The organism is Pseudomonas sp. NPDC086278 (assembly GCF_050280905.1).
GTDB lineage: Bacteria > Pseudomonadota > Gammaproteobacteria > Pseudomonadales > Pseudomonadaceae > Aquipseudomonas.
In genome coordinates, this window is the sequence record NZ_JBNNWE010000043.1 from 1 (window position 1) to 48940 (window position 48940).

39 protein-coding genes and 1 pseudogene are annotated in these 48940 nt (G+C 60.9%); 8 read left to right on the plus strand and 32 right to left on the minus strand.

The window, feature by feature from the left end:
• Positions 1-295: 295 nt before the first annotated feature.
• From ACQKP4_RS15145 to ACQKP4_RS15230, 18 genes and pseudogenes are all read right to left on the minus strand, one after another.
• A pseudogene (locus ACQKP4_RS15145) lies at positions 296-589 on the minus strand (autotransporter outer membrane beta-barrel domain-containing protein); the annotation flags it as partial.
• Complete coding sequence (locus ACQKP4_RS15150; protein ID WP_427634351.1) at positions 555-863, minus strand: hypothetical protein; 309 nt, start codon at positions 861-863, stop codon at positions 555-557. The gene ACQKP4_RS15150 and the pseudogene ACQKP4_RS15145, both read right to left, overlap by 35 nt.
• A 40-nt stretch (positions 864-903) precedes the next feature.
• Positions 904-1704 (minus strand): endonuclease/exonuclease/phosphatase family protein, encoded by an 801-nt coding sequence (locus ACQKP4_RS15155; RefSeq protein ID WP_427634352.1) that lies wholly within the window; start codon positions 1702-1704, stop codon positions 904-906.
• Between the two features lie 199 nt (positions 1705-1903).
• Complete coding sequence (locus ACQKP4_RS15160) at positions 1904-2662, minus strand: PIG-L deacetylase family protein (RefSeq protein WP_427634354.1); 759 nt, start codon at positions 2660-2662, stop codon at positions 1904-1906.
• Positions 2663-2821: 159 nt separating this feature from the next.
• Complete coding sequence (locus tag ACQKP4_RS15165) at positions 2822-3421, minus strand: SAM-dependent methyltransferase (RefSeq protein WP_427634356.1); 600 nt, start codon at positions 3419-3421, stop codon at positions 2822-2824.
• Between the two features lie 10 nt (positions 3422-3431).
• Positions 3432-4190 (minus strand): PIG-L deacetylase family protein, encoded by a 759-nt coding sequence (locus ACQKP4_RS15170; RefSeq protein WP_427634419.1) that lies wholly within the window; start codon positions 4188-4190, stop codon positions 3432-3434.
• On the minus strand, positions 4187-5176 hold the full coding sequence (locus tag ACQKP4_RS15175) for an acyl-CoA dehydrogenase family protein (RefSeq protein ID WP_427634358.1): 990 nt from the start codon (positions 5174-5176) through the stop codon (positions 4187-4189). The genes ACQKP4_RS15170 and ACQKP4_RS15175 overlap by 4 nt, the downstream gene beginning before the upstream one ends.
• Before the next feature lies 1 nt (position 5177).
• Complete coding sequence (glgX, locus tag ACQKP4_RS15180) at positions 5178-7337, minus strand: glycogen debranching protein GlgX (RefSeq protein WP_427634360.1); 2160 nt, start codon at positions 7335-7337, stop codon at positions 5178-5180.
• 155 nt (positions 7338-7492) lie between these two features.
• The gene (locus tag ACQKP4_RS15185) at positions 7493-7825 is read right to left on the minus strand and encodes a DUF2934 domain-containing protein (protein ID WP_427634361.1); all 333 of its coding nucleotides are present in this window, start codon (positions 7823-7825) and stop codon (positions 7493-7495) included.
• Between the two features lie 21 nt (positions 7826-7846).
• Positions 7847-10624 carry a malto-oligosyltrehalose synthase gene (locus tag ACQKP4_RS15190; protein WP_427634363.1) on the minus strand — a complete coding sequence of 926 codons (2778 nt, stop codon included), beginning with the start codon at positions 10622-10624 and terminating at the stop codon, positions 7847-7849.
• The gene (gene malQ / locus ACQKP4_RS15195; protein ID WP_427634365.1) at positions 10621-12699 is read right to left on the minus strand and encodes a 4-alpha-glucanotransferase; all 2079 of its coding nucleotides are present in this window, start codon (positions 12697-12699) and stop codon (positions 10621-10623) included. The genes ACQKP4_RS15190 and malQ overlap by 4 nt, the downstream gene beginning before the upstream one ends.
• Entirely contained in the window at positions 12696-14492 is a 1797-nt protein-coding gene (gene treZ / locus ACQKP4_RS15200) for a malto-oligosyltrehalose trehalohydrolase (protein ID WP_427634366.1), read from the minus strand. The genes malQ and treZ overlap by 4 nt, the downstream gene beginning before the upstream one ends.
• A gap of 15 nt (positions 14493-14507) precedes the next feature.
• Complete coding sequence (gene glgA / locus ACQKP4_RS15205) at positions 14508-16094, minus strand: glycogen synthase GlgA (RefSeq protein WP_427634368.1); 1587 nt, start codon at positions 16092-16094, stop codon at positions 14508-14510.
• A gap of 553 nt (positions 16095-16647) precedes the next feature.
• Positions 16648-17601 carry a D-2-hydroxyacid dehydrogenase family protein gene (locus tag ACQKP4_RS15210; protein WP_427634370.1) on the minus strand — a complete coding sequence of 318 codons (954 nt, stop codon included), beginning with the start codon at positions 17599-17601 and terminating at the stop codon, positions 16648-16650.
• A 13-nt stretch (positions 17602-17614) separates the two neighbouring features.
• Positions 17615-18640, minus strand: a complete 1026-nt coding sequence (locus tag ACQKP4_RS15215; protein ID WP_427634372.1) for an alpha/beta fold hydrolase — start codon at positions 18638-18640, stop codon at positions 17615-17617.
• An 84-nt stretch (positions 18641-18724) separates the two neighbouring features.
• Positions 18725-19159: a YqaA family protein gene (locus ACQKP4_RS15220; RefSeq protein ID WP_427634374.1), complete on the minus strand. Its 435-nt coding sequence runs from the start codon at positions 19157-19159 to the stop codon at positions 18725-18727.
• Positions 19159-19605, minus strand: a complete 447-nt coding sequence (locus tag ACQKP4_RS15225) for a DUF411 domain-containing protein (RefSeq protein ID WP_427634376.1) — start codon at positions 19603-19605, stop codon at positions 19159-19161. The genes ACQKP4_RS15220 and ACQKP4_RS15225 overlap by 1 nt, the downstream gene beginning before the upstream one ends.
• A gap of 208 nt (positions 19606-19813) precedes the next feature.
• Entirely contained in the window at positions 19814-21805 is a 1992-nt protein-coding gene (locus ACQKP4_RS15230; RefSeq protein ID WP_427634377.1) for a methyl-accepting chemotaxis protein, read from the minus strand.
• Between the two features lie 379 nt (positions 21806-22184).
• On the opposite strand from ACQKP4_RS15230, the gene ACQKP4_RS15235 reads away from it, so the two are divergent.
• Positions 22185-22721 carry a hypothetical protein gene (locus ACQKP4_RS15235; RefSeq protein ID WP_427634379.1) on the plus strand — a complete coding sequence of 179 codons (537 nt, stop codon included), beginning with the start codon at positions 22185-22187 and terminating at the stop codon, positions 22719-22721.
• A gap of 75 nt (positions 22722-22796) precedes the next feature.
• On the opposite strand, the gene ACQKP4_RS15240 is transcribed toward ACQKP4_RS15235, so the two are convergent.
• The 6 genes from ACQKP4_RS15240 to ACQKP4_RS15265 all read right to left on the minus strand — a co-directional run bounded on the left by ACQKP4_RS15240 (position 22797) and on the right by ACQKP4_RS15265 (position 30306).
• On the minus strand, positions 22797-23732 hold the full coding sequence (locus tag ACQKP4_RS15240; RefSeq protein ID WP_427634381.1) for a GNAT family N-acetyltransferase: 936 nt from the start codon (positions 23730-23732) through the stop codon (positions 22797-22799).
• Positions 23732-25024, minus strand: coding sequence for an AMP-binding protein (locus tag ACQKP4_RS15245; RefSeq protein WP_427634383.1), 1293 nt, complete (start codon positions 25022-25024; stop codon positions 23732-23734). The genes ACQKP4_RS15240 and ACQKP4_RS15245 overlap by 1 nt, the downstream gene beginning before the upstream one ends.
• Before the next feature lie 54 nt (positions 25025-25078).
• Positions 25079-27481 (minus strand): acyl-CoA reductase, encoded by a 2403-nt coding sequence (locus ACQKP4_RS15250; RefSeq protein WP_427634385.1) that lies wholly within the window; start codon positions 27479-27481, stop codon positions 25079-25081.
• A 1-nt stretch (position 27482) separates the two neighbouring features.
• Positions 27483-28613, minus strand: a complete 1131-nt coding sequence (locus tag ACQKP4_RS15255; protein WP_427634387.1) for an acyl-protein synthase — start codon at positions 28611-28613, stop codon at positions 27483-27485.
• Between the two features lie 19 nt (positions 28614-28632).
• Positions 28633-29874 carry an MFS transporter gene (locus tag ACQKP4_RS15260; RefSeq protein WP_427634389.1) on the minus strand — a complete coding sequence of 414 codons (1242 nt, stop codon included), beginning with the start codon at positions 29872-29874 and terminating at the stop codon, positions 28633-28635.
• A gap of 297 nt (positions 29875-30171) precedes the next feature.
• Complete coding sequence (locus ACQKP4_RS15265) at positions 30172-30306, minus strand: hypothetical protein (RefSeq protein WP_427634391.1); 135 nt, start codon at positions 30304-30306, stop codon at positions 30172-30174.
• 157 nt (positions 30307-30463) lie between these two features.
• Here ACQKP4_RS15265 and ACQKP4_RS15270 point away from each other — a divergent pair, with 157 nt between their 5' ends.
• Positions 30464-30652 carry a hypothetical protein gene (locus tag ACQKP4_RS15270; protein WP_427634392.1) on the plus strand — a complete coding sequence of 63 codons (189 nt, stop codon included), beginning with the start codon at positions 30464-30466 and terminating at the stop codon, positions 30650-30652.
• A gap of 17 nt (positions 30653-30669) precedes the next feature.
• Here the strand turns inward: ACQKP4_RS15270 and ACQKP4_RS15275 are convergent, their stop codons facing one another.
• On the minus strand, positions 30670-31041 hold the full coding sequence (locus ACQKP4_RS15275) for a fe2+ zn2+ uptake regulation protein (protein WP_427634394.1): 372 nt from the start codon (positions 31039-31041) through the stop codon (positions 30670-30672).
• A 243-nt stretch (positions 31042-31284) separates the two neighbouring features.
• Here ACQKP4_RS15275 and ACQKP4_RS15280 point away from each other — a divergent pair, with 243 nt between their 5' ends.
• The gene (locus ACQKP4_RS15280; protein WP_427634396.1) at positions 31285-33630 is read left to right on the plus strand and encodes an acylase; all 2346 of its coding nucleotides are present in this window, start codon (positions 31285-31287) and stop codon (positions 33628-33630) included.
• A 53-nt stretch (positions 33631-33683) separates the two neighbouring features.
• On the opposite strand, the gene ACQKP4_RS15285 is transcribed toward ACQKP4_RS15280, so the two are convergent.
• Positions 33684-34685 (minus strand): FecR family protein, encoded by a 1002-nt coding sequence (locus ACQKP4_RS15285; RefSeq protein WP_427634398.1) that lies wholly within the window; start codon positions 34683-34685, stop codon positions 33684-33686.
• A 96-nt stretch (positions 34686-34781) separates the two neighbouring features.
• A complete protein-coding gene (locus ACQKP4_RS15290) occupies positions 34782-39596 on the minus strand; it encodes a dermonecrotic toxin domain-containing protein (RefSeq protein WP_427634399.1) in 4815 nt (1604 codons plus the stop codon).
• 228 nt (positions 39597-39824) lie between these two features.
• Between ACQKP4_RS15290 and ACQKP4_RS15295 the strand changes: the two genes are divergently transcribed.
• Positions 39825-40865, plus strand: a complete 1041-nt coding sequence (locus ACQKP4_RS15295; protein ID WP_427634401.1) for an Ldh family oxidoreductase — start codon at positions 39825-39827, stop codon at positions 40863-40865.
• A gap of 69 nt (positions 40866-40934) precedes the next feature.
• Here the strand turns inward: ACQKP4_RS15295 and ACQKP4_RS15300 are convergent, their stop codons facing one another.
• A complete protein-coding gene (locus ACQKP4_RS15300; protein WP_427634402.1) occupies positions 40935-41252 on the minus strand; it encodes a DUF883 family protein in 318 nt (105 codons plus the stop codon).
• A 165-nt stretch (positions 41253-41417) separates the two neighbouring features.
• On the opposite strand from ACQKP4_RS15300, the gene ACQKP4_RS15305 reads away from it, so the two are divergent.
• On the plus strand, positions 41418-41669 hold the full coding sequence (locus ACQKP4_RS15305) for a hypothetical protein (protein ID WP_427634404.1): 252 nt from the start codon (positions 41418-41420) through the stop codon (positions 41667-41669).
• Positions 41670-41677: 8 nt separating this feature from the next.
• Here the strand turns inward: ACQKP4_RS15305 and ACQKP4_RS15310 are convergent, their stop codons facing one another.
• Positions 41678-42586 carry a LysR substrate-binding domain-containing protein gene (locus tag ACQKP4_RS15310; protein ID WP_427634406.1) on the minus strand — a complete coding sequence of 303 codons (909 nt, stop codon included), beginning with the start codon at positions 42584-42586 and terminating at the stop codon, positions 41678-41680.
• An 84-nt stretch (positions 42587-42670) separates the two neighbouring features.
• Between ACQKP4_RS15310 and ACQKP4_RS15315 the strand changes: the two genes are divergently transcribed.
• The gene (locus tag ACQKP4_RS15315) at positions 42671-43594 is read left to right on the plus strand and encodes a carbon-nitrogen hydrolase family protein (RefSeq protein ID WP_427634408.1); all 924 of its coding nucleotides are present in this window, start codon (positions 42671-42673) and stop codon (positions 43592-43594) included.
• Between the two features lie 15 nt (positions 43595-43609).
• On the opposite strand, the gene ACQKP4_RS15320 is transcribed toward ACQKP4_RS15315, so the two are convergent.
• From ACQKP4_RS15320 to ACQKP4_RS15330, 3 genes are all read right to left on the minus strand, one after another.
• Positions 43610-44083 (minus strand): LEA type 2 family protein, encoded by a 474-nt coding sequence (locus ACQKP4_RS15320; protein WP_427634409.1) that lies wholly within the window; start codon positions 44081-44083, stop codon positions 43610-43612.
• A gap of 58 nt (positions 44084-44141) precedes the next feature.
• Complete coding sequence (locus ACQKP4_RS15325) at positions 44142-45614, minus strand: nucleobase:cation symporter-2 family protein (protein ID WP_427634411.1); 1473 nt, start codon at positions 45612-45614, stop codon at positions 44142-44144.
• A 105-nt stretch (positions 45615-45719) separates the two neighbouring features.
• A complete protein-coding gene (locus ACQKP4_RS15330) occupies positions 45720-46613 on the minus strand; it encodes a LysR family transcriptional regulator (protein ID WP_427634413.1) in 894 nt (297 codons plus the stop codon).
• A 101-nt stretch (positions 46614-46714) separates the two neighbouring features.
• Here ACQKP4_RS15330 and ACQKP4_RS15335 point away from each other — a divergent pair, with 101 nt between their 5' ends.
• Together ACQKP4_RS15335 and speB are read left to right on the plus strand one after the other, a co-directional pair.
• The gene (locus ACQKP4_RS15335) at positions 46715-47806 is read left to right on the plus strand and encodes a polyamine ABC transporter substrate-binding protein (RefSeq protein WP_427634415.1); all 1092 of its coding nucleotides are present in this window, start codon (positions 46715-46717) and stop codon (positions 47804-47806) included.
• A 20-nt stretch (positions 47807-47826) separates the two neighbouring features.
• A complete protein-coding gene (speB, locus tag ACQKP4_RS15340) occupies positions 47827-48786 on the plus strand; it encodes an agmatinase (RefSeq protein WP_427634417.1) in 960 nt (319 codons plus the stop codon).
• Positions 48787-48940: the final 154 nt, after the last annotated feature.

Genomic DNA, 48940 nt, shown 5'->3' on the forward strand with positions numbered 1-48940 from the left:
ATCTCGCTATGGCGTCTCTCCTACCCCGAATGAGGGGCGACCGAATGGGCTGGGGCAAGCTGTCGGGCGCCCGATTTCGCGGGTGTCTGAAGGGTTGCTCCGGGTGGTAATTCCGGGGGTAGTAACCAGTAGCTAAGAAGACCGACGGCACTGCGTCAAGAAAATGGCCGATAAGCGGTCGTTGAATTTTAGTGATCGCAAGTGACTGATTTTCGCTGCATCTATAAGTGTTTGTTTGTGCGAAAAATCATCAGTCAACCCGCATTCCGCAGCCTTTTCTTCGCTCGCTATCGGGTTACCAACTGACCCTGACGCCTACGTTTGCCGCCATCCCGCGCAGTTGATTGCTGTCGATATTGCTGGAGTAATCAACACCGCCATACACGCTCACTGTTTTTGCCAGGCTGAGGATCGCGCCGACACCCAGATCCGCCGAGGACGATTGCTGCTCGGTATCGATGCGGTCAGCACCGTCGAAAGTGACTGAGTCAGTGCCGGAAAACGTGTGCCACAGGTTGGCTCGCACGTACGGTTCCAGGGGGCGCCCGCTGACTTCATAACGGCCCTTGAGCCGAGCGCCGAGGCGGCCGCGCGAAAACTGTCCGCGCCCGCGCCTTGATCCAGCGCACCGGCCAGCGTGCCGGAATCCATGTAACGGCGTCGTTGTCCGCACCAAACGTCACGTTGCCGTTGATACGGCCGGTGCCGTTGGCGGGGAAGGTCAGGCTATTGTTGCCGGCCAGATCGGTCAGTGCGCCGGAGGTGCCGCCGTCACAGGTAAAAGAATCGTTGCCGGGGCCGGCGACCAAGGTGCAAGCGGCGGAAACAGGGACGCTGACGAATATCAGCGACAAAGTGGGCACAGCGAAAATCCGCGACAATCCGGAAAATTCCCGGCGCCATTCAGAGGTGCACTTCCACCGCCAGCGGCAGGTGATCCGAAAGGTGCGTCCACGGTTTATTGCCGAGGATTCTCGGGTCGTGGCTGCTGGCGTTGCGCAGGTAGATCCGGTCCAGGCGCAGTAACGGGAAACGCGCCGGGTAAGTCTTGGCCGGCCGGCCGTTGTGGCGCTCGAAGGCTTCATGCAAGTAGTCGCGTCGGGCGAGGGCGGCGTTGCCTTGCAACTGCCAGTCATTGAAGTCGCCGGCGATGATCACCGGGGCATCGTCGGGCAACGATTCGAGCAATTGGCACAGCAACTGAAGCTGCAACTGCCGGTGGCTTTCGAGCAGGCTCAAGTGCACGCAGATCGCGTGCACTTCTGCGTGCCCCGGTACATCCAGCACGCAGTGCAGCAAACCCCGACGTTCGGGGCCGGTGATGGAGACATCAAGGTTGCGGAATTCGCGAATCGGGTATTTCGACAACAGCGCGTTGCCATGGTGGCCGTCGGGGTACACGGCGTTGCGGCCGTAGGCGAAATCGCTCCACATGCTGTCGGCGAGAAATTCATATTGCGAGGTTTGCGGCCATTCGTTGTAGCGCGAAGAGTGCCGGTCGTGTTCACCGACAACTTCCTGCAAAAACACAAGGTCCGCCGAGGTGCTGCGCACCGCTTCGCGCAGCTCGGGGAGGATGAAACGCCGATTGAACGCGGTAAAACCTTTGTGCGTATTGACCGTCAGTACCCGCAGTTTATGAATCGCCGGCGGCGGGTTCAGGGGCACCGATTGAAGTTTTCGCGGTGTGGGATCGCTGCTCACGCTCATTCCTCTGAATCTTGGCTGCATAACCATGCGACTGATGCGCACGCAGGCAGTTCAGTTTGAGCGATGCACTTTCCACCGTGGGAGCGGGCTTGTTCGCGAAGGCCGTTTGCCAGTCGGCATCAAGGTCGATTCTGCCGCCGCCTTCGCGAGCAAGCTCGCTCCCACAGTGATCGGTGGCGTGCCGATGATCGGGTTAGACAAACACGATTTCGTAAGGCAGGCGCATCCGTTCCAGCAGTACCCGTGGCAGCAGCGGCGCGATGCCGAGGGCCGGTTCGCCGTCGAGTTGGCTTGCGTAGGCGTGGGTGGCGTGGCTCTTGCGCGCGACGGTCCAGGTGTCGAGCCGTACCTTGCGCGCCCGGTGCCAGGGAATCAGCCCCTGATCGCGGGTTGGCCAGTGCCAGGCCCAGACGGGGACTTCATGACACACCGCCCCGACCCTGCTCGCCGCCGCCGCGCTCGCACGCCCGACGGCGTCGTGATCGAGATTGCCGTCCTGGCGCCAGGTGCTGAACACCACGTCGCCGGGGCGCAGGTAACGGACGATGAACTGGGTCAGCGATTCTTCCCGCTCGGTCAGCGCGTTGTCGGTAAAGCCGCCGCGAATCCATTTCAGGCTGTGCATCGGCAAGCCGAGGCGGCGCAGGGCTTCGACGCTTTCCTGGCCGCGAAACACGCTCAGGCGTTTCTCGGACCACTGTTGCGAGCCCGGATGGCTGTTGCTGCCATCGGTGATCGAAATCAGTTGCAGGGGATGACCGAGGCTGGACAGCAACTGCAGCAGGCCGCCGCAGGTCACCACTTCGTCGCCGGGGTGCGGCGCGATGACCACGGCGCGTGCGCCAGCGGGAACGAGGGTCTGGGTGTTGATGACGGGGATGTTGTCCAGTTGCGGCGCGCTGTTCCAGATTTGTGCTGGCAGGCTGCTTTCGATGACGCAAAGAGGTTTCATCGGGGCTACGTCCTTGTTCTGTTTGATAGCAATATGCCGCGCTCCGTACCCTGGATTGCCGCCGGGAGAGTATTGCTCAACTCAGGCTATTCGTCGCCTTGCTCTTTCATCCGAGACGTTTTTTTTTAACCAGCGTGTTCCCGGTCACGCCGATACCGATCATCTCAAACCCTCCAGCGCTGCCACCGAGCGTGGCTCACGACTCCAGAGTTCCAACAGGAAATCCGCCTCCTGATGCAGCACCAGGCGCGGCAAGTGCAAATGTTCATGCAGCAAATCGTGAACCTGGCGCGCGTTCAGCGGGCAGCCGGCAATGGCCGGGCGCCAGTGGCATGCGAGCAACTGACCATCGGCGGTCAACGACTGTTCGGCCTTGACGATCAGGTGTTTGAGGTCGTCTGCGTCCAGGTAATAGGCCATTTCGCTGATGACGATCAGGTCGAATTGTTCTTCCGGCCAATCCGCCGGCAGGCGACTGTGGCGCACTTCGGCATGGTCGAACGGGCCGAGTCGGGTGCGGGCCAGGGCGACCGCCGCCAGCGCGGTGTCGCAACTGAGCAAGCGGTCGCAACGGCTGGCGAGTTCGAAGCTCAGTTCACCGTTGGCGCAACCGGGTTCGAAGATCGCACGGTAATGCGGGCGGGGCAGTGCGGCGAGGGTGATCGCGCGTTTGCGTTGCTCGTACCAGCGCTCGCGAAACGACCATGGGTCGTCGCTGCCGGCAAACAGCCCCTCAAAATAGCGATCCTCGACGCTCATGACGTTTCACTCATAAGAACACCACTTCGAACGGTTGCAGCAGGCGATCGAGCACAAACGGCGCCAGCACCGGCGGCAACCCGACCTGCGGATCGCCCTCCAGTTGGCTGGCAAAGGCATGGATGGCATGGCGTTTTCGTGCAATCAGGTGTGGCTCGAGGCGGATTTTTCGGGCGCGATGCCACGGCACGGCACGGTCTTCAGGCGTCGCCCAATGCCAGGTCCATACCGGCAACTCATGCAGCGCTGCGCCGACACGCTGCGCGGCGGCGGCACTGGCCCGGCCCACGGCTTCGTGGTCGCAATGACCGTCTTCGCGCCACGTGGTGAACACCACGTCGTCGGAACGCAAATGCCCGGCGATAAATTCGCTCAGTTCGGCTTCCCTGGCCGCGACCTGGCTGTCGCTGAAACCACCGCGCAGCCACTTCAGGCTGTGCAGTGGCAGGCCCAGGCGACGCAAGGCTTCAACCGATTCCTGAGGGCGCACGGCGCTCAGACGCTCCACCGGCCAGCGCTCGGAGCCGGGATGACTGGCGCTGCCGTCGGTGACCGAGATCAGTTGCAGCGGGCGGCCAGCGGCGGCGAGGATTTGCAGAAACCCGCCACAGCCCAGCACTTCGTCGTCCGGGTGTGGCGCGATGATCACCGCGCGAGAGCCTTCGGGCACCAGGCCGAGAATGTCGATTTCCTCCAATTGCGCCAGGTGACTGGAGGTTTGCCAGAGGTGCAAGGGCGTGCCCTGGCCGACGATGGGGTTGGTTTTCATAGCGTCCATGGGCCTTCGATGACCTGTTTGCCGAGTTCGGCCAGATCCCGTTCGGCGTGGCTTTGGCGCAGGAACACCGGCAAGTCGGCCATCAGCCGGGCGAATTGACGATCCTTGCAATAAGGGCCGGCGCCGAGGGCATGGCCGACGTGGAAGATGACTTGTTCAGCGGCGTGTTCGACCACCGCGCGAGCGCGTCGAGCGTGCAGTTCTGCGTGGTCCAGCGGTGCGGCGTCGATGCTCAAGGCGCTGCACCGCAACACCTCGGCCGCCGCATGCAGTGCGCAGTCGACGGCACCCAGGTGGGCGAGGGCGTGCGGTTCTGGCCGTTGCGCGCAATGGCGGCGCAGGCGCTCGGCAAGGCTTTGTGCGGCGCCATACCAGCACGCCGCAATGCCGATGCCACCCTGCCAGAAACCCGGCCGCTGCAAGTAATCGCCGGGCTGGCCGATGGCTTGGGCTTCGACACTGTCGAACAACACTTCGACGCTGCCGGTGGCGCCCATGCCGACCGCTTGCCAGCCGTCATCGGTGACGGTGACGCCGGGTTGATCCAGCGCCACCGCGACCAATTGCTGTTGGTCCTGATCGTCCCACGCCGTGAGCAAGGCATGGCTCAACACGGCGGCGCCGGAACACCAAGCCTTGCGCCCATTCAACACGACCAGTTGACCTTGCGGGCTGACCCGCACCTTTGCGCTGGGCGGTTCGGCGGCCCACATGCCCCATGTGCTGCCGGGCGTTGGCGAACCACCGAGTTGCTGGATGATTGCCAGCGCATCGGTATGGCCTTCGTACAGCTTGCACAACCCCAGGTCATGCCCGCCGACTTCGGCCAGACGCTGAAACCGCTCCAGTGTCTGGCCATCGCCCGGCAATGGCAGCTGATCGAGCTCAAGTTCCACCAGCGCCCGCAGGCACCGGCCTAACGCTTGGGTGTCGGCGTAGTCCGCTGGCTGGCGATTGAAAAAAGCCTGAAGGTCCATTTCACTCGTCTTCCTCATGCTGCAATTCAAACAACAGCAACGAACGGCCGGTGACCGAATATTCGTGACCGAATTCGAAACGCTCCTGACCGCGAATCGACGGCTGGTTGGTGTCGATCATGCAGGTCCAGTGTCCGCCGTCCGGCACTTCCGGCAGCGTGAAGTTGACGATGTCGTGGTGCGCGTTGACTACCAGCAACAAGGTGGCGTCGCCGCCCTTGCGGCGAATCCCGGTTTCCTGTGCTCGGCCATCGAGCAGCATGCCGAGGCAGCGACCGTGGGCGTCATGCCATTGCTCGACGGACATTTCGCTGCCGTCCGGCGCCAGCCAGGTCACGTCCTTGACGCCGATGTCTTCGTTGTAATTGCCGACTAGGAACCGGCCACGACGCAGGATCGGATAGGCCAGGCGCAGTTTGATCAGGCGTTTGACGAATTTGAGCAAGCCTTTGCCGTCTTCACTGAGGTCCCAATTGACCCAGCCGATTTCACTGTCCTGGCAGTAAGCGTTGTTGTTGCCGTTCTGAGTCCGTGCGAACTCATCGCCCGCCACCAGCATCGGCGTGCCCTGGGACAGCAGCAACGTGGCGAAGAAGTTGCGCATCTGCCGCAACCGCAGCTCGTTGATCTCGGGGTCGTCGGTCGGGCCTTCGACGCCGTGGTTCCACGACAGGTTGTTGTTGCTGCCGTCCTGATTGTTTTCGTCGTTGGCTTCGTTGTGCTTGTCGTTGTACGACACCAGGTCGTTGAGGGTGAAACCGTCATGGGCGGTGATGAAATTCAACGACGCGTACGGGCGGCGACCGCGCTGATTGAACATCTCGCCAGAGGCGGTCATGCGGCTGGCGAAGTCCGCCAGTTGCCCGTCGTCGCCTTTCCAGAAGGCGCGCACGGTGTCGCGGAACTTGTCGTTCCATTCGACCCAGCCCGGCGGAAAGCCACCGACCTGATAGCCACCGGGGCCACAGTCCCATGGTTCGGCGATCATTTTCACCTGGCGCAGCACCGGGTCCTGACGACAGGCCACGAGGAAGCTGTGGCGCTCGTCGAAACCGTCGTGGTAGCGGCCGAGAATGGTCGCCAGGTCGAAGCGGAAGCCGTCGACGTGCATTTCCGTGGCCCAGTAACGCAGGGAGTCGGTGACCATTTGCAGCACGCACGGGTGACTCAGGTCCAGCGTGTTGCCGGTGCCGGAATCGTTGATGTAGAAGCGCTTGTCGTCGGGCATCAAGCGGTAGTACGAGGCGTTGTCGATGCCGCGCATCGACAGGGTCGGGCCTTGCTCGTTGCCCTCGGCGGTGTGGTTGTAGACCACGTCGAGGATCACTTCCAAATTGGCTTCGTGCAGGTGCGCGACCATCTCCTTGAACTCGGCGATCTTGCCGCTGGCCAGGTAACGCGGGTCCGGGGCAAAGAACGCGAGGCTGTTATAGCCCCAGTAATTGGTCATGCCCTTGTGCAGCAGATGCTGGTCATTGACGAACGCGTGGATCGGCAGCAGTTCGACAGAGGAAACCCCGAGTTTGCGGATGTGTTCCAGGACGTCATCGACCATCAACCCGGCGAAGGTGCCGCGCACGTTCTCGGGGACGGACGGGTGACGCATGCTGATGCCGCGCACATGGGTTTCATAAATGATCGTCTTGTCCCACGGAATGCTCACGCGGTGGTCATGGCCCCAGGTGTGCGCCGGGTCGATGACTTTGCACTTGGGCACAAACGGCGCGCTGTCACGTTCGTCGAAACTCAGGTCGGCATCCGGGTGGCCGATGGTGTAGCCGAACAGGGCTTCGGACCATTTCAACTCGCCGACCAGTTGCTTGGCGTACGGGTCGATCAGCAATTTGTTGTGGTTGAAGCGGTGGCCGTTGGCCGGGTCGTAGGCGCCGTACACGCGGTAGCCGTAAATCAGCCCCGGATGCGCGTCGGGCAAGTAGCCGTGGTAGATCTCGTCGGTGTATTCCGGCAGTTCGATGCGCTCCAGTTCCACTTCGCCGGCATCATCGAAGATGCACAGTTCGACTTTGGTGGCATTGGCGGAAAACAAGGCGAAGTTGACCCCCAGACCATCCCAGGTCGCGCCCAGCGGGAAGGGCAGGCCTTCGCGAATTCGGGAGGCCTCGACATGAGGTTCTGGCGCGGCTTTTTTTGGACTGGACATAGATGCTCCTGCAAATAGGGGGAAACGAATGCGCTAAGGCGGTAAAACGCTGCGGGGCCGGGCTTGCTTCCACAGGGTGCAGTTTTTCAGGGCGAGCGCGCCCACGGCGGCGAGTGAACTCGCCACGGGTTCAATCAGGACAAATGCGTGAAGCGTCAGGCCGCTGGTGGTTTTTTCGCGGTGCCCGGTTTTTTCGCGGCAGCTTTTTCACCTGGAGGGGTTACTTTCGCCGCCGCCGCGGCGGGTTTGGCCTTGGCTTTCGGTTCACCCGCCTTGCCATTCGCCACTTTGCTTTCCTTGGCCGCGACAGGTTTGGCGGCAGGGGTCTTGCTGCCAGAAGCCTTCGGCGATTTTTTCGGTGCAAGGGCTTCGGCTTCCGCCAATTTGCGGGCCATCTCCCAATGGCGGGCTTCCTCGCCCTCGGGTTTTCCTTCCGATTCCCAGATCTGATAGGCAAATTCGCGAACGCGTTTATCGTCGGTACTCATCGCAATGCTCCTGCACTGAACTCAAGCTTGGGTAAAGGTTTGGATAAAGAGATTGACCGGGAAATCCCCCAGCGCGGCGCTGATGTTCAGCTCCCTGTTTTTTGTGACTGCGCCGCTGGAAAAAAGTCCCTTCAGATTTTCGTCGCAGGCCCCGAACGGTAATTTCACCCGGGTGTCGCCCCACTGCGGCGCGTCGATCTGTGGTTTGGCACTGTTTTCCAGCAAGCGCGCACAGCGTATCGGGACGATCACGATGGCGCGTTGGCCCGCATGTTCGCGAGCAAACGCCAACACTCGGTGAGCCTCGCTGCCGACCACCTCGAGGGGCTGATACGACCCTCGGCGAAACAGCTCGGCATGCTCGGCCCGCAGGTTCAACGTCTGCAGGATCAAGCGTTGCTTGAGGCGCCCGTCACGCCAGTTCGCCAACAGCTCGGGCACTGGCACGGTGGCCTGCGCCGACTGTTCTCGGCGGGCGTAATCCACCGGCCGGCGATTGTCCGGATCGACCAGCGAGAAGTCCCAATACTCGTTGCCCTGATACAGGTCCGGCACCCCGGGCACGGTCATTCGCAGCAAGGTTTGCGCCAAACTGTTGAGCGCGCCGGGTGCGGCCAGGGTCTGTACCGCTTTGCCGAGGGCGGCGCGCAACAGTTCACCCTCAGGGCTGAGCAGCAAACGCTCGATAAACACCTGCATCGCCTTTTCATAAGGCTCGTTGGCCGCGCTCCAGCTGCTTTGCAGCTTGGCTTCACGCAGGGCTTTCTGTTGCCACTGCCACAGGCGCTTGGCGTAGTCCGCGAGCGCGGGTTGATCGTCACTGCGCAAGTCCAGCGGCCAACTGCCGAGGATCGCTTGATAAAGAATCAAATCATCGCCGGCCGAGGGCATGTCGTCGTCATCGCGCAGGGGCCGGGCGAGGGTTCGCCACAGCGGCACCTGTTCGGCGTACCAGGCGCTGCGTTCGCTCAACACCGCGAGGCGCGCGCGGGTGTCTTCGCCGCGTTTGTGGTCGTGGGTCGCGGTGGCCAGCAAGTTGTCCGGAAACTGTTCCAGCCGGCGCAGGCAATCCTTATGGAAGTCGGCAAGCGCCGCACTGAACTGCTCGGTGCTGAAGCCGACGTCATTGCGCGACAGCAGCACCGCCGAGCGATAGAACGCGGTGTCTTCCACGGCTTTGGCGGCGGCCGGCGAGGTCAGTTGCTGGAACCGGACGCAGGCGTGCTTGAGGATTTTGCGCTGGCGACCCACGGGCCGTTTGCGCCACGGCTCGCCACCCAGCCAACCGGCCAGGCACTCGAGCACCGGCCAATCGGCCTCGCCAAGGGTTTGCCGCGCACCGTCCATGGCCTGTTGGAAAAATACGTCGTCTTGCGCCGAGCGACCGCGCGGGCTGATGTAGGTGCGGTACACCGGGAAATGCACGATCAATTCCTGCAACGCACGACGGATGGCGCCGAGGGTCAGGTCCCGTGTCATCACATCATCGCGCGCCACCTGGTGCAGCGCTTGCGCCACGCTTTCGAAATCCCCGGCCAGCGAGCCGTTGAGGATCTGCTGACGGGCCAGTTGCGCTTCCTCGCGAAAGTCGGCGGGGCGTTCGCTATAGCGAGTCCACAGCTGGCCCAAGGTCTCGGCGCCGTCCGGGTCATGCTGCAACAACGACAGCTGGTTCATGAATTCGTAACCGGTGGTGCCGTCCACCGACCAGTCGCGGTGCAGGGTTTCGCCTTCGCCGAGAATCTTCTCGACGAAGATCGGCAAGTGTCGCTCCGGGGACAGCGAATCCACACGACGCCTCAATTTGCGACAGTAGCCACGCGGGTCGGCAAGGCCGTCGATGTGGTCGATGCGCAGGCCGTCGACCAGCCCTTCGGCCACCAGCTCGAAGATTTTCGCGTGGGTCGCTTCGAACACCGCCGGACGCTCGACGCGTAGGCCGCCGAGTTCGTTGACATCGAAAAAGCGTCGCCAGTTGATGTCGTCCGCCGCCGTGCGCCAACTGGCCAGGCGATAACTCTGGTGCTCCAGCGACTGATGCAGACGCTGGAAACCCTCCGGCGTCAGCGAATCGTAGGCGCTGAGGTTGCGCTCGATGGCTTGCAGCATGGCCGGATCGCGCGCCAGTTCGCGCAGCTGCGCTTTCAACGGCAGCGCCAGGCTGTGCGCGTCAGTCTGATAGCTCAAGGCGCTGAAACGGTCAGCGAGCAATTTCAGTGGCTCGTCGTCGGTTCTGAGCAGGTCGCCGTAACTGCTCGGACAGATCGGAAAGTGATGGGCGTAATGCTCGACGTAAAACGCCCCCCGCTGCGCATCGAAACGCAAGGGCAGGGTGCCGTCCTGCAAGGCAACGCCGTAATCGCTGCCGAGAAACGGCAGCAGCAATTGGCCTTCCATCAACGGATCGGGCGAATGCCATTGGATGTCGAAAAACTCGCCGTACGGGCTCAAGCGGCCCCATTCCAGCAAGTCGAGCCACCACGGGTTGTCGCTACCGCCGACCGCCATGTGGTTCGACACGATGTCGAGAATCAGGCCCATCTGGTGCTCGCGCAGCGCTTTGACCAGTCGGCGCAACGCCGCTTCGCCGCCGAGTTCGGGGTTGACCGTGGTCGGGTCGACCACGTCGTAGCCGTGCATCGAACCCGCCCGCGCGGCCAGCAACGGCGAGGCATAGACGTGGCTGATGCCCAGGCGGGCGAAATACGGCACCAGCGGCACCGCTTGGTCCAGGGTGAAGCCTTTATGAAATTGCAGGCGCAGGGTCGCCCGTAGCGGTTGGATCAATGACAGGTTCATTGGTCACGCTCGCCGGCCTGAAGTCGCGCGCAGGCGAGCAGTTCCAGACGCCGCGCGGCGTCCGCGTCATCGAGCAAGGCTTCGCTGACACCGGGCAGGCGCCGCGACCAATTGGGGTGCGTGTCGATGGTGCCGGGCAGGTTGGCTTGTTGTTCAATGCCCAAGGCGTCTTCCAGCGGCAGCAACACCAGCGGCGCGCGGGTGTGGCCCAGAAAGCGGATGGCCGCGTCGAGGATCTGGTCGGTTTCGTGGGATTCTTCGCGGAAATTTTGCGGGTCTTCGCTAAACGCTCGGCGCAGGCCTTCGCGCTCGCGCTCCCGGTGCTGACGCCACTCGATTTCACCCGTGGCATCGACCAGCCCGAGGCGGGCATTCCAGTCGATGTCGCGGCCATGCCACCAGCCATTGAGCGTTGGCAGGTCATGGGTGCTGGTGGTCGCCAGTGCGTTGTCCGGCCAGTCGAGGATCGGCTTGAAGTGGCTGTTGTCCTGCTCGAACAACAACACGCGCATGCCAAGGATGGCGCGGGCGATGAGTTTTTCGCGCAAGCCATCGGGCACGGTGCCGAGGTCTTCGCCGAGCACGATGGCTTGATGTCGATGGGATTCCAGGGCCAGCAGCCGCAGCATGTCGTCGAGCGGGTAATACAGATAAGCGCCGTCGGCCGGTGGTGCGCCGTTGGGGATCACCCACAACCGTTGCAGGCCCATGACGTGATCGATGCGCAAGCCGCCGGCGTGGGCAAAATTGGCGCGGAGCATTTCGATAAAGGCGCGAAATCCATTGCGCACCAGCCCTTCGGGCGAAAACGCGGAAATGCCCCAGCCCTGGCCGCTGCGGTTAAGGATGTCTGGCGGGGCGCCGACGGTCAGCGAGGCGAGCAATTCGTCTTGCCGGCTCCAGGCCTGGCTGCCACCGCCATCGGCCCCGACCGCCAGGTCGGCAATCAGGCCAATGCTCATGCCGGCGCTGCGCGCAGCGATTTGCGCACGCTCCAGGCAGCGGGTGATCAGCCACTGGCAAAAGGCGAAGAAGCCGATGCGTCCGGCGTTCTCTTCGGCGAATTCGGCGAGGGCGGCGCTGCGCGGGTCGCGCCATTGTTCCGGCCACTCGCGCCAATCGAGGTTTTCACCCTTGGCCGCGCGGGCTTCTTGAATCGCTTCGAAGCGGCAATGGTTTTCCAGTGCTTCGCCGGCCGCGTGACGGAAGCTGCTGAAGTCGGCGTGCAGCGGGTGTTCGCCCTGCACGAAGCCTTCATACAAGGCTTGCAGCAGGCGATGCTTGGCTTCGGCGGCGACAGGCCAGTCAATCAGCGGCTGTTGTTCAAGCTGTTGCAATTGGGCGCCAAGCCCGGTGGATTCGATGGCGCTGCGCAGCGCGCGCTCACCGAGGATGGCGCCGGGCGCGGCATACAGGCTGTTGAGAAACAAGCGGCTGGACGGTGAATAGGGGCTGTAACGCTGGGTGTCACTGCTGAACATCGCGTGCAACGGGCTGATCGCCAGCGCTTCGGCGCCGCGTTCGCCAGCGACCCGCGCCAGTTCTTCCAGGGCCTGGGTGTCGCCAAAACCGCCATCGCCAGGGCGCCGCAGCGAATACAACTGCACGCTGAGCCCCCAGGTGCGCGGGATCGGGCTGTCGACGGCATCGCCGACGCTGTAGCAGCGCTCGGGCGCCACGGCCAGCGTGAACGATTGTCCATCGATAGTTGCGTGCTGATAACCGACCGGGATCAAACCCGGCAGCACCGCGTCCGCATCCAGTTTCAGGTTGATTCGCGAACCGTCTTCGAGGTGGATTTCACACGGCGTTTCGGGCTCGAAATAGCGCGCCAGATCGAGACCGCAACCGACGTCGACGGTCATCAGTGGCGGCAAGTGGTGCGTCTGTTGCACTTGCTGCAATTGCAGCAGGCTGGCGTCGATTTCCTGGGCGCTGCCGGCCGGGTGGCCAAGGCCGGTCAGGACCGCGCGGAGCACGGCAGGGGCGACTTTTTGCGGGCGACCATTGGCGTCGATCCAGTCGACAGCCAGGCCCGCTCGGCTGGCCAGTATTTCCAGTTGCGCATCACTCATGGGCGCTCTCCATCCGGGGGTAGCAAAGGGGCTGCGGCCGTGAGGCTGACTAGCGCGCAATACGGGGCGAGTTTGCCCTGATCCAACAGGCCGGCTGCCTGTGGCGGATGTTCGAACAACAACCTGGCGCCGGCCTGTGGGGAGTGGACCACGGACGTGTCGCCGAGGTTCAGGTCAATGCGCAGCTCGCTGCCATCGCCCAACCGCCAGCGCGCGGTCACGGCGCCTTCGCCCAGGACGTCGGCGCCCAGTGCCTGGGCTCCGGGGATGCGCGCGATGATGTGTTGGTGGCGCAGTTGCAGCAGGCGGCGATACAGGTCATGCATCGCCGACTGCTCGGGATTGATCAGCCGGGGGCGCGAAGACTCGAAGGTCTCGGGTGCATTCGGATCGGGAATCTGCTCACGTTTGTGCGGGTCGGCGAAGGCGCTTAATTCGGCAAACTCGTTGCGCCGGCCCTCGCGCACCAGCGCCGCCAATTCGCCGTGATGGTCGGTGAAAAACAGGAACGGCTCATCGGCGCCAAACTCGTCGCCCATGAACATCAATGGAATCATCGGCGACAACAGCAGGAGCGCGGTGGCCGCTTTCAAGGCGTCGGGGTGGGCCAACTGATGCAAGCGTTCGCCGAAGGCGCGGTTGCCGATCTGATCGTGATTCTGCAAAAACAGCACGAACGCGCTGGGCGGCAAGTGGCCGCTGGGCTCGCCCCGGGATTTGCCGTGGCGGTTGGTGTGGCCCTGAAACACGAAACCCTGGCTCAGGCAGCGGGCCAGCTGTTCGGTCGGTTGCTGGGCATAGTCGGCGTAGTACGCGTCGGTTTCACCGGTCAGCAACACGTGCAAGGCATTGTGGCCGTCGTCGTTCCACTGCGCGTCGTAACCTTCTTCCAGCAGGCTGGCCTGGTTGTGCTCGTTTTCGACCATCAGCCAGATGTGCCGGGCCGGGCCGGTCTGTTCCCGCACCCGTTGCGCCAGCTCCTGCAAAAAATCAGGGCTCTCAATCGCGTGCACCGCGTCCAGGCGCAACCCGTCGAAGCGGTATTCCAGCAGCCACATCAATGCGTTTTCGATGAAGAAGTCGCGCACCTCGCGCCGCCGGAAGTCGATGGCCGCGCCCCACGGCGTGTGTTTGTCTTCGCGGAAGAAGCTTTTGGCGTAGTGATGCAGGTAATTGCCGTCCGGGCCGAAGTGGTTGTAGACCACGTCGAGAATCACCGCCAGGCCATGGCCGTGGGCGCTGTCGATCAGGTGCTTGAGTTGTTCGGGAGTGCCGTAGGAGGCTTGCGGGGCGTAGGTCAGCACGCCGTCATAGCCCCAGTTGCGCTCGCCGGGAAATTGCGCGAGGGGCATCAGTTCGATGGCGGTCACACCCAGTTCGGCGAGGCGCGCCAGTTGCTGTTCGACGGCGCTGAAGCCGCCGAGCGCGCCGACGTGCAATTCGTAGATGACTGCCACGTCCCACGGCCGGCCGGTCCAGGTGCTGTTTTGCCATTGATAGGCGAGGGGATCGACCACCACGCTGTGGCCGGCGATGTCGCCGTCCTGGGCGCGGGACGCCGGGTCCGGCACGTCCAGCTCACCATCGATGTTGTAGCGGTAACGGGTTCCCGCGGGGCAGCGGGTCTTGATCACGAACCAGCCATCAGCCTGAGGCAGTAGCGGCAAGGATTGTCCATCTTCCAGTTCGACACTGACGTAAAACGCATCTGGCGCCCACAAGGCAAAACGCGTGTGCTCTGCGTCCAGCATGATTGCGCCGTGGGGCCAGGTCTCAAGGGTCCGTAACGGCATCGTTGAAAACCTCTATTACAGTTTGTTCGATTTACCCAGCGCCTTGGCCACCAGTTGTTCGTAGAGTTCGGCGTACGGTTCGACCGCCTTGCACCAGTTGAAGGGCGCGGCCATGGCGCGGCAACGCATGGCGTTGAGCAGATCCGGGTAGGCGAACACCTTGAACGCGCGGCTGAGCGCTTCTTCGTAGCTCTCCACGGTGGATTCATCGAAGAGGAACCCGGTCACGCCGTTCTCGATGGTGTCGGCCAAACCGCCGGTGTTGCGGGCCACCGGCAACGAACCGAAACGCTGGGCATACATCTGGCTCAAGCCGCAAGGCTCGTAACGCGACGGCATCAGCAGGAAATCGCTGCCGGCGAACATGCGCCGGGCGTCGGTTTCATTGAAGCCGATGCGCACGCCGATCTGGCCCGGGAAACGCAGCGCCAGTTCGCGCATGGCTTGTTCTTCTTCCGGCTCGCCGCGACCGATGATGGCGATCTGGCCGCCAGAGTTGACGATGAATTCGGCGACGGCTTCGGTGAGGTCGAGGCCTTTCTGGTAGACCAGTCGTGACACCACGGCGAACAGCGGGCCTGCGGAATCTTCGAGGCCGAACAGTTCGCGCACGTGGGCTGCATTGACCGCTTTGCCCTCCCAGTCGCCGATGGTGAACGGGCAGAACAAGTGCGGGTCGGTGGCGGCGTCCCAGCTTTCATCAATGCCGTTGGGAATCCCGCTGAGCAGGCCTTGCTGGGTCTTGGCGGCGAGGAACCCGTCGAGACCACAGCCGAAGGCTGGCGTGGTGATTTCCTGCGCATAGGTGGCGCTGACGGTGGTGATGTGGCTCGAATAGGCCATGCCGGCCTTGAGGAACGACATCTTGCCGTAGAACTCCATGCCTTCCTGTTGCAAGGCGTGGTGCGGAATACCGAGTTCCGGGCACGAACCGAGGCTGGTCACGCCTTGATAGGCCAGGTTATGGATGGTGAACAGCGTCGGCGTGCGCTGCCCACGCCAGTGCATGTAGGCCGGCGCCAGGCCAGCGGGCCAGTCATGGGCGTGCACCAGATCCGGGCACCAGTGAATTTGTGCGAGATTGGCGGCGATATCGGCGGCGGCCAGGCCCAGGCGGGCGAAACGAATGTGGTTGTCCGGCCAGTCGCGGCCGTTGTTGGCACCGTAAGGCGAACCTTCGCGCTCATACAGCTCCGGGCAGATCAACACGTAGATGACCAAACCGTCCGGCATGTCCATGCGCCCGATCTTGCACGGCGGCAGCGCGGCGTGGCCACCCAGTTCGCCAATAATGTGGATCGGGTTCTCGCTGTGCAGCACTTGCGGATAGCCCGGAATCAGCACCCGCACATCGTGCAAGTGCGCCATGGCGCGGGGCAACGCGGCAGAGACGTCGCCCAGACCGCCGGTTTTCACCAGGTCGGCAATCTCCGAAGTAACGAACAACACTTTCTTTCTGTTCGGATTCTGGCTGGCAACCGGTGTCAGCGCCCGTGGGCTGGGGACGTTGATCGATTGGGCGCTTGGCGCACCCACGGCGCTCGATTCGCCGACCTGCTGATGAGCACGCTCTCCCTGAATATCTAAAGCCGCACTAATCATATGAATCTCCCGTGTTGTTGATCTGATTCTCGGGCCTGGCACAAACGGTGCTCGCGGCCAAATCCTGTGGCCGGACGCAAACGCGCGTCGCATCGCTGAGCAGTACTGCCCAATGCGCTAAAGCAGGATGGGTGGAGGGGCCGTTGCAAGGAATGCACCAGTCGCGTTGACCCTACCTTTCACCTGACCTACGGTCAGGTCCAAAAGTTTCGAGTTTTTTACCGCCAGATGACCGACCGGTTTTACCTCGCGAAAATGAGTCTAGGCCAGATCCTAGAGCGGGGCGGGCCAAGTGGCTAAATTGTTCGACAATCGGTTGAAGAGGGTAAATCCACAGAACGCCGAACGGGGCAACGCACCGACGAAGTGCAGGTTTATTTTTTTAGGTGGGTCAAAACAGGACTGTGCAGTCACGCAAATGGGCGCGTCGGGGAGGGTATTTGCACCATTGCAGTGCGGATATTGACGCCTCAGCGCGGGCAAACTCGCTGCTCCAGGCACAGCTCAAAAACCTGTGGGAGCGGGCTTGCTCGCGAAGAACGATAACGCGGTTTTAGCTGAACAATCGAATCGGCGTACCCGCCGACCACGCCTGAATGTCCTCGATCATCTGCGAAAAGAACAGCTGGTAATTCTCGCGGCTGACATAACCAACGTGCGGCGTCGCCAGGACGTTTTCCAGGGTTCTGAACGGATGATGCTCAGGCAAGGGCTCGACCTCGAACACATCCAGTGCGGCACCGCCCAAGCGGTTTTTCTGCAACGCCTTGATCAGCGCCGCCTCGTCGACAATCGGCCCGCGCGCGGTATTGACCAGCAAAGCGGTGGGTTTCATCCAGTCCAGTGTCTGGGCATCGACCAGGCCGCGGCTGCGATCACTGAGCACCAGATGCACCGAGAGCACGTCCGCCTGCTCGAACAGTTGCTGCTTGCTGACGTAGGTCACGCCGGCCTCGGCTGCACGTTCGGCCGTAAGGTTTTCGCTCCAGGCGATGACCCGCATGCCGAACACCTGACCAAACTGGGCGACCTTCTTGCCGATACTGCCCAGCCCCAGAATCGCCAGGGTCTTGCCTTGCAGATCGCCGCCCAGGCCTTGCTGCCATTGGCCGGCGCGCAAGGCGTTGGCTTCGGCCAGCAGATTGCGGGTAGCGGCCATGATCAGCGCCCAGGTCAATTCCGGCGCGGCATGTTTGTAGCTGTCGGTGCCACACACCTGAATACCGAGAGCCGCCGCGGCTTTCAGGTCGAGGGCGGCGTTGCGCATGCCCCCGGTGACCAACAGTTTCAGTTTCGGCAGGCGCCGCAGCAGGTCCTCGTCGAACCGGGTGCGCTCGCGCATCACGCAAATCACTTCAAAACCGCCCAGGCGTTGCGCCAGCGTGGCGTTGTCGGCGGGGAAGTCATGCACAAAACTGACTTCGGCGACGCTGTCCAGCGCCGACCAGTCGACTACATCGCGTGCGACGTCCTGCCAATCATCGATCACCGCAATCTGCACAGCCATCAGCCTTACCTCATCAACGAACGGGGTTGGTTTTGTTCAGCCAGTCGAGCAATGCCTGGTGAAATTGCTCCGGTTCTTCCATCTGCGGCGCGTGCCCCATGCCGGGGAATTCGACCAGGGTCGACTGCGGAATCAGTTTTGCCACTTGCTTGCCGAGCACGTCGTAATGACCGAGCTTCGCCTTGACTTCAGGCGAGGCAATGTCGCTGCCGATGGCGGTGGTGTCGGAGGTGCCGATCAGCAATAGCGTGGGCATCTTCAAGTTCTTGAACTCGTAGTACACCGGCTGGGTGAAGATCATGTCGTAGATCAGCGCCGAGTTCCACGCGACTTGCGTATGCCCCGGGCCTTTGTTCAGGCCCGCGAGCATGTCGACCCAACGATCGAATTCCGGCTTCCAGCGGCCACCGTAATAGGTGTTGCGTTCGTAGGTGTGGATGGCGTCGGCGGTGAGCTTGAGTTCGCGCGCGTACCATTGGTCCACCGTGCGATATGGCACGCCGAGGGCTTTCCAGTCTTCAAGACCAATCGGATTGACCAGTGCCAGTTGCTCGACCTGTTCGGGGTATTGCAGCGCATAACGGGTGGCGAGCATGCCGCCGGTGGAGTGACCGAGAAGGGTGGCCTTCTGAATGCCCAGCGCCTTGAGCAATTGTTGGGTATTGGTGGCGAGTTGCTGGAAGGTGTACTGGTAATGGTCGGGTTTGCTGGACGTGCAGAAACCGATCTGGTCCGGTGCGATCACCCGGTAACCGGCCTCGCTCAGGGCTTTGATCGAACTGTCCCAGGTCGCGCCGCAGAAATTCTTGCCGTGCATCAACACGACGCTGCGCCCGTTGGCCTTGCCGTGGGCGGCGACGTCCATGTAACCCATTTGCAGGGATTTGCCCTGGGACTCGAAGGCGAAATGTTTGACCGTGTAGGGGTATTCGAAACCTTGCAATTCAGGCCCGTATTCCGGGCCTTCGGCTTGAGCAGCCAGTGGCAGCGCAGCGCTCAGTAACAGGCCGGGCAACCAGCGGGAAAAGGCGAGGGGCATGGGTCAGCTCCGTAGAAAACCGCCGATGCTGGATCGGCACGATTAGGGCGAGATTAAACACAGGCAATGGCGACTGACAATGGTTCAACCCATCCAGCCCAGCGTGACAAGAGCCAGCACGCCATAACGCGCGCCTTTGGCGACGGTGACGATCAGCAGAAATCGCCCGAGGGGTTCGCGCATCACCCCGGCCACCAGGGTCAGCGGGTCGCCAATGATCGGCACCCAACTCAGCAGCAACGACCAATGGCCGTAGCGCCGATAGTGTTTTCGCGCGATTGCCAGATGCCGCGGGCTGACCGGAAACCAGCGCCGGTCACGAAAACGCTCGATGCCCCGGCCGAGCCACCAGTTCACCAGCGAACCGAGGACATTACCCAGCGTTGCGACGGCCAGCAGCGACCACAGCCAATACCGGTCGCTGAGCAACAACCCCACCAGCACCGCTTCGGACTGCAACGGCAAAAGGGTCGCGGCGCCGAACGCGGCAACGAACAGCCCGATGTAAGCACCGAACATCAATGGGCGGGGTAGTCCGCCACCACCACGTCAGAACCGTCCTTTTTCAGGCCGATCACCTGATACGCATCGCTCATGCCGTCCATTTCCATGCCGGGCGAACCCATCGGCATGCCGGGTGCGGCGACGCCCAGCAGGTCATCGCGCTTGCTCAAGGCCAACACTTGCTCCGCCGGCACATGACCTTCGACGAATTTGCCGTTGATCAATGCGGTGTGGCACGAGGCCAGGCGCGGCGGTACGCCGTGTTGTTGCTTGAAATCACTCATGTTGGCTTCGACGTGGTCCTCGACCTTGAAGCCGTTGGCTTCGAGGTGGCTGATCCACTTTTTGCAACAGCCGCAATTGGCGTCGCGGTGCACTTCGATAGGGATCAGGTCGGCGGCCTGGGCCAGCGAAGAAATGAAGAGGGCGCTCAGGGCGGCCAGACGCAAGTGGGTTCGCATAGGGGATCTCGTCCTGGGATTGCGGCCAAAAAAGACGCATTTTGACCAGTTTAGCCAAGCACGAGGGACGAGATTGTTTCTAGTTACTACAACGACCAGCGGATCCCTGTGGGAGCGGGCTTGCTCGCGAAGGCTGACTGACATTCAACACTTATGCTGAGTGAAATACCGCCTTCGCGAGCAAGCCCGCTCCCACAAAGGGCAGTGATCAGCGGACCTTGAAACGCCCCATGATTGCGCTCACACGGCGGTTGGCTTCCAGCAACTGCTGCGTATTGAGTTCACTCGCCTGACCGCTTTTCACCAGCTCATCCACCATGTGGCGGATTTGCACCATGCTGCGGTTGATCTCTTCGGTTACTGCGCTTTGCTGTTCGGCGGCGGTGGCGATTTGCGTGCTCAGGCTGTTGATGTGGCTGACCGAGCCGGCCATTTCATCCAGCCCCGAGTTGACCCGAGCGGTCGCATCGGCGGCGGACTGGCAACTGGCCTGGGTATTTTGCATGGCGCTCACCGACGAACTCACGCCTTGAGTCAGGCGTGCGAGCATCTCGTTGATTTCCGACGTGCTGGCCTGAGTGCGAGCGGCGAGGGCGCGGACTTCATCGGCGACTACCGCAAACCCACGTCCTTGCTCCCCGGCCCGCGCCGCTTCAATGGCGGCGTTGAGCGCGAGCAAGTTGGTCTGGCCGGCGATGGCACCAATCACCCCGAGAATCTCAGTGATGCGTTGGGCGTCCTGCTGCATGCTTTCGACTTTATGGGTGGCAGTCGCCACTTCGTCGATCAGCGCAATCACGCTGCTGGACGCTTCGCCCACCACGACCCGCGAGCGGTCGGCATTTTCGTTGGCGCGCTTGGTGAAAGCGGCCGTCTCGGCGGCGTTTTGCGCGACGCTTTCGGCGGTCGAACTCATCTCGGTGATGGCGGTGACGGTCTGATCGGTTTCCGACGCATGTCGCACCAGAATCTGGCTGGTGTGGGCTGACGTGCGTTGCAGGTTGTCCAGGCTGGACGCCATGGCGCCCGTGGCTTGGGTGACTTCGCCAATCATGTTCTGCAAGTAGACGATGAAGGCGTTGACCGAATAGCCGATGGCGCCCAGCTCGTCTTCGGCGCGAATGGTGATGCGTTTGGTCAAGTCCGCGTCACCGGCAGACAGTGCGTCGATATTGGCCTTGAGGATTTTCAGGCGCTGGACCAGTTGGCGGATCGCGTAGATCTGCAACAGCGCCAGCAAAATCACCATCGGGATCTGCAACAGGCTCAAGGTGCTGAGCACGTCGTCACGCTGGGCGGTGATCAGCCGGGTTGGCAGCGCGGTGGCAAGGAACCACGGCGTGCCTTCGATCGGGCGCATGAAGAAGGTACTGGCTTCGCCGTTGTTATCGAATTCTGTGCGCTGCGACTGATCACGGTTTTGCAGGCCGGCCTTGACCTGAGCAGCGAACGGCGAGTTACCGGCCAGTTCGCTGGTGTTCTTCAACACAATCGGGCCGCTGATGCGCGAGCTGTTGCTGATGATCTTGCCGTCGGCCTCGACGATCAGCATTTCGGCGCCGAGGTCTTTTTCCTTGCGTGCCACCAGGTCGTTGAAAAAGCCTAGCGTCACGTCGATGGTCGAGACGCCGTACGCCGCGCCGTTTTTCTGAATCGCCATGGCGCAGTTGGTGCGCGGTTCGGCGCTGGCGTCATCTTTATAGGCAGCCGCCCACGCGCATTGGCCGCGCGGGGTTTGCATGCCGCCCTTGTACCAGGTCTGGTCGTAATAATTGGGGGCGGCGTCGCTGTTCCAGAAGGTGTTCACCACCAGTTTCCCCGTGGCATCGCGGTGCCAGAAGGTACTGAATTTGTTACGCCCGGCCTCACGCTGGCCCGGCAACGGCCAGATGCCGCCGCCGAAGACTTTCAACTCGCCGTACTGGTCGACCAGCCCGGGTAGCACGGTGTCGATGGCCGCGCTGTCGAGTAACGGGATGGTCTGGGTGATGCTGCGCTGCTGCGACTGCACTTTGTTCAATTCACCCTGGATTTGCTCGGCCACTTCGGCGATGCGGTTAAGGGCTACCTGTTCTTCGGTGTGGCGCAGCTTGGGCGCGACCAATTGGCTGATGCCGACCACTGTCAGTACCAACAGCAAGAGGATGAAGAGGACCAGAAACAGCGTGTAACGAGCCTGGATGGAACGAAATGCGGGCATGGGACGGTCCTTGTGCAACGTTCTTGTTGTCGGAGTTCGAGGTGAGCATCACTGCTTCGAGAGGCTATCGGCTCGCGTATCACCACCTTTAGGTACGCGCGTCCAAGAATGCTTCGTCGTGAAATCCGTCGCGTGTCGAGGCGGATACAAAGCAACGGTCCAAAGCGTAAAACGTGACTCAAGCGTGTTCGAACCCTCGATAAAAAAGTCGTCGCAATAGCTCTGTCACAAGGCTTTGGTAGTTTGTATCTGAAAGTGTACAAAAATTGTAAAAAGCAGAAATAGTAGTAGGTATGGCAAGAGGCCAGCCGGATACTTCCCCGCTCTTCCATCGCTTGAACAAGGAGTTTTTTATGCGCACGTCATCGGGAATTCAATCATGACTATCGGCTATAGCGGGGCCTGGACGGCCAAGTCCGGATTACTGGTTCGCGACACCGGCGGCGGTAAACCGGTCACGCAGAGCGCGCGGGTCAAGCAAATGCTGGCGCTGGTAGGCACCAATCCCAATGCGCTGAACATCGCGAAAATGGATGAGCAGAAGATCCACAAAAACGTCAAAGGCTTCGATCCGGAAAATGTCTCGTCCAAACAGCTGGGCAATCTCAGTGCGTTTCTCAGGGGCAGGGGGCTGATTTCCGATATCACGTCGATGACGTTGATGAATGCGGGTGACAAGTTCAACCGGTTCGGCGTACAGAACGATCCCGATGCGAAATTCAATGCGCTGGAATATTTTGCTACGCAACTGGACACCATCCAGAACAACAGCATCAAGGGCGACAAGTATGCAATTGGCCTGATCCCGGAATACAAGACGGCGATCTATGTGCTGCAGAACCTGCACACGTACGGCAAGGGCAACGGCAGAGCCGTGGCGGTGCCTACCGATAAAGGGGTCAGTGCCAAGGCGTGATGCGTTGTCGAGGGTGTTTGGCATTGGCGGGTCGAGCGTTGCGCGCAACCCGCCAATGATGTTTACCGACAAATTTCAAGCGGCTGAGCGAGCGCTGCCGCAGGTTTCGACGTCGCGCTGCAAGTCATCGTGCAATTGCTGCATATAAGGGCAATGCAGGCTGAGCGAACGAGGCTGGACGCCACGATGAAACAGCGCGAACCATCCATGACTGTGCTGGGTGGGGATCAACCCGGTAAAGGTGAAGCCCATTGCCGTCAGCTGGTGCAGGTCGTCGGCAAAGTGCCGGGACAGGTCAATGTGGAGCGTCACCAGCCAATGGGCAGGTAATTGACCTATCTGGTCGAGCAGCCGTTTGTTCAAGCGGTGAGCGACGATGGCGTAACGTTGGTGGTGTTGCCTGATCTGTAAGGGCATTGACGTCGGCGATGACCTGTCGCTGTAAGTGCCGAATACCGAACACAGGTGTTGCATGAACGGTCGGCAGCTTTCGGGCCACGCAATGTCGGGGAGCGGTCGGGTATGCCCTTGCACCACATAGCATCCGGTCACTATGGTTTCGGCGATGGGCTCGGCGAACGGCGACGGAACGTAGTCCGGGAGCACGCCCGTGCTGTGAAAACCGATGTTGGCGGCCATGCGCTGCGTATAAGGATGATGCGTGACCTGTTTGATCAGGACATTCGCCAGCCCCAGCGCTTGCGACAACAACAGCAACTCGCGCCCCAGGCGCGTCGCGATACTGCGCCCCTGCATGGCCGGGGTGACCACGCTCAGGGCCAGTTCCGCGCAATCCGAACGGGTGTCGTGGCATAACGCGGCGTGGCCCAGCACGCGTTCGCCGTCGACAGCGACCATCGATCTCCAGTGGCCGTCGGCGTTGTGCTGGCTGATCATCTCGGGCAGATAAACGTCCGGTTGAACGTAATGATCGCCATAGACCTGACGAAACAGTTGGCTCACCGCGTGCGCGTCGCAAGGGTGGTAGCGGCGGAACATCAGGGTCGACATCACGCAGCCTCCGACGACGGCGGGACAGCGTATTCACGCAGGTCGAGCACGCGCATTTGCTTACCGGATCGCGGGTGAAGCTTCAGCTCGGTAACCGCGCAAGACTGGACGCGCCATTCCAACTGCCTTTCGCGGGTCAGTTTTTCGATGTCGGGGATGTGGTCCACCAGCGCTTCATGCAGCGATTTACACACCGCGGCGCTCGCCAATGACTGCGCCCCCGGCACCCATTTCACGCTGACGATGTCCTTGTATCCGTCATGTTCAATCTGCAATTGCCATTGATCGCTGTGCGCCACGCGCGCAATGATCGGTGACATCTCGTCGATCATCAGCGACAACGTCCCCACTCGAACCCGCTGACTGTGAGCACTGCGTCCCTGAAGGGCGAATTTGCGCATTGGCGTGGCGCTCGGCTCTGTCCAGCAGGCGCGGTCGCCCACGGGATAACGCAGAAGGGGCATGAGCCGACGGGTCAGGCTTGTCACCACCAACAGCCCGGTGCGGTGGCATTCCTCGATGATGTCGCCGGTCAGTTCATCGACGATCTCTACCCGCGTTTGCGGGTCGAAAACCCGATGTTCGCCCAGGGCACAGTCGCGACCGGTAGCGCCAATCAGGCCGGCATCGACGCTGGCGTAGCCGATGGAGGCAATGCGTACATTGGGGAATGCGCTGTTCAACATGGCCAACTGCGGCCCAAACAGACTTTCGCCGCCGTACAGCAGGGTCTCGACCCCGGCCATTACCCGCTGATGCTGGTTCAGATACGCCGCCAGTTGCAGCAACTGCGCGGGCACGCCAACCAGCACGTTGATTCGGTGCTGATCAATGGCATCGGCCAGCACGTCCAGGCTGGTCTGGCCCGTAAACGGAAATTCGCAGATCGACCGATTGACGTGCGCCAGCGAGTCGTGGATGAACAGGAAACTGGCATAGAGATCACCGCAGAAGAACAGGTTGGCGACACGGTCGCCGTCCGCCAACTGGCTGGAAAGACTGGCGCCGAACGCGGCGACCATCGCTTGCCACTCGCGGGTGGTATACACCGACAGTTTGCCGTGGCTGGTCGAGCCGCCGGTCTTGAATACCAGGCCGCCAGTGATATCGCCGGTCAGAACTTGCCAGTTATCCAGCTCGTCGCTGTCAGCCCAATAGTTGGCCACGTTGGTCAATGGCAGTTCGCTTAATGTATGGGCGTCAGCCGGCAAGTGTTGCAGGTGTTTGGCGTAGAACGTCGAGTGTTGCCGTATATAAGGCACAAGTTGTTCAAGGGAGTAAGTTGACATCACAAGGCTCTCTTCTTATCAGGCATTCAAGGGTTAACAAGGCTACAAGTGATATTTTTATTTTCTGTTATCAATAATCAGCGGGATTTTGCCGCTGTGTTTGTTTCGGCTGAAACGGGCTTCGGCGCATTGTTGAACGTCGACGGTTATCAGCGCTGCGTTTACGGCAGTGGCCAGCGCATCATTGGTTAACAGGCTTTGATAAACCGCTGTCACGTCCGAGTTGGTCAGCACCTGAAGCCGTTCCCGGCCATCCGGCGTGTGCTCCAGAATGATTTGCATGGGCACGCCGACACTGTCTTGCAGCGCCGCCGGTGAAATGAACTCGGTGCCGATACGCACCAGTTTGCCGTGGCGTTGCAGCAATTCGAACCGTGGTGAGTCGAGCCCGCAAGGACAGGCGCCGGCCACCCACCGACCGGTATCGCCCACCTCATAACGGCGCACGGCCTGGCCCTGTCGCGCCCTTGAGGTGAATAGCAGGCGGCCGATTTCATCGCCATGAACCGGTACATCCTGTTCCAGATGCACGATCTCCAAGTGCTGGATATCACTCATCAAATGAAACACGCCGTCCGCCGTTGCGGTGCAGGCATGTCCGAGCGGGCCTGCATCGACCGAGCCGTAGATTGCCGAGCGAAGGGTGGCGACCCCGCAGCTTTGCATCAGGCTAATGCTGGCTTGTCCCGGGTGCTCGCCGCCAAGGAACACTTTGCCGATACCCGCGTAAGCGCGAAGTCGCTGTTGCTCGGTGAAAAACAGCCGATGCAAGGTGCTGGGCATCCCGATCAGCACGTTGACACGGTGGTCGATGATGAGCTGGGCGATTTCGCTGAAGTCATCTTCTTGCGGCGCACCCATCGGGAAGTGCGTCACGCCCATTTGCTCAAGTACCTTGCTGAAGCTGGAGAAGCCCCCGTACAGGCTGCCGCCGTAGAACAGGTTCATCACGCGATCCGTCGCAGGGTCAAGGCCGGCAGCGAACAAACCGTCAGCCGCTGCGCGCATTTGCCGGTCAAATTCTCGATAGCTGAATCCGGACAGCGACGCCACTCCGCTGCTTCCCCCCGAACGGAAATACAGTTGTGCCGCGGCGCCGATCGGTTGGGACATGAAGGCGTTTTTGTCCATGATCGGCTCATCGCCTGTGTGGGGCGCTGCGGGCAGCGCGTCCAGGGTCGGCCGGCCTCGCACCGCGTCTGGCAGCAGGTTCACCGACAGGCGACGGCTCAGACGCGACAGCGCGTAGACGCCGTCATGGGGTTCACCGGCGTAACCGTCATGCATCAGGCCGCTGGGCGCGATACGCGTAACGCCGGCGTTGACCAGGGTGCGCACCAGGGCCGGGGTTTCTTCAGGCGTGCAAATCAGGGCGCAGCTTTGCAGAACCGTGCGCCACGGTAACAACGTCTCGGCAATCGAATCCTGCGGCACCGGTTTGAGCAGCAGCGTACGAAACAGTGGCGATGGCGCAAGACGTTGGTGATGCTCCCAGATCACCCGCCACCCGGCTCCGACCCAGACCTCGCCGGTCTGGTTTGCAAAGCTGTGATCCAGCCGCGCCATGGCGGTGCGGGTGGTGATTTCTGACGCTTCCTGATCAGTCGGCACCAGCGCCGGCCACTGTGACGCGCGGCGTGAAAAGGCTTCGGCCAGGCGGTTACCCAAGTCCCGGAGGATGGCCGGGTCGTTGCTGTCGACCAGTAGCCATTGCGGGCTGGAGCACGCTTGTTGATCCAGGCTGCACACGTCATCCACCAGCGAATCCAGTGCCAACGGGGTGGCGGCGTCTGGCGACAGGTAGGCGAAACTGATTCGGTGGCCCCAATCGATCCACCGACAGCCGGCCGGAATCTGCTGACGAATCGCCGTGAGTGCTTTTTCACCGCCCCACGCGGCCACGCCATCGGCATGCGCACACAGTTGCGGTATCTGCGCAGTGCTGACGGGCAATACGGCGATGAAATCGGCCAGTTTGCCGTGGGCGTCACACTGCGCGAGCGCCGCCAGCAACCGGGCGGTTAACCCACCGTCGCTGGAGCTGGGGCGCAACCAGTTGATATTGCCGGCCAGCAGGCTTTCCAGAACCGCACAGAACGCGAGCATTGGCGCATTGCCCGGCGTCACATGCACCACCAGTCCCAAGGGGTGCCAGCTTTCGAAACGCGGTTGTTGGTAGTCGATGCGGCGTAACGAGCGCGGTCGAACGCCCAGCTCTCGCTCAAGCTTGGTAGCCAGTTGGTTGCGCTGACAGAAATCGACAAGCCCGTGGCGTTGTTCGTCGTCAAGGGCCAGGTCCAGCCCACCGTCCTGCAACTGCCGGGCGAATCGTTCGGCGGCGTCAATGACAGTGTCGCTGTCGATGGGCGCGTTCAGCAGTGCCGGGAGTTGTTGGTGCAGGTTTTCGAGTGTTTGCGCGAAGCTGACATCGTCACGCAGTTCGCCATTGAGCAGGTACATGTCACGCTCCTCCAATCAGTTCGGACGCGGCCATCGCGCAGCTTCGGCTGGCGCTGGTGCCGGCGCGGCCGTGCAATTCGAACCAGTCTGTCGCAAGGCCGCACCCGCAGCTCGCGCCGGGGTGCAGTGTCGCCAGGTCACTCATCACCACCGCCTGCGCGGGGCTTGAAGAAATGTAGGGCGATACGAACTCGAGCAAGCCGCGCCGACCGTAAGGCTGGATCGTGAAATCAGCGGGATTGCGCACGAAGACCTTCGAGTAAACCGGCACATGGAAATGCTGATGAGCACACTGGATGTACGGCACGGCATGTTCGACGGCGCCATACCCGTCGCGACAGCGGTCTGGTTCAACGCCCAACTGACGATTGATGCGTTCATATAACTGCGACAAAGGAATTTCCTGCGCGGCCTCGGTTTTCCAGCCACCACCGAGAAATACCAGCGAGCCGGCCGGTAACTTCAGGTCCGCGACGGCGGTGTCTTCCATGTGTTGCAGCGCGTGGGCAAGGAACGCCGGAAACCCGAGGATCCGCACCGGCAAGCCTTCTGCCGCGAATTCCTGCAAGGCGCGCACCACGCCGAACAGGTCAAACGTGTGACCTGTTGCCGTCAGTCGCAGGCCGTAGGCCACCCGGTTGATGGGCGCATAACTGCACAGAAACTGGTCGGTGTAGGCAGTCCCCAACGTGATCGCAGCCTTTGGCTCGTAGCTCAAAAGCAAGTAATTGCAGGGGATATCAGGTGTATCCCAGCCGTAGTGGCGAAAGATGTGACCGACCATGCCCTGTGCCGCTGCCATGCTGCGCGAGTCGTAGCGCATGCGGCTCTTCTGGCCGCTGGTGCCCGACGATGTCAGTTCCAGTGCGCCTTCGCCTGTCGGCCCATACACCAGGTGCCGTTTGAAATAGTTGGCGAAAATGGGCGGCAGCCTGGACCAATCGTCCATGGACTCCAACGCCATGGCATCGAGGCCGTTGGCGTGCAACCAGCGTTCATAGCCCGGTGTGTGCTGGCAATGAAACAGGCTGATTTCTGTCATCGCCTGATCGAACAAGCCGTCAGGTACTGAATCCAGGCAATAAGGTTTCGCCAATGCGCATAGCGCATCGGTGTGGGGTAAATGGATCATTCGAAGGCCTTTATCTAACTCAGACGGGAAGTGCGGCGTGAGAGCGGCGTAGAAACTGCTGCAGCGGCACCAGGCATGTCAGCCCGGCGATTCCCGCGAGGAGGGCGAAAGCTTCAAGACTGGCGCCGGCGCCTGCCATCGCCATCAGCGAACTTCCACCTCCCATCACGGCGATCGAGATCATCCCGATCATGGCCGAGACCAGGCCTTTGCTGTCGTGACTGGAAAACAGCGCCATTCGGTACAACACGGCATTGCTCATGCCCAGGCCGAGGGCGTAAAGCGCCAGGCAACTCACTATCAGCACCGTTGAAGGCATCATCAGGCTGAGCACAATCAATGCGCAGAGCCCACCGCATAATGGCCAGAGTGCGTATCGGATCAGTTGCGGCAGTTCCGTGGTAGCGATCAGTCGATTGAGTATCAGGTTGCCGAGAATGACGGCGGTGAACACCGGGATTTGCCACAAGCCGTATTGCAGCGATGAAAACCCCTCGTTGCGCATCAGCAACAGTGGCGCCAGGCCGATCCAGGCAATCAGCGGCAGGCTCATCAGGCCCAATGCCACGCTGGACGTCATGAACCGCCTGTTGCACAGCAAATTTGCGTAGCGGCGCAGTGTCCCGCGCCATTTGAAGGGGATCGTCTCCAGCCTTCCACCGTCGTGTCGCGCGGTGCCTACTGTTTCCGGCATGAACCCATAGAGCCCGACCCAGACCAATACGCTGCCCGCGCCCAGCAGCAGGAACAACTCGCGCCACGATAACCATTCCAGCAACAGGCTTCCGAGCAGCGGGCCCAGCAGTGGCGAGAGCAGTGCGACATTGCCCAGCAATGCCATGATTTTTACCGCGTCAGCTTCGCACACCACCTCTTGCAGCGCGGGGTAGCTGACCGCGATGACAAATCCCAGCCCGACGCCTTGAATCAGGCGCAGGCCGTTGAAGGCATGAATGCCTTGCACCTGGTATGCCGCAAAACAGGCGAGGGCAAACATCGCGCAGCCGACGAGCAGCGCCTTGCGCCGACCGAAGTGGTCAGACAAAGGCCCGATAAGCCATTGCAAAAGAATGCCGCCCGCCAGATACAGCGTGAAAGCGTAAGGCACATGTTCGGGACTGGCATTAAGTTGATGAGTGACGCTTAACATGGCTGGCATGATCATATCGCTGGCCATGTAAGTCAGCAGTTCAAAGAGTGTGATGGCGACTAAGAAACCGATTAATTTATGCGGGCTTATATTGATGAGTGGCGCTTGCATGATATCCCTTCGATGGCCCTGAGTTTGACCTCAGATAATTCAGGGAAGGGAGGGTAGTGACTCGGGCAGGGCACTTCAAACGTGCGATTAAGTCCCGACGTTTCAATCGTTTGCGTGATGTTTCCAGTGTCAAATCAAGGGATTTTTCGCACATTTCAGGATTAGTCCGATAGACAAAATGCGCAGTACAAAAAATGCCCGCACGAGGCGGGCATTTGTCGGTGTTTTTATCAGCCGGGTGGCGTTGCCTTACTCGCCAGGGAAAATTAACTGAGCCATTAAAGCGTTGGTTGGACGTCAACGATGCTCATAGTAACCGGGCCCATCACGGTAGTAATGGTGATCGTGCCAGCCGCCGTGGGGGAAAACGATGCAGCCGCTCAGCGTCAGTAGCGCCAGCAGGGGAATCAACAGTGTGATTCGACGGAACATTTCAAAATCCTCATGGTTATCGCCGCTATGAAGCCAAAACTCTTCATCGGCTGTAACATGAGACCCCGTTTGCAGCGCTCCATCCCCGAAGAAAGGTAGGGGCTTGGCCTGCACGTTGGTACAAACCGGATACATTTTTCAGGTTCAGGAAATCGTAATGACTCAGTCGCAACGTTTGAAATACTCGATTCTGATCTCCCTCGTGGTGCTGGGGATCATGTTCGGCCTTTCGTATCTGCAAAATGAAGGCGTCATCAGCGAGAAGCTGTTCCAGTACATCGCCATCGGCGTGGCGGTGATCGTGGTAGTGATCAATGGCGTGATGCGTCGCAAGGTCAAGCCTTGAGCGACGCACCGGGCTGATCACTCGCCGTGGAGCATGGCTACAGCGTGCGGGTGCAGGCTGTAGCTCTTGTCCGGGTTGAAGGTGATCACGCCTTCGCTGCACAAACGTTTCAACACTTCGCGCACGCTGAGAAAGGACAGGGGAATATCCAGGTCCAGCAATTGGCTGTGTACGCCTCGGACCCCAAGACTGCGCTCGCTTTCGGCGGCACTCAGCAGGGCGTCGATGACCTTCAGCCGAATCAGGCTGGTGCGCAGGCCAAAGCTTTTCAGCAGCAGTCTGATTCTCTCGTTGCCGTTGCGCTCGCTTCGTTCGCCGAAAACGCTGGAGCCCATGGCAGAGCCGTTTGGCGCATTGCTACCGTCCGTTGGCAGTTGCGAGTTGTACATGCAAAAACTCCTTTTCAGAGCTGGCCAGGAAGTGTGTCGGGTGCTCTCAATCAATAAGACGAACGAGCTCGGCAAATCATGAAGGCCCGAATGTAGAAAATTTGTCACCGCCACGTCATCGACCCGTGAGAAAGGGTTGAATAGCGCCTTGGGTGGCCTAAATTTTTGCTGTTGGCTTCGTTCCTAGTGGATGGCGCAGTGCGTGTTGACGCAGGGTGTTTGTCTTTTCGATCAGGAGCGAGCGTGATTATTTCCAGTCAATTAACCCGGTTGAGCCTTGCAGGTCTGTTGCTCGGCTTGAGTCTTGCGGCCAACGCCCGCACTCAGCCGGAACCAGCTACCGCCGACATTCGTCGTACCAGTTTCGGTGTGCCGCACATCCGCGCCGACAATGAGCGCGGGCTCGGGTATGGCATCGGCTACGCGTACGCTCAGGACAACCTGTGTTTGCTGGCCAACGAAATCGTCACCGTCAACGGCGAGCGTTCACGCTACTTCGGCCCGGAGCAGATGACGATCGAGGAGCGTGAAAATCTGGTCAGCGATCTGTTTTTCAACTGGCTGAACACTCCTCAAGCGGTGGCCGGTTTCTGGCAGGCACAAACACCTCAGGTGCGGGATCTGGTTGAAGGGTACGTGACCGGTTACAACCGTTCGCTGACAGAGCGCCGCGCACAGGGGTTGCCACAACAGTGCCAGGGTGAGTGGGTGCGCGAGATCACCTCGCAGGACGTGGTCAAGCTGACCCGGCGTCTGCTGGTAGAAGGTGGAGTGGGGCAGTTTGCGGAGGCGCTGGCCGGCGCAGTGCCGCCAACGGCCGTCGCTCAAGTGCCCGGCAAGGCCGCGGCATTCCAGGTGGCGGACTCGCGCATGCAGCGCTTTGCGCTTGATCGCGGCAGCAATGCGGTAGCCATTGGCAGCGAGCGTTCGTTCAACGGCCGCGGGATGTTGCTGGCCAACCCGCACTTCCCGTGGATCGGCGGGATGCGCTTCTATCAGATGCACCTGACCATTCCCGGCAAGCTGGACGTGATGGGCGCGGCGTTGCCGGGCCTGCCGATGATCAACATCGGTTTCAACCAGCACCTGGCGTGGACCCACACCGTCGACACATCCAAGCACTTCACCTTGTATCGATTGCAACTCGATCCCAAGGATTCGACTCGCTACCTGCTCGACGGCAAGTCGCTGCCGATGCAAAAACAGACGCTTACGGTCAACGTCAAGCAACCGGATGGTCAGGTCAAGGCCGTGTCACACGTGGTTTACAGCTCCCAATTCGGTCCGGTGGTGCAATGGCCCGGCAAGCTTGATTGGGATCATGAGTTCGCCTATAGCCTGCGCGACGCCAATCTGGATAACGACCGCGTACTGCAACAGTGGTACGCGATTAACCAGGCCACAAGCTTGAAAGATTTGCAGGCATCGGTGCACAAGATCCAGGGCATCCCTTGGGTCAACACCCTGGCGGTGGACGATCAGGGGCAGACGCTTTATATGAACCTGTCGGTGGTGCCCAACGTCAGCGCCGACAAGCTGGCCAAGTGCAGTGACCCACGGGCCGGATTGCAGATGATCCTGCTCGACGGTTCCAACAGCGCCTGCGCCTGGGATATCGACCCGAAAGCGGCGCAGCCAGGCATTTATGCCGCCGACCAATTGCCGCAGCTGTTGCGCAAAGACTTTGTACAGCACGCCAATGATTCGGCGTGGATGGCCAACCCGGCGCAGCCGCTCACCGGTTTCTCGCCGCTGATCAGTCAGGACGGCCAGCCATTGGGACTGCGCACACGGTTCGCCCTCGATCGCCTGGGCACGCTGAGCAAGGCAGGCACCGTGTCGGCCGCCGATTTGCAGCGCATGGTGATGGACGATCAGGTCTATCAGGCCGGGCAGGTGATGCCGGACCTGCTGCAATTCTGTGCCGGTGACCTGGGCGCCGACGCTTCAACACTCGCGCCACTGTGCGCCAGCCTTAAAGCCTGGGACCGCAGCGCCAACCTGGACAGCGGACTTGGGTTTGTCCATTTCCAGAATGTCATGGAGCCGTTGCAGCAAATGCCCGGCATCTGGCGGGTCGCGTTTGATCCGAAAGACCCGCAGCACACGCCGCGCGGCCTGGCGCTCGACAATCCGGACGTCGTCCAGGCGCTACGCGAGGCGATGTTGGCGTCGGTGGAGCAAGTCAACAAACAGGGCTTGAAGGCGGATACCCGCTGGGGTGACGTTCAGGTGGTCAGCAGCGGCGGGCAACAGACGCCGATCCATGGTGGACCGGGCACGCTGGGTGTTTACAACGCCATTCAAAGCGTGCCGAGAACCGACGGAAAACTCGAAGTCGTCAGCGGCACCAGCTATTTGCAAGTGGTGACCTTTGATGACAAGGGGCCGCACGCTCAGGGCTTGCTGGCGTTCTCTCTGTCCAGCGATCCGACGTCGGCGTATTCCCGGGACCAGACGCTGGCGTTTTCAAATAAACAGCTGAGCCCTCTGCCATTCACCGAGCAGCAGATCACGGCGGATCCTCAGTATCAGGTACAGACGATACGCGAGACCGATGACAGAGGCGGGAAGGTCGCCGCAAAGTGACGGAACGATGAAGGCATGAATGATGAAGGCCGCACCCGCGAGGGTCGCGGCCTTCAGCTTTTAGGCGGTTGTTGGGGGATGGAATTGAGGACGGGATTGCCTTCCTTGTTGCGGGTCAGATAGACCGGCAACACCCGGGGCAGCGAGGCCACGAGATTGTTGAGTTCCTTGATGTTATAGATACCGCCGAGGCGAATCGTGCCGGTGCTGTGGTCGGCGACCATCACCGGCTTGCTCAAATACCGATTGATCAACGGCAGTGCGTCGTTCAGCGCCAGGTTGTCGAGCACCAGTTTGCCGCTGCGCCAGGCCAGCGAGTTATCGTTGGCATAGGTCTGACTGATTTGCGGGGTGAAATCGCCGTGTTTAAAGCGTGCCTGCATCGCAGGCCCGAGGCGCAAGCCATCACCGGCAAGATCATTGTTGCTGCTGACCAGTACCGATCCCTCGATCAGGTTGACTCGCACCTGATCTTCATACATCCAGACATTGAATTTGGTTCCGGTGACCCGAATCCGGCCGTCCGCTGCCCGGACGATAAAAGGATGAGAGGTGTCGTGGCTGACACTGAAGAACGCTTCGCCTTTTTTTAGCGTGACCTTGCGCTGGTCCTTGTAGTTACTGAACGTCAGTTCGCTGCCGAGATTGAGCTCGACCTCGCTACCATCGCTCAGGGTAACCTGGCGCACATTGTCGCTCGCTTCGAAATGTTGATAGGCGTTGGGCAGCCAGCCCATGTTCCAGCCGGCATATGCAGCGAGCGGCAACGCCAGGGCGCAAACAGCCGCGGCGATGCCGACATGGCGCCAGGACGATGCCGGCTTGAACGGGACAACGGTTTCAATGAGGTGGGGACGAGGCAAGTCTCCCGCCACTTCCCAGATTTCCAGCATGGCTTCGTATTCGAACGCATGCAGCGGATGAGCCTCGCGCCATTCTTCGAACGCTTGTCGCTCTTGCGCGGTGCAGTCGATAGCGTGCAAACGCATGCACCAGTGCGCAGCGGCATCGGTGATGGCGTCATATTGGGCTTGCGAGAGAGAATTGTCCGTCATTGACTCATCCTGATTTCCTACATTCTAACCTCGTGGGGAAGTCGGCGAGAACAGCCGTCATGGCAATTAACCATCAAATGAGAACTATTTTTGACATCAGGGGGTGCTGGCGTGCAATTGGCGCCCCAGATGGGTGATCAGCCAGGCAACGCTGTCGGCATTTGCAAGTTGCACCGTCAGCCTGACCAGCGGATTTTTCTTGAACGTATGCCGGGCGCCGCTCAGGTTTTCCGAGCGAGTCAGAGCTAAAACAAGCTCTTTTAACCGTTCGGTGTCTTCATAGGGCGTTTCGCCAAAATCCTGCCACTCGTTGGAATCAGGGTCATAGCGCTTGAACAGTTGCGTGTAAGGCGTCTTGATCGATAGGGCCGTGCCTTGAATAATCTCCAGGGCGCGCTTCATTTGCGTGGCAATCTGGCTGGAGGACCCAATCAAGTCGACAAACGGCCTGCTGGGGTCCAGATAAGCGATGTCCTCGGTTTTACAGGCAATGTGCGAAATCTCATGGATCAGTGTTACCGCTCGTGAATGAATCTTGATCGGGAAGGCTGGGTCGAGAAGGTGGGCACGATAGTGACTGAAGTTGGGCTTGAAAAATTTTTCGGCGAGGTGGATCTTCCGCTTCGAATCGGTCGGAACGATGAAGCCAAAGGTGTGTTCAGCGTCCTCGGTCACCCGGCCAACCACAAAGCGATTGGATTTGCGGGCTCTGAGTGTCGGGTCCAGCAACGCCTCAAACATCTCGCCCACGATTTTTTCAATGAGCTCCACCTGCGCGGGCAGCACCTGCTGCACGCCGATGAAATCCATGATGAGTTGGTGAACGGGAGTAATCGTGTCGTCCGTGTTTTTTAGCAATTGCAGGTTTCGAACGCTGTTCCACGCGTAGAACGTGGCCAGGTCCAGGGCTGCATCAATCTGCCGCGCCTTTTGTGGAAACAGACGTCTGATCTCGGGCATGCCACTGGCCTCCACGTTCATGCCATCCCAAACCGATACCAAGGTTTCCAGACGGTTAAGCAGACCAAAGCGTGGCGCCGGTCGTACCTTGTCCAGAACCCATTGCCTGGTTTCGCTCTGGCGCAGATAAGGACCACGAAACCGTTTATTGACGATGCGCCAGCGAATCCCGCGTTTTGCCACCGGATACACTTTCCCTTCCACCGCCCCGAAGTGTTTTTTTGTGGTCGGGTGGGTGTAAAGCCCTAGGGTCGTGTCGAGCGTCAGCGAACTCAGGTCGACGTTGCTTTCGTGGTGCTGCAGGGCGGTACGGTCGGGGGCGGTGATGTCGATGTCTCGCCAGTTGGATCGCGGGCCGGGCGTTGTTGGTGCGGCAGCGTCAGGCGTCGAAGGTCGGTGAGTCAGATCGCCCAGCGACTGGCGCAACGTCGCCAGTTGTGCGATGCCGCTGATGAACGCCCTGATGGCTTGCCCCCATCGGTGGGTCTGAAGGGCTTCGGCGGATTGCTGGAGGTCGAGATAACTGCGCCACACTGTCAGCGGAAAGGCGAGTCTGCCCATAAAGAACGAGTAAGCTTCGTGCAGGTCTTCGCCCAGCACCTGCCTGATGGTTGTCCATTCGCTCTGACGGTGTTCGTCGGACTGACAGCCAAGCAATCGCCCCAACAATGCAGAGTTGTCTTCGAATAATTGAGTGAACAGATGTCCTTGGAGCTGACTGGCCCCCAGTGTGACCTCGGGGAGGCGTGGACCGGTGGTTGCCATGCGCTGTTCCAGCAATGTCCGGTCAGGCGGCGGCAACTGGGTGAGGATCCAGTCGAGGAGTGATCCGCGCGACTTCAATTCCGCCAGCAACTGGCGCTCGCTTTCATATTCCTTCACCCCGTGGCGGGGGCTGTGAGGCGCGATCAGGACGTGTGGTGCCGCGCGATCAACCGTTGAACTGATCAGGTAGACGCCAGGAACCTTCATGGCGTGTGCGTCCTTGATACCCAGCAGCTCAAGCGGGCGGATGATTGCGTGGGCATCGTCGACTGCCAGTCGGGCGAGCGTGTCGGGCATGTCCATGACCTGCCGGATCAAATCAAACGAGGTGTCGCTCAAGCGATCCTGGAGTTTTTCGGTGTGGGCGTAATGCATCAACTGCCAGGGCAATTGCTTGTTGAATCGCTGCCGGCGATCCGCGTTCGCGGGAGTGTCTGCCAGGGCATCCCGCAGTATTTTCTGCTGGTGCTCGCCTGGCTTCAGGTTTCGGATCAAGCCCTTGATGTAGGTTTCGTTCATGCCGGCGGGCAGGGCGCGGGTGTCAAGCGACACGACGGTAAAGCGGGTGGGATCAAGATCCTTGATAGGGGTCAGGGCAAAGTCAGTCAGGAGCTGGGTACTGGCCGGCGACGTCAGCCGGGCATTGATCTGAATCTGGACCTTGTCCGGGTCGATGTCGAAGCCATCGGCCTTGAGTTGTTTGGCAAGTTCATCGTGGGCTGTGCGCCGCAATGAGCGTATGCCGCTGAGATAGTCCTCATCGTCCTTGACGTTATTAAGGTATTGCTGAAGCAGTTCGGCGTGGAGCACCAGATCGTTTATCGACGCCTTCGCCAGCCATGCCGGCAGTTTTTGCTGAGTCGTCAGGGAGCGGGCGATGTCCATTGGGCGGTCAAGTCCGGTCCTCGGCTCACGAAGCGCCACCACCTTCAACAGCCTGGACATCGGTGCGGGGGGAAGTTTGGTGGTCAATGCGTGAGTGACGCCGATGGGGTCCAGATGAACATGCGGTTTTTGCAGGGCATCAATGAAGTGCCCGTGTTCGCATTGCAGCGGCGCCAATGAATACTGGCGGCCAGGCAAGCGCTCGCTACGGCCGAGATTCTCCAGAAGGGTTGCGCACTGATCGTCGTCCTTGAGACGTCGATCAAGCTCGCTCAACAACGGCGTCAAGGCCTGGAATGCCTCGAAACCCGAGGCGGGCGTCCACACAATCGCCTTGCCGGAGTGCTCCGGGTCCAGGCCGCCTCGTTCCGTCAGCAAAAAACAGCTGGCGAGTCTCAGCGGTGCCGGCGCCTCGTCGGCGTTCAGCGCCAGGGAAAATACGTCCGGGAGAAAACCGTTCAGTGCCGCGCGTTGTCGGCGTATCGGGGTGTCGAGCACGGTTCTGATGATCGCCTGTTCCGTTTCATCCAGGGTGCGCGTAACGGCACGCAGCCTTAGCTCGCTGCGCAACGCCGCTGCCAGGGTGTGAGTGAAATTGGATTGCAGCCCAGGCATTGAGGGACCGACGATGCGCTGTGCCTCGGCCAGGGAGGCGGTGGTCGGGGGAATGACCGGGTGCTGTTCGAGGACTTGATCCAGTGCCTGTTCAACCGAATCGAGCAGTGCGAGCTCCACGTTGGCCGATTCGGCACGCACCGTAGCCTGTTGCGCGCTCCAGCGGCGGTCGACTTGAGTGCTCCAGCGTCCTGCGGCGTCGACCTCCAGCAGGCGATCGTCGATCAGGCCGCGCACATCCAGTGCCTTGTCGATCAGCGCGTGAGGCACCAGCGAGCCCTCGCTTTCACGGTAGCGGCTCAAGGCATGGGCCAGGTTCTCCTGTTGTTTGCCAAGGATGTCGTCCATCAGTTGTTCGAATACCGGGACGGTGACCGGTTCAGCCTCAATCAGTCGTTCATGCGGCTCAAAGGCCAGAAACGCAGCGCGCTCGTCCAGTGACATGAAGTTGAGCAACGTGTCTTCATGCCCTTCGCTTTTCATCATCTGCAGGATGATTGTCTTGACCGCTGACAGGTCGCTCGTGGCTTCGATGCCTCTGGACTGGGTGTACAGAAAACCCAATGTGTCGGCGCCTCCGATCATCAAGGTCGAGGCCAGCTCGACGGGGTGCTTGAAGGGCGCGGTGACCCGTACCTTTTCGATGCGAAGCCCGTTGTCCGGGGAGGGCGCGAGACTGACTTTCATCAGGAACAGGTATTCCCGGGTTGTCAGCACACCTTCCTGGCGCAGAAGCAGCAGTCTCGTGTGAAAGGTGTCGCGCAGCCCCTCGCAGAAGAACTCTCGGCGGGACAAGCCATGGCGCGTGGCCGTATTCCAGAACGTGTCGAGCAGGCCGCGCAAATGGGGGGTGAAACTTTGAGCAATCTCTTTGATTGCGTTTTCCCACGCCAGCGTATCGGCGTCGCTGACGGCACCGTGGGTGGGATGGGCAAACGCCCTGGCATCGCCGACGGGCCATTGGTTGGTGAGGTAAACGTGGAGCAGGGCATCGCTCAGTGATAGCGACGAAATCGTTTGCTGAACGGCGCGATTGTCGAAGGTTGAAATCGTATTGAAGAAACTCTTCAGTCTTGTCAGGCGCTGATCCAGCTTGGGAAATGGTTTACGCAAGGCGTTGTTCAGGGCGTCGTCCAACATGGATTGCAGTGATGGCATCTGCACCAGCTCGGCCATCATCGTCGTGATGTTCTGTGTCTGATTGTGATCCAGGAGGAGCTGCTGATCCTGGAACACTGCACCGTCGATGGCTCGGGTGGAAATGCCGGGAGGGGCGGCGAGCAAGGTGCAGCGTTGCTCGATGGAGAGAAAGCGCAACAGTTCACGCTTACCGGTGTCCTGCGACAGCCACGCCTTGAGCGTGCTTTTCAGGTCGTCCAGGTCCGTGAACTTGATCAGGCCTTTCCACGGCGTGTAGAGGGTTACTTCGCCATCGCTTGGCCGGCTCATGGCAAACGCCCCGGCCAATGGAATATCCGCCGAGCCCGGCGTAGTCAGCAGCACCTGGTAAACGTGCATGGGGGCTGTTTGGCCAATGCGCGCCGTGTGGGTGGCCAGGTACACGTTCTTCAACCACTTCAAGTCATCAAGCGTGAAGTGCAGTGCTTTTTCCCGTTCGCCAGGCTCTTTGGCAGTGGATGCACGTTGTGCTTCGTCAAAAAAATACGGCAGGGGCGTTGCAGTCATGGTTGTCCTCGAGGCTGTGCTCAGCGATTAATCGCAGGTCGTTAAGTCGAGGAAAAACACTACGGTCGTTGCCGACTCCCGGTGCGGTACATATTGCTGGGTTCGATCCTGCGGTTGAGGCTTGACAGGACACCGGTAAAACGGCACTTAATCGGCCACACTTTTGGGTCGCCTTGCGACCTCGTTTCACCCTGTTGCCCGTACTCAAAAATAAAACTGGAGCTTCAGATGACCGCATCGCCCGAAATGGCCGGCAGTTCGAACACCCAAACGCTCGATTTCGACGCGCTCGTTCTATTGCTCGAACAGATATTCCTGCGCCACGGCACCTCGGCCGAGGTCGCCAGATCCCTCGCGCTTAATTGCGCTGGCGCCGAGCGCGACGGCGCCCATAGCCACGGTGTGTTCCGGATTCCGGGCTATGTGTCGACGCTGAAAAGTGGCTGGGTAAACGGTAAGGCCGTGCCGGTGGTCGAGGACGTGGCTTCGGGGTTTGTCCGGGTCGACGCCGGTAATGGTTTCGCCCAGCCGGCCCTCACGGCGGCACGTGCGCTGTTGGTGGAAAAGGCCCGCAGCGCCGGGATTGCGGTGCTGGCGATTCGTAACTCCCACCATTTCGCGGCGTTATGGCCGGACGTCGAACCGTTCGCTTATGACGGGCTGGTGGCGCTGAGCGTGGTCAACAGCATGACCTGCGTGGTACCGCACGGGGCCGACCGTCCGCTGTTCGGCACCAACCCGATTGCGTTTGCTGCACCTCGGGCAGGGGGTGAGCCGATTGTTTTTGACCTGGCCACCAGCGCCATTGCCCATGGCGACGTGCAGATCGCCGCCCGCAAGGGTGAACGTTTGCCGGCGGGCATGGGCGTCGACAGCCTCGGTCAGCCGACCCAGGACCCCAAAGCCATTCTTGAAGGCGGCGCGTTGCTGCCGTTTGGCGGGCATAAGGGTTCGGCGCTGTCGATGATGGTGGAGTTGCTGGCAGCGGCGTTGACCGGCGGTAATTTTTCTTTCGAATTCGACTGGTCGAACCATCCGGGGGCCAAAACCCCATGGACAGGCCAACTGCTGATCGTGATCGACCCAAGCAAAGCGGCCGGGCAGAGCTTTGCCGAGCGCAGCCAGGAACTGGTGCGGCAGATGCACGGCGTCGGGCTCAAGCGCCTGCCGGGCGATCGACGTCATCAGCAACGGGCCACGTCTGGCGCGCAAGGCATTGCGCTGGATGCCGAGACGCTAGCGAACCTGCGGGCGCTCGCCGGACAGTGAGAGTCGCGCAAACGCGGGCGTTAAAAAAGGCGAGCTCGATGCTCGCCTTTTTACTGTGTCACGGGCTGCTTAACGGCGCCCCAGCAACAAACCGACCACCAGGCCGAAACCGGCGGAGATGGCCACGGTTTGCCATGGATGGCCGCCGATGTAGGTTTCGGTGGCTTCGACGGCGGGTTTGGTGCGGTCACGCACACTGCTGACCGAGTCCCGTGCCTGTTGCAATTTCTGGGCGATTTGTCCGCGCAGGGTTTCTGCTTCCTCGCCAACCAGTGCGGCGCTGCTGTTCAGCAGTTTCTCCGATTCCTCGATCAGCGACTGAAGCTCGCTGAACGCCAGATCCTTGATTTGATCTTCGGCGGCTTGTGCGGCGGTTTTCCGGGCCATTGAGGTACTCCTTGCAGGTAAATGAGCAGTGAACAATGGAGTCTGCGGGCAGCGAAAAAGTTGCAGTGGATTTTTGCTCCGATCGTCCTTGCTGGAAAAATCCGCCGTCGGAGATTTCGTCCTACAGTGTAAGATGTCGCCTATTTTATGCAGCAGGTAACTCCCATGAGCTTCAATCTGGCCGACAAATCCCTTGCCGAGCGCGCTGCGCTTGAAGACGAGAAATCCCGTCTGTTCGATCTTTGGCAAAGCAACCTGGGCAAATCCAAGGGCGAAGCCGCACGGTTGTTCGGTGAGCGCGCCAAGCGCAAAGGCAAATGGGCCGAATGGGTCCGTGCCGAACTTGATGCGATGTCGCCGCCGGAATTCGCCAACATGGTGCGCAGCGAAGTCAATCGGCTGATGGCCGCCAAGTAAGGCCGGCCTCAGGCAAAACTCGAAACAATCGCTTCACGCACTTTCAACACCACCGGATCGAGCTGCGTGCTGGTCCGCCAGCCCAGTTCGATCGGATATCGCGGCAATGCCAGCGGGCAGGGCAGCAGCGCCAGGCCACTGAGTGTCGCGATGCTCTGCGCGGCGTGCGCCGGAATGGTTGCCACGGCCTGACTGCCTTTGAGCAAGTGTGGCAACGCGGCGAAATGCGTCGTCGACGCACACACCCGACGACTCAGTCCCAACGCCGCCAGGCCCTCATCGGTGATCCCGATAAACCCTGCGGACGACACCAGAATGTGCTCGCGAGCAACGAATTCCTCAAGGCTGATGTTCTGTTGGCCCTCGGCCAGGCTCGCGCGGTCCACCAGGCATAAATAGCCGCCTTCGCCCAATACTTGCCGACTGAGCAGACGCTCCGCAAATCCGCCGGCGGTGATCGCCAGATCGATACTGCGTTCCATCAAGGCGTGAGCGACGATCTGGCTGTGGGTTTGCCGGAAGATCAGCCGCAGCCTGGGAGCGGTCCGGGCAATTTCTTCGATCAGGCGCCGGCCGTAGGCGATCTCGAAATCATCGGATAAACCCACCGCGACCGAGCGGCCGTCGTAATGATCGGCCGCAGGATCGACCATGGCCAGGCTTTGGCGGCATTTGTTCAGCGCCTCGCTGACCACCGGTTTCAATTGGTTGGCCTGAAGTGTCGGCGCCAGCCCTCGGCCCGTGCGCACAAACAACTGATCGCCATAGACTTCGCGCAGTCGGCGCAACGCCGCGCTGACGGCGGATTGCGTCACGCCCAGGCGCAATGCGGCCCGGCTGGCGCTGGATTCTTCATGCAGCGCTTCAAAGACTTTGAGCAGGTTGAGGTCGATGTTGGCGATATTCATGGCGTTCATATCATTCAGCAATGGAGGGGGCTTTATTGATGATCGGTGGGCGCCGGAGAATGAGCAACACCTGATGTGAACGGAGTGATTGTGATGCCCAAATCAATTGTTGCCGCACTGCAAATCGGCGCCTTGCCCGGCGGCAAGGCCGAAACCCTGGAACAGATTCTGGCCTGGGAAAACGCCATCATCGAGGCCGGCGCCGCATTGGTAGTCATGCCGGAGGCGCTGCTCGGCGGTTACCCGAAAGGTGAAAGCTTCGGCACGCAACTGGGCTATCGACTGCCGGAGGGGCGCGAGGCGTTTGCCCGCTATTTCGCCAACGCCATCGACGTACCCGGCGCCGAAACACAAGCATTGGCAGGGCTGTCGGCGCGCACCGGGGCCAATCTGGTGGTCGGCGTCATTGAGCGCGCCGGGAGCACGCTGTATTGCACCGCGCTGTATTTTGACCCGCAGGCCGGGCTGGTGGCCAAGCACCGCAAACTGATGCCGACCGGCACCGAGCGACTGATCTGGGGCAAGGGGGATGGTTCGACATTGCCGGTGATCGGCAGCCAGGTCGGGCGGATCGGCGCGGCGGTGTGTTGGGAAAACATGATGCCGCTGCTGCGCACAGCGATGTACGCCAAAGGCGTCGAGGTCTGGTGTGCGCCGACGGTGGACGAACGGGAAATGTGGCAGGTGAGCATGCGTCATATCGCCCATGAAGGGCGTTGCTTCGTGGTCAGCGCTTGCCAGGTTCAGGCGTCGCCGCAGGATCTGGGGGTGGACATCGCCAACTGGCCGGCGGACCGGCCGTTGATTGCGGGCGGTAGTGTGATTGTCGGGCCGATGGGCGACATTCTGGCCGGACCGTTGCGGGACACTGCGGGATTATTGACCGCGGAAATCGACACTGACGACCTCATCCGCGCGCGCTATGACTACGATGTCGTCGGCCATTACGCGCGGCCGGATGTGTTTGAGCTGACGGTCGACGAGCGCGCCAGGCCCGGCGTGCGCTTCAACCCATGACTCATCGAGAGCGAGTTACCAAGTGCCAGCCGTCGAACCCGGCAAGCTCAGTTTGCCCGTGTCGGTGAAACGCATCGTGCCAAACAGGCCGCCCGCCAGTTTGCCGCGCAGCACGTACGGCAGATTATTCAAGGTTTGGGTCTGGCTCAGGCCCAGCGTCTGACGCAGCACCGAGAATGCCGAGACACTGACCGGCACGGTCAGCACGGTCTCGGAAAATCGCGCAATCGAGCCTGACTGGGCGCTGACGCCGGACGCCAACGGCTGGCCATTGACCTCCAGGTCGAGCGCCACGCCGTTGTAGTCGATCGGCGTGTCGTTCGGGTTCTGCACGCGAATCTTCACCGCAAAGCGCACTTCCATGTCTTGGCTTTGCAGCGGCTCGATGCCCACCACATTGATATTCAGCGGGTCGCGATTGGGCAACAGGGCGCAGGCGCTCAGGGCGAGCACCAGCAGGGACAGGATCAACGCGTGGATACGGCGCATGGACGGGCTCTCAGGTAGAAAAGGGCTGAACCGCCAGCGGCTCGGCCCTCAAGCCTTTCTAGCGGTTCAACTGTGCGACCGCCGCAGGCCGTACGGGTTCACCTCTGGCTGGCATATCCGGGTTTTCCATCACCTGCAGAATCGAGGCTTCCGGGTCGAAATCGTCTTCTTCGAGCTCGATGAATTCTTCGGGCAGGAAGATGTTCAGCACGATAGCGCACAACGCGCCGACGGTGATCGGCGATTCGAAGATGTTGTGCAGCGCCAGCGGCAACTCGCGCAGCACCTCCGGCACCGCCGCGACACCCAGGCCGATGCCCAGGGAAATCGACACGATTAGCATGTTGCGCCGATGCAAACCGGCCTCGGCGAGGATCTTGATCCCGGCCACCGCCACCGTGCCGAACATCACCAGTTCCGCGCCGCCGAGCACCGGTTTTGGCATCAACTGCAACACCGCGCCAATCATCGGGAACAACCCCAGCAGCACCAGCAGTCCGGCGATGAAAAACGCCACGTAGCGGCTGGCCACGCCGGTGAGCTGGATCACGCCGTTGTTTTGCGCGAAGGTCACCATCGGCATGCTGTTGAACACCGCCGCCATGGCTGAGTTGAGGCCGTCGGCGAGCAACCCGGACTTGATCCGGCGCAGGTAGATCGGGCCTTTGACCGGCTGGCGGGAAATCATCGAGTTGGCGGTCAGGTCACCGGCGGCTTCCAGCGGCGACACCAGGAAGATCACCGCCACTGGGATAAACGCCACCCAATCGAAATTGAACCCGTACTTGAACGGCACCGGCACGCTCATCAGCGGCACGTCGGGCAGGCTGGCGAAGTTGACGTCGCCCATCAGCCAGGCGACGACATAGCCCAGGGTCAGGCCGATGACGATGGCGCCGAGCCGCAGAAACGGCACGTCGACCCGGTTCAACAGCACAATCGTGCCGAGCACCAGCGCCGCCAATGCCAAATGACTGGCCGCGCCAAGGTCAACGGCACCGAAGCCGCCGGCGATGTCGGTCATCGCGACTTTGATCAGCGACAAACCCATCAAGGTGATGATGGTGCCCGTCACCACCGGGGTGATCAGCATGCGCAATTTGCCGATGAACTGACTTAACACCACTTCAATGAACGCGGCAAAAAAGCACACGCCAAAGATCGTCGAGAGGATTTCATCGGTGCCGCCGCCTCGCGCCTTGACCATGAACCCGGCGCTGAGAATGACGCTGATAAACGAAAAACTGGTGCCTTGCAGGCACAACAGGCCGGAACCCACCGGGCCGAAGCGCCGCGCCTGAACAAAGGTGCCCAGCCCCGAAACGAACAACGCCATGCTGATCAGGTACGGCACTTCGCTTTGCAAACCGAGGGCGCCGCCCATGATCAGGGTCGGGGTGATGATGCCGACAAAACTCGCCAGCACATGTTGCAGGGCGGCGAAGATCGTGGCGGTGAGGTGCGGGCGGTCGTTGAGGCCGTAGATCAAATCGTTGTTGCGCGCAGCGAGGGCTTTTGCAGAGGCGGTCATGGTGAGTTTGCGTGCCGAAAGGCGGGCCGGGTCAGAAAATGGAGGCGCAGGATGCCAGAAAACTTACAAGTTGACACAATCCTGTGGGGGCAAGCCTCTTTGGCTTCAGGCAAACGCCGCCAGCAAATCCTCCTCGAAGGCCTTTTGCGCATCGCCCGGCACGTGGGCGCGATGGCGGGCCAGATGGAACCCGACCTCAAAACTCATCTCACCTTGGCGGACGGCGCGCAGCCGACCTTTGTCTTCCCAGCTGCGGGCAAAGTGATCGGGCAAATAGCCAACGTGTTTGCCGGAAAGAATGAAGGCGAGGGTGCCTTCGACCTGTTCCGAACGCGCCGAACAGCGCTTTCCCTGGAACGGCTCGTCGCTGCGCAGGAACCGGTACGGGTGATCCACCCGGTCGCAGGCCTGCAACGCTTCGTCGTCGGGGTCATCATCGGTGAACAGCGGATGGCCGGGCGCGCAATACAGGTGTTGGGTTTCGGTAAACAATTCGTGGTAGTCGAACGCGCTCTGCACCTGTGAGAAATAGCCGATGGCCAGGTCCAGACGCTGTTGCAGCAGCAGGCGTTCCATTTCGCCGGGCATCGCGCTGATCAACTCGATGCGCACCGATTCGTCCCGTGCGCGAAATCGCCGGATCGCCTCGGCCACTTGTTGCAGCACCGATTGGTCCAGCGCTTCGGACAAGCCGAGGCGCACTTCGCCGATCAAGCGACCGGCCACGCCGTTGGATTGATGGCGGAAGGCTTCGATGGATTCAAACAAGCCACGCGTGGCGCTCAGCAGTTGTTCGCCCTTGGGGGTGAGCCGGAAGCCGCCCTTGCCGCGACTGCACAAGCGATAGCCCAGACGGGTTTCGAGCCTGGCCATTTGCTGGCTGATGCTCGACTGGCTCAAGCCCAGATCACCCTGCGCCGCACTGAAACCGCCGCATTCCACTACGCGGACGAACAATCGCAGCAGTTGCAGGTCGAGGTCGTGGAGTTGACCGAGCATGAAACATTACTCCGCAATAAAATCAGGTTAACAAACTTGATATTTCGCCAATGTATCCGAGCGCGCAATGTGCATCCACTTCCTCTGGTCAGGTGTCCGTCATGGCTCACATGTTCAAGCTGTGTTTACCCGCTGCGCTTCTCGCCTTGGCTGTGTCGGCCCAGGCCGAGGAAAAAGTCGTCAACCTCTACAGCTGGGCCGATTACGTGGCACCCGAGACCTTGCAACGTTTCGAGAAGGAAACCGGGATTCATGTGCGTTACGACACGTTCGATGCACCTGAAGTGCTGGAAACAAAACTGCTCACCGGCGGTAGCGGCTATGACGTGGTGGTGCCGTCCTCCAGCGTGTTGGCCCGAGGCCTGGCGGCCGGCGCGCTGAAAGCGATTCCCCATGAAGGCCTCAAGGGTTACGCCAACCTTGACCCGGACTTGCTGGAAAAAATGGCCGCCGTCGACCCCGGCAATCGCTATGGGGTGCCCTACACCTGGGGCACGTTGGGGCTGGGAATGAATGTCGAAGCCGTGCAAAAGCGTTTGCCGAACGTGCCGCTGAACAGCCTCGCCCTGTTGTTCAAACCGGAGTACGCGAGCCAATTGAAGGACTGTGGCATTGCGATCATCGACTCGCCGCAAGAGGTGATCGGCCTGGCACTGCACTATCTGGGCAAAGACCCTTACAGCACCGACAAAGGTGATCTCGACGCGGCCCAGGCGTTGTTGCATCAACTGCAACCGAATGTGCTCTACGTCGCCAGCGGTCGGCAGATCAACGACCTGGCCAATGGCGGTATTTGCCTGGCGCTGGCCTACAACGGTGACGCCAGCATGGCCGCCGATCAGGCCCGCAAGGCCAACAAACCCTACGAAATCGCCTACCGCATTCCCCGGGAAGGCACCCTCGTGTGGCAGGACAACCTGGCCATTCCCAAGGACGCACCGCACCCGGAGGCAGCCCGGCAGTTCATCGAGTTCATGCTGCGGCCGGAGTCCGTCGCTGCGTTGACCAACACGCTGTACTTTGCCTCGGCCAACCTGGCCGCGACGCCGCTGGTGGATGAAGCCGTGCGCAACGATCCGGATATTTACCCACTCGCCGACGTCCGCGAACGGCTGTACGCCGACCGCAGCATGAGCCTCAAGGACATGCGCACGCGCACCCGCCTGTGGACCGCTTTCCGTAGCCGCCAATAAATAAAAACAAGGAGATAACCATGGACGCCCCAATGCAAAACGATCAGGCCATGACCCGCGACAGCCTTTACGGCACGGCCGCCGAAAGCACCTACGCCGGCATCACCAGTTTCATGCGCCGTCGCTACAGTCGCGACTTGCGCGGTGTCGATGTCGCGGTCAGCGGGGTCCCGTTCGACACCGCCACCAGCAACCGTCCCGGTGCACGTTTCGGGCCGCGCGGCATTCGGGCGGCGTCCGCCGGGATTGCCTGGGAGCGTCATTGGCCGTGGACCTTTGATCCGTTCGATCATCTGGCGGTGATCGATTATGGCGATTGCGACTTCGATTACGGCTCGCCGCATTCGATACCGCAAAGCATTGAGGCGCACGCCGAGCACATTCTGAAGGCCGGCAGCGCGATGCTGACCTTCGGTGGCGACCACTTCATTACGTATCCGCTGCTCAAGGCCCATGCGCGCAAGCACGGTCCGCTGTCACTGATTCACTTCGACGCCCACAGCGACACCTGGCCGGACGAAGAGGGCAAACGCGTCGATCACGGCACCATGTTCTGGCATGCGGCCAAGGAAGGCCTGGTCGATCCGTCGCGGTCGGTGCAAATCGGCTTGCGCACCACCAACGATGATCATCAAGGGTTTCAGGTGCTCGATGCGCGGCAGGTGCATCGCCAAGGCTGCGAGGCGATCGTCGAGGCGATTCGGGCGCGGGTCGGCGACCACCCGGTGTACTTGACGTTCGATATCGACTGCCTGGATCCGGCCTATGCGCCGGGCACCGGGACGCCGGTGTGCGGCGGCTTGAGCACGGTGCAGGCGCTGGAGATTCTGGGCGGATTGCGCGGGATCAATCTGGTGGGGATGGACGTGGTGGAAGTGGCGCCCGCTTATGACCACGCGGAAATCACCTCGCTGGCGGGGGCGACACTGGCGATGGAAATGCTGTGCCTGTATGCGGCCAGGCACAAAGTCGAGCGCTAAAGCGGATTTGCGGCGCGATACATGACGCCTTCGCGAGCAAGCCCGCTCCCACAATGACGGTGCGCTGGACACACAGTTTGCGTCCGGCACATTCACCCTGTGAGAGCGGGCTTGCCCGCGAAAGCGGTCATCCAGTCAGCCTCGTTGCTGAATT

Excerpts from the sequence above, each read along its gene's own strand:
- ACQKP4_RS15160 (WP_427634354.1), bottom strand. The coding sequence starts at position 2,662 with ATGAAACCTCTTTGCGTCATCGAAAGCAGCCTGCCAGCACAAATCTGG.
- ACQKP4_RS15165 (WP_427634356.1), bottom strand. The coding sequence starts at position 3,421 with ATGAGCGTCGAGGATCGCTATTTTGAGGGGCTGTTTGCCGGCAGCGAC.
- ACQKP4_RS15170 (WP_427634419.1), bottom strand. The coding sequence starts at position 4,190 with ATGAAAACCAACCCCATCGTCGGCCAGGGCACGCCCTTGCACCTCTGG.
- ACQKP4_RS15175 (WP_427634358.1), bottom strand. The coding sequence starts at position 5,176 with ATGGACCTTCAGGCTTTTTTCAATCGCCAGCCAGCGGACTACGCCGAC.
- glgX (WP_427634360.1), bottom strand. The coding sequence starts at position 7,337 with ATGTCCAGTCCAAAAAAAGCCGCGCCAGAACCTCATGTCGAGGCCTCC.
- ACQKP4_RS15185 (WP_427634361.1), bottom strand. The coding sequence starts at position 7,825 with ATGAGTACCGACGATAAACGCGTTCGCGAATTTGCCTATCAGATCTGG.
- ACQKP4_RS15190 (WP_427634363.1), bottom strand. The coding sequence starts at position 10,624 with ATGAACCTGTCATTGATCCAACCGCTACGGGCGACCCTGCGCCTGCAA.
- malQ (WP_427634365.1), bottom strand. The coding sequence starts at position 12,699 with ATGAGTGATGCGCAACTGGAAATACTGGCCAGCCGAGCGGGCCTGGCT.
- treZ (WP_427634366.1), bottom strand. The coding sequence starts at position 14,492 with ATGCCGTTACGGACCCTTGAGACCTGGCCCCACGGCGCAATCATGCTG.
- glgA (WP_427634368.1), bottom strand. The coding sequence starts at position 16,094 with ATGATTAGTGCGGCTTTAGATATTCAGGGAGAGCGTGCTCATCAGCAG.
- ACQKP4_RS15210 (WP_427634370.1), bottom strand. The coding sequence starts at position 17,601 with ATGGCTGTGCAGATTGCGGTGATCGATGATTGGCAGGACGTCGCACGC.
- ACQKP4_RS15215 (WP_427634372.1), bottom strand. The coding sequence starts at position 18,640 with ATGCCCCTCGCCTTTTCCCGCTGGTTGCCCGGCCTGTTACTGAGCGCT.
- ACQKP4_RS15220 (WP_427634374.1), bottom strand. The coding sequence starts at position 19,159 with ATGTTCGGTGCTTACATCGGGCTGTTCGTTGCCGCGTTCGGCGCCGCG.
- ACQKP4_RS15225 (WP_427634376.1), bottom strand. The coding sequence starts at position 19,605 with ATGCGAACCCACTTGCGTCTGGCCGCCCTGAGCGCCCTCTTCATTTCT.
- ACQKP4_RS15230 (WP_427634377.1), bottom strand. The coding sequence starts at position 21,805 with ATGCCCGCATTTCGTTCCATCCAGGCTCGTTACACGCTGTTTCTGGTC.
- ACQKP4_RS15235 (WP_427634379.1), top strand. The coding sequence starts at position 22,185 with ATGACTATCGGCTATAGCGGGGCCTGGACGGCCAAGTCCGGATTACTG.
- ACQKP4_RS15240 (WP_427634381.1), bottom strand. The coding sequence starts at position 23,732 with ATGTCGACCCTGATGTTCCGCCGCTACCACCCTTGCGACGCGCACGCG.
- ACQKP4_RS15250 (WP_427634385.1), bottom strand. The coding sequence starts at position 27,481 with ATGTACCTGCTCAATGGCGAACTGCGTGACGATGTCAGCTTCGCGCAA.
- ACQKP4_RS15255 (WP_427634387.1), bottom strand. The coding sequence starts at position 28,613 with ATGATCCATTTACCCCACACCGATGCGCTATGCGCATTGGCGAAACCT.
- ACQKP4_RS15260 (WP_427634389.1), bottom strand. The coding sequence starts at position 29,874 with ATGCAAGCGCCACTCATCAATATAAGCCCGCATAAATTAATCGGTTTC.
- ACQKP4_RS15265 (WP_427634391.1), bottom strand. The coding sequence starts at position 30,306 with ATGTTCCGTCGAATCACACTGTTGATTCCCCTGCTGGCGCTACTGACG.
- ACQKP4_RS15270 (WP_427634392.1), top strand. The coding sequence starts at position 30,464 with ATGACTCAGTCGCAACGTTTGAAATACTCGATTCTGATCTCCCTCGTG.
- ACQKP4_RS15275 (WP_427634394.1), bottom strand. The coding sequence starts at position 31,041 with ATGTACAACTCGCAACTGCCAACGGACGGTAGCAATGCGCCAAACGGC.
- ACQKP4_RS15285 (WP_427634398.1), bottom strand. The coding sequence starts at position 34,685 with ATGACGGACAATTCTCTCTCGCAAGCCCAATATGACGCCATCACCGAT.
- ACQKP4_RS15290 (WP_427634399.1), bottom strand. The coding sequence starts at position 39,596 with ATGACTGCAACGCCCCTGCCGTATTTTTTTGACGAAGCACAACGTGCA.
- ACQKP4_RS15295 (WP_427634401.1), top strand. The coding sequence starts at position 39,825 with ATGACCGCATCGCCCGAAATGGCCGGCAGTTCGAACACCCAAACGCTC.
- ACQKP4_RS15300 (WP_427634402.1), bottom strand. The coding sequence starts at position 41,252 with ATGGCCCGGAAAACCGCCGCACAAGCCGCCGAAGATCAAATCAAGGAT.
- ACQKP4_RS15305 (WP_427634404.1), top strand. The coding sequence starts at position 41,418 with ATGAGCTTCAATCTGGCCGACAAATCCCTTGCCGAGCGCGCTGCGCTT.
- ACQKP4_RS15310 (WP_427634406.1), bottom strand. The coding sequence starts at position 42,586 with ATGAACGCCATGAATATCGCCAACATCGACCTCAACCTGCTCAAAGTC.
- ACQKP4_RS15315 (WP_427634408.1), top strand. The coding sequence starts at position 42,671 with ATGCCCAAATCAATTGTTGCCGCACTGCAAATCGGCGCCTTGCCCGGC.
- ACQKP4_RS15320 (WP_427634409.1), bottom strand. The coding sequence starts at position 44,083 with ATGCGCCGTATCCACGCGTTGATCCTGTCCCTGCTGGTGCTCGCCCTG.
- ACQKP4_RS15325 (WP_427634411.1), bottom strand. The coding sequence starts at position 45,614 with ATGACCGCCTCTGCAAAAGCCCTCGCTGCGCGCAACAACGATTTGATC.
- ACQKP4_RS15330 (WP_427634413.1), bottom strand. The coding sequence starts at position 46,613 with ATGCTCGGTCAACTCCACGACCTCGACCTGCAACTGCTGCGATTGTTC.
- ACQKP4_RS15335 (WP_427634415.1), top strand. The coding sequence starts at position 46,715 with ATGGCTCACATGTTCAAGCTGTGTTTACCCGCTGCGCTTCTCGCCTTG.
- speB (WP_427634417.1), top strand. The coding sequence starts at position 47,827 with ATGGACGCCCCAATGCAAAACGATCAGGCCATGACCCGCGACAGCCTT.